The organism is Streptomyces sp. A1277 (genome assembly GCF_004795015.1).
In the GTDB taxonomy this organism is placed as follows: Bacteria; Actinomycetota; Actinomycetes; order Streptomycetales; family Streptomycetaceae; genus Streptomyces.
This window is the reverse complement of the sequence record NZ_SSBI01000017.1, coordinates 1-56,741: the sequence shown is the minus strand read 5'-3', so window position 1 is coordinate 56,741 and position 56,741 is coordinate 1. Positions and strand designations below refer to the sequence as shown.

Genomic DNA, 56,741 nt, shown 5'->3' with positions numbered 1-56,741 from the left:
GTGGGGGCGCCGGTGTTCGGGCGCGCGGACGCCGACTTCGCCACGGTGCTCGCCGCCGTGGTGGCCGCCGGGCTGGCCCAGACCGAGCGGCTGGAGGAGGTGCGCAAGCTCGCCTTCACCGATCCGCTGACCGGCCTCGCCAACCGGCGGGCCGTCGACATGCGGCTGGACGAGGCGGTGGAGCGGCACCGCGCGGACGATGCGGTGGTCAGCCTGCTGGTCTGCGACCTGAACGGGCTGAAGTGGGTCAACGACACCCACGGCCACGCGGTCGGCGACCGGCTGCTGGAACGTTTCGGCTCGGTGCTCTCCCGGTGCGGGGCGATACTGCCCGGCGCGCTGGCGGCCCGGCTCGGCGGCGACGAGTTCTGCCTGCTGGCCGTGGGCCCGGGGGCGGACGAGGTGGTCGCCGTGGCCACCGAGCTCTGCGAGCGGGCGGCCGAGCTGGAGTTCGGCAACGGCGTCGCCTGCGGGATCGCGTCCACCGGTGACCCGATCGGCCCGGTGGTCTCCGCCCGCCGGCTGTTCCGGCTCGCGGACGCGGCCCAGTACCGGGCGAAGGCGGCCCGCTCGGCGCGGCCCGTGGTGGCCGGGCGAGACGGCGAGGTCATCCGGCTGGCCGACTCCCCGCCGAAGTCCCCGCACGACCGCCGCAGGCTGCGCGGCAACCGCCCCGAACTGTGAGCGGGGCCCGGGGCGGCCGTAAGGGGCAACGGTCGTAAGGGGCAACGGCCGTAAGGGGCGACGGCCGTAAGGGGTCAACCCGCCTTCCGCTGGTGACATGAAGGGTTTCAATCCGTACGCTGCTGAATATGGATATGCATACAGTCGTGGTGGGGACGTCCGGTACCACTGCTCAGGACGTCATCGCCGTGGCCCGCGGCAACGCCCGTGTCGAGCTCTCCGCAGCCGCGGTGGGCGCTCTGGCCGCCGCCCGCGAGATCGTGGACGCGCTCGCCGCCAAGCCCGAGCCGGTCTACGGCGTCTCCACCGGCTTCGGTGCCCTGGCCAGCCGCCACATCAGCCCGGAGCTCCGCGCCCGGCTCCAGCGCAACATCGTCCGCTCGCACGCCGCCGGCATGGGCCCGCGCGTCGAGCGCGAGGTCGTCCGGGCGCTGATGTTCCTCCGGCTGAAGACGGTCGCCTCCGGCCACACCGGCGTACGCCCCGAGGTCGCGCAGACCATGGCGGACGTCCTGAACGCCGGGATCACCCCCGTCGTCCACGAGTACGGTTCGCTCGGCTGCTCCGGTGACCTGGCGCCCCTGTCGCACTGCGCGCTGACCCTGATGGGCGAGGGCGACGCGGAGGGCCCCGACGGGACCGTCCGCCCCGCCGGCGAACTCCTCGCCGCTCACGGCATCACCCCGGTCGAGCTGCGCGAGAAGGAGGGCCTCGCCCTCCTCAACGGCACCGACGGCATGCTCGGCATGCTGATCATGGCCCTGGCCGACCTGAAGACCCTCTACACCTCGGCCGACATCACCGCGGCCCTCTCCCTGGAGGCCCTGCTCGGCACCGACAAGGTCCTCGCCCCGGAGCTGCACGCCATCCGCCCGCACCCCGGGCAGGGCGCCAGCGCCGACAACATGCTGCGGGTGCTCGCCGGCTCCGGCCTCACCGGTCACCACCAGGACGACGCGCCGCGCGTCCAGGACGCCTACTCGGTGCGGTGCGCGCCGCAGGTCAACGGGGCGGGCCGGGACACCCTCGCGTACGCCGCGACCGTCGCCGACCGCGAGCTGGCCTCGGCCGTGGACAACCCGGTCGTGCTTCCCGATGGCCGGGTGGAGTCGAACGGCAACTTCCACGGGGCGCCCGTCGCCTACGTGCTGGACTTCCTCGCGATCGTCGCCGCCGACCTCGGCTCGATCGCGGAGCGCCGCACCGACCGGCTGCTGGACAAGAACCGCTCGCACGGGCTGCCGCCGTTCCTCGCCGACGACGCGGGCGTCGACTCCGGCCTGATGATCGCCCAGTACACGCAGGCCGCCCTGGTCAGCGAGATGAAGCGGCTCGCCGTCCCGGCCTCCGCCGACTCCATCCCGTCCTCCGCGATGCAGGAGGACCACGTCTCGATGGGCTGGTCGGCCGCGCGCAAGCTGCGTACCGCCGTCGGCAACCTCGCCCGGATCCTCGCCGTCGAGCTGTACGCGGCGACCCGCGCGGTCGAGCTGCGCGCCCAGCAGGGGCTCACCCCCGCCCCGGCCACGCGCGCGGTCGTCGAGGCGCTGCGGGCCGCGGGTGTCGAGGGCCCCGGCCCGGACCGCTTCCTGTCGCCGGACCTGGCCGCCGCCGACGCCTTCGTGCGGGCGGGCGGACTGGTCGCGGCCGTGGAGCCGGTCACCGGCCCGCTGGCCTGAGCGGGGCGGTTCGGGGAAGCGGCCACCGGAACCGTCCGGCGGCCGCTTCCCCGTCTCGACGCCTCAGAGCGCGGGCTGGCCGGCGCCTCAGATGGCGGGCTGCGGGCTCGTCCGGCGGGAGGAGTACGTCACGAAGCCCGCTCCGATGCCCAGGAAGGCCACCCCGCCGAGCAGGTACGGGGTGGCGTCGATGCCGGTCCCGGTGTCGGCGAGCGTCGCCGGGTCCGCCTCCGCGCCGGTCTGCGCCGCACTGCTGACGGCCCCGCCGGGCGCGGCGCCCGTGTCGTCGGTGGCGTTCGCCGAGGGGACGAACCACAGGGCGCACAGGAGCGTCCCCGCCGCGGTGGCGGTCAGGAGCGGGCGGCGGGTGAAGGTCACGGAATCGGTCCCCTTTGCGACAGCCGTGAGGAAGGCTCGGACCGATGCTAATGAACGCAGCGGGTCGCGGGAAAGGGATGGCGGCCGGGAGCTTAATCTCCGCCTCATGAGCACTTCTGAGTCCTCCGGAACACCCGCCTCCACACGTTTCGTCCGCCTGCGGGTCGACATGGTGGTGGAGATCACCGACCCCGACGCCCTCAGCGGCACCGCCCTGGAGAGCCTGGCCGCCGAGTACGGGGAGCCCGGCGGCGAGGGCGCCGCGGAACGCACGCATGCCGAGGCGGCGGTACGGGAAGACGCAGCGGAGGCCCTCGCCTCGCTGATCGACCCGTTCGACCTGGTAGGCGAGGTGCCCGGGGTCCAGCTGACCCAGGCGTCCTGGAGCAGCGAGAGCACCGACTACGACCCCGACGACCCGGACGTGTGGGAGGACGACGAGGACGGCCCCGTGGACGTCTGGGAGGACGAAGGCGGCCGGGGTACCTCCGGCGTCCCGCACAATGGGGAGGAGGCCGACGGATACGGCGGCACGGAGCGGCGGGTCTGACCAGTGGGAACACGGCCCCGGCCCGCCCGTGGCGGACCGGGGCCGGTCTGCGCCGGGGACGCGGGAACCACCGCTCCCGGCACGGCGTCGATGAGTGGTGTTCCCCACATCTTCGACGGACGTGGAACGGGAGTCCCGTACAGGGGGTTCTTGGAACATTGACGGGGTTTCGCCGGTGGGCGGCCTCGCTCGGGGTTTTCGGGGAATTCGGCAACGATGGAGAAGCGTGTGATGACGGACAGCAAGCGGCGCAAGGGTCTGATGGCCGCGTCCGCACTGCTCGGCGGCGTACTGGTGCTTTCCGCCTGCGACGACGGCGGCGACAAGGGCGGTCCGAGCCCCGAGAGCTCGAAGTCCCAGGCGGCCGACGTCGACAAGGCGGCGGCCCAGGAGACCTCCGAGGCACAGATAGCGATCACGCCCAAGAACGGCGCGACCAACGCGAGCATCAACAACGCCGCGAAGGTCACGGTCACCAAGGGCAAGCTGACCGCCGTCACCATGACGACCGCGGCCGGGGACAGCGTCAAGGGCACCCTCTCCGCCGACGGCACGAGCTGGCAGCCGGACGCCCAGCTGGAGCGCTCCACCACGTACAAGGTCAGCGCGACGGCACAGGACTCCAAGGGCCGCGTGGCCCACGAGAACTCCTCCTTCACCACCGTCTCGCCCGCCAACAGCTTCATCGGGAACTTCACCCCCGAGGACGGCTCCACCGTCGGCGTCGGCATGCCCGTCTCGATCAACTTCAACAAGCCGATCACCGACACCAAGGCCGTCCAGAACGGCATCAAGGTGACGTCCAGCAGCGGCCAGCAGGTCGTCGGCCACTGGTTCAACTCGCAGCGCCTCGACCTGCGCCCCGAGGACTACTGGCAGGCCGGCTCCACCGTCACCCTGAAGCTCTCCCTGGACGGCGTCGAGGGCGCGGACGGCGTCTACGGCGTGCAGCAGAAGACGGTCACCTTCAAGATCGGCCGCAACCAAGTCTCGACGGTGGACGCCAAGACGCACATGATGACCGTCACCCGGGACGGCAAGACGATCAAGACCATCCCGATCTCCGCCGGCTCGCCGGACAACCCGACGTACAACGGCCAGATGGTGATCTCCGAGAAGTACAAGGAGACCCGGATGGACGGCTCGACGGTCGGCTTCACCGACGACGACGGCAAGGGCGAGTACGACATCAAGGACGTGCCGCACGCCATGCGGCTGTCCACGTCGGGCACCTTCATCCACGGCAACTACTGGGGCAAGGGCATCTTCGGCAGTGCCAACACCAGCCACGGCTGCGTCGGGCTCGCCGACGTCAAGGGTGCCGGCGACGCCAGCCAGCCCGCCGCCTGGTTCTACAACAACTCCATGATCGGTGACGTCGTCATCGTGAAGAACTCCCCGGACAAGACGATCCAGCCCTCCAACGGCCTCAACGGCTGGAACCTGAGCTGGGCCGAGTGGACGGCGGGCTCCACCGCCTGACCTCCACCCCGTAGACCGAAACCCCGTACGCCGAAGGCGGCGGCACCGCTCCCTCCGCAGGGACGCCGGTGCCGCCGCCTTCGGCGTACCCGGATTCTCATCCGGCTCTCATGGTGGCCTCAACCCACCATCACAAGCCGTCCTTAGCCTCGCGCCATGTTCTTCACCTACCTCCGGCGCGAGCTGCGCCGCCGCAGAAAGGCGGCGCTCGTCGTCGCCTCCGGGCTCGCCCTCGGTATTGCGCTGGTCATCATCGTCAGCTCGGTCTCCTCAGGCATGAGCAAGGCCCAGGACAAGGTCCTGGAATCGCTGTACGGCCTCGGCACGGACATGACCGTCACCAAGGCGGCCACGGCCCCCAAGTCCGGCTCCACCGGGCGGCCCGAGTTCGAGTTCGACGCCAAGGACAGCGACGACGACGCGACCCAGAGCACGGACCGGGTCATGGTCCAGGGCTTCCAGACCCTGGCGTCAACCACCGTCACCAAGGTCGGCAAGCAGGACGGCGTCGCCGGTGCGGTCGGCGGGCTGAGCCTGTCCGTCATGAAGGTGGACGGCCAGTTCAAGCGCGGCGAGTTCAAGCAGGAGGGCGGCACCGGCCAGGACGGCGGCCGGGGCGGACCCGGCGGCAGCGGCCAGCCGCAGGGCGAGGTCAGGGGCGGCGGCGCCTCCTTCGACGTCAACTCCTACACGGTCTACGGCACCGACGTCACCCAGCAGGACATCGGCCCGCTCACCTCCTCGAAGATCACCTCGGGCCGTACGTTCAAGACGACCGAGACCGACGCGAAGGTGGCCGTGGTCGACTCCGCCTACGCCGAGGAGAAGACCCTCTCCACCGGCAAGACGGTGACCATCCACGGCACCGAGTTCACGATCATCGGCGTCTCGACCGCCGACAGCGGCGACGCGGCCGCCAACCTCTACATCCCGCTCCAGCAGGCGCAGACCCTCTCCGACTCGAAGAACAAGGTCACCACGGTCTACGTCAAGGCCGCGGACTCGCAGAAGATCGACAGCGTCAAGGCGACCATCCAGAAGAACATCACGGGCACCACGGTCACCACGTCCGCCGACCTCGCGGACACCGTCTCCGGCTCCCTGTCCACCGCATCCGACCTGGCCTCCAGCGTCGGCAAGTGGCTCTCCATCGCCGTGCTGATCGCCGCGTTCCTGGTCGCCGGGCTCCTCACCTCCTCCGCCGTCAGCCGCCGCGTACGCGAGTTCGGCACGCTCAAGGCGCTCGGCTGGAAAAGCGGCCGGGTCACCCGCCAGGTCATCGGCGAGGCCCTCGTCAACGGCCTGATGGGCGGCGTCCTCGGCATCGCAGTCGGCCTGGCCGGCGCCTACGCCGTCACCGCTGTCAGCCCCACCCTCACCGCCGAGCTCGGCTCCTCCGGCGGCGGCGGCGGGATGCGCGGCGGCGGCATGATGGGCGGCGGCGGCCCCGGCCGGCAGAGCGCGTCCAAGGCCCTGGACATCGCGCTGACCGCGCCCGTCTCCCTCGCCATCATCCTGGTCGCCGTCGCCCTGGCCGTGGCGGGCGGGCTGATCGCGGGCGCCTTCGGCGGCTGGCGCGCCTCCCGACTGCGCCCGGCCGACGCGCTGCGCCGCGTCGAGTAGCCCACCCCCGTACCCCGTCAGGAGATCACCCATGTACACGCTCCAAGGCGTCACCAAGCAGTACAAGCGCGGCAAGTCCACCGTGCACGCCCTCGCCGGCGTCGACCTCACCGTCGAGGACGGCGGCCGCCTGGTCATCCAGGGCCCCACCGGCGGCGGCAAGTCCACGCTGCTCCAGATGCTCGGCGGGCTGGACCGCCCCACCGCGGGCAGCGTCGAGCTCGACGGCATGGACCTCGCCAAGCTCAGCGAGGCCAAGCTCACCAAGGTGCGCGCCCAGAACATCGGCTTCGTCTTCCAGAGCTTCAACCTCATCCCCACGCTCACCGCCCAGGAGAACGTCGAGACCGCCCTCGTACCGCTGGGCGTCAAGGCGTCCGAGCGGCGCAGAAGAGCCGCCGATGCGCTGGACTCGGTCGGCCTCGGCGAGCGTCTTGGCCATGTGCCCAGCGAGATGTCCGGCGGCCAGCAGCAGCGCGTCGCCATCGCCCGGGCCCTGGTCAAGCAGCCCAAGGTGCTGCTCGCCGACGAGCCCACCGGCAACCTCGACGAGTCCATGCGCGACGAGATCATGGAGGTGCTGGAGACCCTGTGGAAGGAGCACGGGCTCACCTTCATCATGGTCACCCACGACAGCGCCCTCGCCCGCCGCGCCCCGCGCCTGGCCACCATCCGCAAGGGCAAGGTCACCATCACGGAGAACGCCGCGGCCTGACCCGGCCCGCGTCCGCCCCCACCGCCGCCGGCGGGCCCCACGCCCCCGGCGGCGCCGCGTACGCGCCCTCAGGCCCCCCGGGCCCCACGCCCCCGGCGGCGTCGCGTACGCGCCCTCAGGCCGCCCGGGCCCCGGCGGCGGCCCTGCGGTGCGCCAGGAGGTCGCCGCGGCGGACCTGGCGCAGCCCGAGCGGGTCCGTGTACGAGGCGCCCGCCTCGCACGTCCGCGCCGGCGAGGAGCCCGCCCCGTCCCGGCCGCCGGTGCCCGCGCGCAGCCCGTACCAGGGCAGCAGCGGCAGCCGGCTCAGCCCGTAGAGCCAGCGCCGCACCAGCAGGACGGGGCCGGGGCGGCGGGCGTCCGGCAGGCTCACCACCCGTATGCCCATGATCAGCTTGCCCGCGCCCGCGCCGAAGCACGCCGTGAGCACCACCTGGTTGACGAACGACAGCACCAGCACCGGTCCGGCGAGCAGGCCGGCGGCCTCGGGCAGGGTCGCCGTGTCCACGTACGGCCTGACCAGCAGCCCGGCCGTGAGCAGGCAGAGGTAGCAGTCGAGCGCGACGGCCAGGCAGCGGCGCGTCTCACCGGCTCGCGGCGGGGTGCGCGGCCCGGGCCGTGCGGGTCCGCCCCGCCCGCCGTACCCGGGTAAGCCGGGCAGGGCGGGCCCGGCGGGCGCGCGAGGAGCGAGGACGCGGTGCTTCCCCCGTATCGGTGTCATGGACGAATCATGTCTGATGAGTCGTCACCGCGTCCCGGGGTCGGCGCGGAGCGTTCCGCATTACCCCGCGGGTAATCGACGCGTCCCGGCGCCCCGGGCAGCATGGTGTCCACCAGCCGACGAGCACCGCAGAAGACGGAGGGCGAGACCATGACCGCCTACGCGATCGCGCACCTGTACCCCGAAGGACGCCCCAACGAGGAGGTCATCGAGTACATCGACCGCATCCAGGCGACGATGGACCCGTTCGGGGGCCGCTTCCTGGTCCACAACACCCCCGTCGAGGTGGTCGAGGGCGACTGGCCCGGCGCGGTGGTCATGCTGGGCTTCCCCGACATGGACGCGGCGCGCGCCTGGTACGCCACCCCCGCCTACCAGGAGCTGGTACCGCTGCGGGCCCGGAACATGGCGGGCGACCTGGTGTTCGTGGACGGCGTCGGACCGGACTACGACGCGTCCGCTACGGCCGCCGCGATGCGGGCGGCGGCCGGCGGCGCGAAGGCGTAGCGCGGGCACCGCCACCCGCTCGGGTGAAGCGCGGAAACCGGTGCGGGAAGCCCGGCGACCTCGCAGCCGGGTCCACGCCACTGTGAGGTTCACCACTTCGGACGGTTCCCCGGCGCGGCTCCAACCCGGCCATTCCTGCCCGGAACCGGCCTCGCGCAAGGCCGTTGGCCAGGTGCGGGGCCCGTGCGGGCGGGATCACCATGTGGATGGGGCGGGCCATTGTGCCGGGCCACTGGGAGAATCGGTACGCCACAACGGTCCTGTACGCCGCATGCGTGAGCGCGGTAATGCGTGAAGTTCCGGCGACACCCTCAATGGGGAGGGGGACCCTGGCGCCCCTCGGGACGGGGGCGCCCCCGCGTATGAGCCGACCCATGGAAGGTCTTGATCAGATGCCGGCCACCCCTGCCTCCGCCATCCCGCACGCCGCCGAGAACCGCATCATCGAGCCGTTGTACGCCGAGGTCCTCCGCCGCAACCAGGGCGAGAAGGAATTCCACCAGGCGGTACGGGAGGTCCTGGAGACCCTAGGTCCCGTGCTGGCCCAGCGGCCGGAGTTCGTGGACGCCCGGGTCATCGAGCGCATATGCGAGCCGGAGCGCCAGCTCATCTTCCGGGTGCCGTGGTCGGACGACTCGGGCGACATCCACGTCAACCGCGGCTTCCGGGTCGAGTTCTCCAGCCTGCTCGGCCCGTACAAGGGCGGGCTGCGCTTCCACCCTTCGGTCAACCTCGGCATCGTGAAGTTCCTCGGCTTCGAGCAGATCTTCAAGAACGCCCTCACCGGCATGCCCATCGGCGGCGGCAAGGGCGGCGCGGACTTCGACCCGAAGGGCCGCTCGGACGCCGAGATCATGCGGTTCTGCCAGTCGTTCATGACCGAGCTCCACCGCCACCTCGGCGAGTACACCGACGTCCCCGCCGGTGACATCGGTGTCGGCGGCCGCGAGATCGGCTATCTCTTCGGCCAGTACAAGCGGATCACCAACCGCTACGAGTCCGGCGTCCTCACCGGCAAGGGCCTCGGCTGGGGCGGCGCCCTGGTCCGCACCGAGGCGACCGGCTACGGCTGCGTCATGTTCACCGCCGAGATGCTGCGCAGCCGGGGCGAGTCCCTCGAAGGCCAGCGCATCGCCGTCTCCGGCTCCGGAAACGTCGCGATCTACGCCATCGAGAAGGCCCAGCAGCTCGGTGCCACCGTCGTGACGTGCTCGGACTCCGGCGGTTACGTCGTGGACGACAAGGGCATCGACCTCGACCTGCTCAAGGAGATCAAGGAGCAGGGCCGCGGCCGCATCTCCGAGTACGCCGAGCGGCGCGGCGCGCACGTGAAGTACGTCGAGGGCGCCGGCGTCTGGAACGTCCCCGTCGACGCGGCGCTGCCCTGCGCCACCCAGAACGAACTGCACGAGGCCGACGCGCTCACCCTCGTCCGCAACGGCGTCAAGGCGGTCGCCGAGGGCGCCAACATGCCCACCACCCCCGAGGCCGTCCGCGTCTTCCAGGACGCCGGCGTGGCCTTCGCCCCCGGCAAGGCGGCCAACGCGGGCGGTGTGGCCACCAGCGCCCTGGAGATGCAGCAGAACGCCTCGCGCGACTCCTGGACCTTCGCCCACACCGAGCAGCGCCTGGCGGAGATCATGCGCCACATCCACGACTCCTGCTACACCACCGCGGAGAAGTACGGCAGCCCCGGCAACTACGTGGTCGGCGCCAACATCGCCGGCTTCGAACTGGTCGCGGACGCGATGCTGGCGCAGGGGCTGATCTGAGCCGCTGACGCCGCCGATCGGACAGGTCCGGGACCACGCGTCCCGGGCCTCGGGCACCGCGGTGACGTCCAGCGAGGACTGTGACGCCGGTAGCGCCGACAAGCGCGAGGGGCCGGGGGACGTGTCCCCCGGCCCTTCGGCGTACGACCGTGCTCAGCTCTCCGCAGGGGCCACGCCCACCGGGCAGGAGACGCCCGTGCCGCCGATGCCGCAGTAGCCGGCCGGGTTCTTGTCCAGGTACTGCTGGTGGGCCGGCTCGGCGGGCCAGAACGTGCGGTCGTCCGCCGGGAGGATCTCCGTGGTGATCCCGCCGTGGCCGGAGGCCGTCAGGACCTTCTGGTACGCCTCGCGGGAGGCCGCGGCGGCGGCCGCCTGGGCGGGGGAGTGGGTGTAGAGCGCGGAGCGGTACTGGGTGCCCACGTCGTTGCCCTGGCGGAAGCCCTGGGTGGGATCGTGGGACTCCCAGAACAGCTTCAGCAGCTCGGGGTACGTGACGACGGCCGGGTCGTACACGACGCGGACCGCCTCCGTGTGACCGGTCAGGCCCGAGCAGACCTCCTCGTAGGCGGGGTTCTCCGTGTAGCCGCCCTGGTAGCCGACGAGCGTCGTCCAGACCCCGTCCGTCTGCCAGAACTTGCGCTCGGCGCCCCAGAAGCAGCCCAGCGCGAAGTCCGCGACCTCCATGCCCTCCGGGTACGGGCCGAGCAGGCTGTTGCCCAGGACCGTGTGGCGGGACGGGACGGTGAACTCCGGGGCGGGGCGGCCGCGCAGGGCCTCCTCCCGGGTGGGGAGCTGGGGGGTGCGGCGGTGCAGGAACATGCGGGGGCTCCTCCTGGGTCGGCGTGCTGTCCGTACAACGCGCCGGGGCCCCCGCGGATTCCTGTGGCGGCCCGCCCGGCGGCGGGGCGCGTCCGGGAGAGCCGTCAGTGCGGCAGCGTCGCCGGGCTGCCGCCGTTCGCCTCGTAGCCCGCGACCGCCAGCGCCCGGTACACCGTGTACTCGGCGGCCGGGTCCTCGCTCGCCGTCCACGGCAGCGCGCCCACGTGCCCGTCGATGTGGACCAACTGGTGCACCGCCTCCGACCAGCGCTCCATCCGGACCAGGAACAGCACGAGCAGATGGCGCACATGCGCGAGCATCGGATCGTCGGCGCGCGCCGCGTGCACCGCGAACATCGCGCCCCCGACCGCCTTCGTCACCACCTGGCCCTGGTAGAAACCCCGCACGAGATTGACCTCGGGCAGGTGCTCGTACACCGCGAACAGCGGCAGCGCGGCCAGCAGTGAGCCCTGCGGGGCGCGGGCGGCAGCAGCCGTCGCGAAGCGGTCGGCCTCCTCGCGCGAACCGTGCCACCGCTCGCTCCAGAAGTGCAGGGCCGCCATGTGCGCCCCCATGTGCGCCGGCGCGCGGTCGATGATCTTCGCCCAGACCTGGTCGAACTCCTCGCCGGAGTACCCCAGTCCACGGGCGACCGCCAGCTCCACGATGTACGGAACGGGGTCGCCCGGCGCCAGCAGGGCCGCCTCGGCGATCACCGTACGGGCCTCCTCCAGCAGGATCCGGAAGTCGTCCGTGCCCGCCGTGGACGAGCGCCACGCCTGCTGGACCAGGAACTCCGCGTGCACGGCCGCCGCCCCCGCGTCCTTCGGAGCCTCCGCCCGCCACTTGCGCAGCCACGCCCCGCCGACCCCCGGCCGCTGGAGCAGTTCGAGCGAGGCTGCCCCGGCGAACGCCTGTACCCGCTGCCACCGGACCTCGCCCTCCTTCGGCGTCCCCGACAGCAGCTGCGACGCGGCCCGCCACTCCTGCGTGTGCTGGACGACCTCCAGCACGTCCAGCAGATCCTGGTCCGGGCCCGGCGTGCGGACGTCCAGCTCCTCCTGCCGCACGAAGCCGTAGTCCTGCGGGTCCGCCGCGTCGGGGGAGCCGGGCGCCGCCAGTCGGATGCCACCGCGGCGGCGCAGCACGAACGGGCCGATGACGGCGGTCAGCATGCACAGCGCGAGCAGGAACCACAGAATCTCCATGCCCCCATTGTCACCGGACGGCCCGGTGCTCCATGAGCGCCCTCAGGACGAACTACGCTCGGGCCCCATGAGCGACCAGCACAGCTTCGAAACTCTCGCGATCCACGCGGGGAACACCGCCGACCCCCTCACCGGCGCCGTGGTTCCGCCCATTTACCAGGTGTCCACGTACAAGCAGGACGGCGTGGGCGGGCTGCGCGGCGGCTACGAGTACAGCCGCAGCGCCAACCCGACCCGCACCGCCCTGGAGGAGAACCTCGCGGCCCTGGAGGGCGGCCGCACCGGGCTCGCCTTCGCCTCCGGCCTCGCCGCCGAGGACTGCCTGCTCCGTACGCTGCTGGCCCCCGGCGACCACGTGGTCATCCCGAACGACGCCTACGGCGGCACGTTCCGGCTGTTCGCGAAGGTCGCCACGCGCTGGGGCGTGGAGTTCTCCGTCGCCGACACCTCGGACGTGGCGGCCGTGCGGGCGGCGATCACCCCGCGCACCAAGGCGGTCTGGGTGGAGACCCCGTCCAACCCGCTGCTCGGCATCACCGACATCGCGGCCGTCGCCGAGGTCGCCCGCGGCGCCGGCGCGCGCCTCGTCGTCGACAACACCTTCGCCAGCCCCTACCTCCAGCAGCCCCTCGCGCTGGGCGCCGACGTCGTGGTGCACTCCACCACCAAGTACATGGGCGGCCACTCGGACGTCGTCGGCGGTGCGCTCATCGTCAACGACCCCGATCTCGCCGAGGAGCTGACCTTCCACCAGAACGCGATGGGCGGCGTCGCCGGCCCGTTCGACGCCTGGCTGGTGCTGCGCGGCATCAAGACCCTCGCCGTCCGGATGGACCGGCACAGCGAGAACGCCACCAAGGTCGCCGACCTGCTGACCCGCCACCCCAAGGTCACCCACGTCCTCTACCCCGGGCTGCCCGACCACCGGGGCCACGAGGTCGCCGCCAAGCAGATGAAGGCGTTCGGCGGCATGGTGTCCTTCCGCGTCGCGGGCGGCGAGGAGGCGGCGGTCGAGGTCTGCAACCGCGCGAAGCTGTTCACGCTGGGCGAGTCCCTCGGCGGCGTCGAGTCGCTGCTGGAGCACCCGGGCCGGATGACGCACGCCTCGGCGGCCGGCTCCCCGCTGGAGGTCCCCGCCGACCTGGTCCGCCTCTCCGTCGGCATCGAGAACGGCGACGACCTGCTCGCCGACCTCACGCAGGCGCTCGGCTGACCGCGTACGCGTGAGGGGCGGGGCCGGCGCACCGGGACCCGCCCCCTGGGCCGTCAACCCCCGGCGGCCGGGGGCCGTCCGGGCGCCTCAGCCCGACTGGGCGGTCTGGTGCGCGGCCTGCCGTGCCGCCAGCGCGGCGTTGAACCGGGTGAGCAGCGCGCAGAACGTGTCCTGCTCCTCCTCGCTCCACCCGTGCGTCACCTGCGTCATCAACTCCCGCCGCGAGGCGCGGACCTCGTCCAGCCGGGCCTGGCCGCGCGGGGAGAGCTGGAGGACGACCGCGCGGCCGTCCTCCGGATGCGAGGTCCGCTTGACCAGGCCGGTGTCCACCAGCGGCGCGACCTGCCGGGTCACGGTGGACGAGTCGATCCCCATCCCGGCGGCCAGCGCCTTGACGCCCATCGGCCCTTCCCGGTCCAGCCGGTTCAGCAGCAGGTAGGCCGCCCGGTCCATGGAGTTGCGCACCTGGCCCACTCCGCCGAGGCGGGTCTGTTCGGCGCGGCGGGCGAAAACGGCGACCTGGTGCTGGAGGGCGTCGAGAACGTGATCGGATCCCGGGTTTTCCGGGGCTGCGCCCCCGGAAGGAGACGAGGCAGTCGTCATGTCCTGAGGGGGCATGGCCGGGGGCTCTCTTCGTGCGGTGTCGGATGGGTGGGGGACAGAGTACGCGGCCCCGGGGCAACGCGTACCAGCGCTGCACAAACCTGCGGACATCGGCGCAGGACGGCCTCGTAAGCGACGGCCGGCGCCCCGTTCAGCTGCAAGACTTACGGTATGAAATTCCCGTCGCCCGGCCGCTTTCCCCCGCTGATCCTCGACGATGTGCGCGGTGCGCAGAAGATGCTCTGCGGGGTCTCCAAGGTCACCCCGCTGGAGGGCAGCCGCCACCTCTCCGCGCTGGTGGGCGCGCCCGTCCTGTTCAAGTGCGAGAACCTGCAGCGGACCGGTTCGTTCAAACTGCGGGGCGCCTACGTACGCATCTCCGGTCTGACACCGGTCGAACGCGCCGCCGGCGTCGTGGCCGCCAGTGCCGGAAACCATGCGCAGGGTGTCGCGCTCGCGTCTGCGCTGCTCGGCGTACGCTCCACGGTCTTCATGCCGGTCGGCGCACCGCTGCCGAAGGTCGCCGCGACCCGCGAGTACGGGGCCCGGGTGCGGCTGCACGGCACGGTCGTGGACGAGACGCTGGCCGCCGCGCAGGAGTACGCGCGCGAGACCGGCGCGGTCTTCATCCACCCCTTCGACCACGCCGACATCATCGCCGGACAGGGCACGGTGGGCCTGGAGATCCTGGAGCAGTGCCCCGAGGTCCGCACGATCGTCGTCGGGGTCGGCGGCGGCGGGCTCGCGGCCGGGATCGCGGTCGCGGTCAAGGCGGTCCGGCCCGACGTGCGGATCGTCGGCGTGCAGGCGGCCGGTGCCGCCTGCTACCCGCCGTCCCTGGCCGCCGGGCACCCCGTCTCGATCGGCTCGCTCCAGACGATGGCGGACGGCATCAAGGTCGGGCGCCCCGGTGACGTGCCGTTCGGCCTGGTCCAGGACCTGGTGGACGAGGTGCGCACGGTCTCCGAGGACGAGCTGTCCAGCGCCCTGCTGCTCTGCCTGGAGCGGGCCAAGATGGTGGTCGAGCCGGCCGGGGCGAGCCCGGTGGCCGCCCTGCTCAGCGACCCGAAGTCGTTCCACGGGCCGGTGGTGGCGCTGCTCTCCGGCGGCAACGTGGACCCGCTCCTGATGCAGCGCATCCTGACCCACGGCATGGCGGCGGCCGGCCGCTACCTGAGCCTGCGGCTGCGGCTGACGGACCGCCCCGGCGCGCTGGCCACTCTGCTGGGCGTGCTCTCGGTGGCCGACGCCAACGTCCTGGACGTGAGCCACGCCCGTACCGACCCCCGGCTCGGCCTCACCGAGGCGGAGGTGGAGCTGCACCTGGAGACCAAGGGGACCGAGCACTGCGAGGACGTGAAGGCGGCGCTGCGCGAGGCGGGCTACCGGGTGATGGAGTGAGGCTCGCGGCCGTACGGGCCGAACGCTTGTGGGTCGCGATGTATCGCGTTACAGTCCGTGTGCCCGGGTCCGGCGGACGCGCGGCCGGCTTGCGGGTTCACCGGGCGCAGCACCACGGGCGAACCTAGGATCTGTGAGGTAGTCACCCGAACGCACTGGGGGAACCCCTTATGCCAGGCGCCATCTACGCCGAAGGGCTCGTGAAGACCTTCGGAGACGTGACTGCACTCGGCGGCGTCGACCTGGACGTGCCGGAGGGCACCGTCCTCGGACTCCTCGGCCCCAACGGGGCCGGCAAGACGACCGCCGTACGCGTCCTGACGACGCTGCTCAGGCCCGACAGCGGCAGCGCCTTCGTCGCGGGGATCGACGTGCTGAAGAACCCCAACGAGGTACGGCGCTCGATCGGGCTCTCCGGCCAGTTCGCGGCCGTGGACGAATACCTGACCGGCCGCGAGAACCTCCGGATGGTCGGCCAGCTCTACCAGATGAACGGGCGCGCGGCGAAGGCCCGGGCGGGGGAGCTGCTGGAGCGGTTCAACCTGGCCGACGCGGCCGACCGCCCCGCCAAGACGTACTCCGGAGGCATGCGCCGGCGCCTCGACCTCGCCGCCGCCCTCGTCGTCTCCCCGCCGGTCATGTTCATGGACGAGCCGACCACCGGCCTCGACCCGCGCAACCGGCAGCAGCTCTGGGAGGTCATCGAGGAGCTGGTCGCCGGCGGCACGACCCTGCTGCTGACCACGCAGTACCTGGAGGAGGCCGACCACCTCGCCCACGACATCTGCGTGATCGACCACGGCCTGGTCATCGCCCGGGGCACCTCCGACCAGCTCAAGGCCCGCACCGGCGGCGAACGCGTCGAGGTCGTCGTGCACCGGCCCGAACAGATCGAACCGGCCCGCGCCGTCCTCACCCGCCTCGGCAAGGGCGAGACCGCCGTCCTGCCGCACATGCGCAAACTGACCGTCCCGGTCGACGGCGGCGCCAAGCTCCTCGCCGAGGTCATCCGCGAACTCGACGGTGAGGGCGTGGAGATCGACGACATCGGGCTGCGCCGCCCCACCCTCGACGACGTGTTCATCTCCCTCACCGGCCACGCCGCAGAACAGGAGAAGAACGAAGCCGGGACCCCCGAAACGGAGACGGAGAAATGAGCGCCCTCAGCGAAACCGCCCGCACGGGCGCCCCACGGCCGGTCGGCGGCATCGGCCAGTCGGTCCGCGACTCACTGGTCATTGCCCGCAGGAACCTCATTCGCATGAGCCGGATTCCTGAGATGTTGCTCTTCGGGATCATCCAGCCGGTCATGTTCGTGGTGCTGTTCAGCTACGTCTTCGGTGGCTCCCTCGTCGTGGATGGCTCGACGAGCCCCTCCGAGTACCGCGAGTTCCTGATGGCGGGCATCTTCGCCCAGACCGTCACCTTCGCCACGGCCGGCGCGGGCGCCGGGATCGCCGACGACATGCACAAGGGGCTGATCGACCGCTTCAGGTCCCTGCCGATGGCTCGCGGCGCTGTTCTTACCGGGCGAACTGTCGCCGACCTTGTGCAGACCATCATCACGGTCATCGTGCTCGCGATCGTGGCCCTGCTGGTCGGCTGGCGCACGCACACCAACATCGGGGAGGTGCTCGGCGCTTTCTCTCTCCTGCTCCTCCTCGGTTACTCCTTCTCCTGGATCGGCGCGCTGATCGGTCTGTCTGTCCGGACTCCGGAGGCCGCTACCTCGGGCGGCCTGATCTGGCTGTTCCCAGTCACCTTCATCTCGAACGCCTTCGTGCCCACCCAGAACATGGCGAGCTGGCTCCAGCCGATCGCTGAGTGGAATCCGTTCAGTGCGACCGTCCAGGCGTGCCGCGAACTGTTCGGAAACCCTGGCGTCTCGCCCTCTGACGCCTGGCCGATGCAGCACCCGGTGTGGGCTTCCGTCAGCTGGTCGGTGGTGATCATCCTGGTTTTCCGGACCCTAGCCGTACGCAAGTACCGTAGCGCCGCGAACTGAGTCAGTCGGCGGGACACAGAGCGATGTGAATACTGGCAAGAGGTGTGGAGTGGGTCGAGAGCCCCTTTCCGGGCCTTCTGCTCCCAATCCCATCGAGCTGCCACCGATCCTGATGCCCTCGCCCGAGGCTCTTAGCCAGGCGGCTGGCAACGACGTGGTCTACGGCTACTACTCGGTGGCTCAGCAGTATGTGTCACATGCCCTGACCGCATGCCCGAGAGAGGGCGTGCATGCCTGCCCCTACGTGGGTGCTGTAGGCCGGCCCATAGGCGACGAGGATCCTCCTGACTGCCGGGAGGGCCCTCGTCGCTCTGTGCCACGGTGGTAGCGGTGTCACCAACTTGGCTTGCAAGCCGGGTTGGTTAGGCGCGAGGGCCGGCAACCGCCCGCGCGCTTTAGTGCTTGACTAAGCACCAGACCCCCTTCTGTGTAGGGGCGCCGCCCCGCTCTGTGCCGAGGCCGCGAAGCCCGCCCACGCGAGTCTGTTGAAGGTTGCGCAACAGGACTCGACCCGCCGGATGGTCGGCCAGCGCCCCCGGCGAGTCCGCAGCAGGGGGCGCCGACACGACGACGTAGCTGCCGGATCGGGCGGGCAACCATCGCGCAATCCTCGACCGTGGTCATCGAGTGGGAGTCGAAGTCCGCCTGCTGATCCGCTCGTGCGGGCTCTGCGGTCGGGTGTCGTCCGGCATCAGGTCGTGCACTCCTGATACATCGCCTGGTGGTGCGCTTGGCCGGCTCGGCTATCCGCAGCTCGAAGGCGTACGCGTGGACCTCTTCGTACAGGTCCAGCAGTCGGGCCCGGAAGACCTCGTTGTACGGGGCTTTCGAATACTGGATGCCCTGCTTGGCGAGGAAGACGCGGCACTGAAGGGGATCTCGCAGGTCGGAGCGCTACTTATTGGTTTCCGTCTTGCGGTAGTCCGTGTGCTCGTCAGCGTTCTTGCGCTTGGTTGTCTTGTTGGCCGGACGCCGGATGATGTCGTCGTCACCCTCGTCGCGGGGCACGTAAAACCAGCCTTCCTCCGTGTCCGGGTCATAGTGCACGACTGCGTTGTTGTCTTCGAGCATCTTCTTCCAGCTCGCGAGCCGTTTGGTCCTGTTCTCGTCGAGAGGTAGGCCGGCACGCCTGCGTGCCTCGACGCGAAGCATGACGATCGGGTACGGCTGACGGTGCTCCTTCTTAACGGCCCACGGGATAAGCTCGTCGTCCCGTGTGATCCGGCGATCCAGACCTTCGCGGTACCGGAAGTTGCCCCACATGGAGGGGCCGGTGTCGATGCCGTACCTACGCTTATACTCCTCGGTCATCTCCTGGTACGTCCAACCCTCCTCGAACCATCTGATGACCTCATCCTTGTCCTGGATCTTGCGGGCCCCCATGCTCTCTCCTTCCTTGAGTGCGTCACCGCGGGCATATTTCCGGTGGTCCAAACACGCACCACTTACACTCCGATTGTGTCTCGACCCTGTCAACTCTGCACACTTACGACAGTAGCGCCCGCTACAGAATCAAACCGGAGCCCCGATGAAGATCACCGCTTGCGACCTTGACGAGCAGACCCCGGCGAAGACCTACACCATCGCGATTGAGGGTGATGTGCCTGTGGACCTGGATCTCTGCGAGACGCACGCCGCGCCGATCGAGGAGCTGATCCGACAGGTGAAGGTGGCGGGGGGTGTGATCCAGGAAAAGGGCGAGCCGAGACCGGTAGCGCCGAAGCGGGGGGCTGCGCGCAGGGTGGCAGCGAAGAAGGCGGCTCCGGCAAAGCGGGCTGCCTCGAGGGCCCGCCGGGCGCCGAAGATCACGACGCTGGAAGAAATCGAAGCCCAGAAGAGGGCCAGGGGTTGAGGCGGGGCTCGTTGCCCTGCGACAATGAACGACTTACACTCATAGTTACACATGGTGCACGCAAGGAGGCCGTGATAGTGGGACTAGCTGTTCCTCCCCGGCGGAATCTGCGTCAGAGCGTTGTCCGGGTTGCGATCTACTTGCGCGTTTCCACAACTCAGCAGCTCGAAGGCTACGGCCTGAAGGTGCAGGAGGAACAGTGCCGTAGCTGGCTCGCTGCCTACCTCCGTCACGTACCCCACGTCATTGCCGACGTCTATGTGGACGGCGGCGTGTCCGGCAAGCTGGCCAGGCGCGAAGACCTCGACCGTATGACCGACGACATCATGGCCGACGGGGTCGACCTGGTGATCTTCGGTAAGCTGGACCGCATTGGCAGGACGATGAAGAGCATCCATCGCTGGGTCTATGACGTCAGCGACAGGGGCGTCCGGATCGTCACGGCGGATGGCCGCATCGATTCGAACGACGACACGTTCGGCACCCAGCTCTCTCTGCTCGCCTACATGGCCGAGGTCGAGCACGCCTTGATCCTTGAGCGGACCACGGGCGGCCGGATGCAGAAGATCGCGGCCGGTGGTTGGCCGCTGGGCGAGCCCCCCTTCGGCTTGACGCTCGACGAGGTTGGCGAGCCCGCCTTGAATCCGGTCGAGGTCAAACAGGTCGAGGCATTCGCTGACTACGTCCTTGACTCTCCTGAGTCCGTGACGCGCGAGGGGGCAGCTCGCCACCTGAACTCGAAGGGGTATTTGACGCGTCAGGGCAAGCCCTGGGATGGCGGCAACCTCGCGCGCCGGATTCGGGCCAGCCTGAAGGGCTACGTCGAGTTCAACTTCGGCGGCCGGAACGAGGACGGTGAGGAGATCTCCACCGCCTTCCGCATCGACGTGCCCAAGGCCCTGTCGGACGACCGCGCGGAAGCCGTGCTCGCCTGGCTGAAGCGCACCTCCCGTCTGCGGAGCGCGGCAGCCTCCCAGTACATGCTGACCAACCGCCTGATCTCCGTGTGCGGAGCCCACCGGACCGGCGCGTTCGTGGCAGAGGGACGCTCGAAGAACACCGCCGGCCGCTACTACCGGTGCATGGCAGGTAAGCCGGGCGTCCCGCTCGCCGAGCGGCACGCGGACTGCTGGGAGCTTCCGGCCGATGCTGTTGAAGCATGCAGATCGAGAGGAAGCGCAAGGCCCGCAAGAAGAAGATCGCCCTGCTCCTCGCCTCCGTGGAGGACGCCGACCAGGACGACGCCGTGCTCGTCGAGGAGCTGAAAGCAGAGCTGCAAGCCCAGGAGACCGAGCTGGCGGAGGAGAGGGAGGGCGTCGCCGAGTGGCTTGAGGAGGCGGAGGCCCAGGAGGAGCGAGCCCGCAGCCTGCTCACGGCCGTATGGGACATCAACACCGAGCGCGACTTCACCTTCACGCAGAAGTTAGACCTGATTGACCTGCTCGACATCCGCGTGAACATCACCGACAAGGGAGTGCCCCGGCACAAGGGTCTGGTCGACCCGATCACCGAGTGGCACCGCGAGACCGAAACCCCGGTGCCCGCGGAACTGACAGACGAGATGTGGGACAGGGTCAAGGGCATCCTGTCGGGCACGCGCCAGTGGGCGGATGTGCGCGGGGCCTTCGACGTGATGCTGGAGAAGCTCCGCACGGGGAAGCCGTGGAACGAGTACAGCGGGTCCGAGAGGATCTGCGGCCGGGGCTACACGACGCTGTACCGGCGGGTGCACCACTGGCACAGCTCGGGTGAGTACCGGGCCGCCCTGGAGGCACTGGAGGGCTTTGGGGCTGCGCCTGTGCCACCCTCCTACCAGCTCCCTTGCATGTTGGTGACCGGCGCGATGGCCCCCGAGTTCACCGCTTCCGGGGTACGGACGGAGAGGCCGATCAGTGCGTCGATCCAGGTGAACGCGTAGCCGAGCGGGAGACTGGGTCCACGGACACGGAAGAGCCCCGGCCGCACCGAGCGGCCGGAGCTCTTCGCCGTGCTGACCGGTCAGCCGGTGTACGGCTTCGCCGACAGGATCTTCACCGTGGCGGTCTTGCCGTTCGGCAGCTCGTACTCGGCGCTCTCGCCCATCCTCTTGCCGTTCACGCCGGTGCCGAGCGGCGACTGCGGCGAGTACGTCTCGATGTCGCCGCTGGCGTACTCGCGGGAGGCCAGGAGGAAGGTCACCGTGTCGTCGTCATCGCCGTCGAAGGCGATCGTCACGACCATGCCGGGCTCGACCACGCCGTCGTCGGCCGGCGCCTCGCCGACCTTGGCGTGCTCGAGGAGCTGGGTCAGCTGGCGCACCCGGAGCTCCATCTTGCCCTGCTCCTCCTTGGCCGCGTGGTACCCGCCGTTCTCGCGCAGGTCCCCCTCCTCACGGGCCGCCGCGATCTTGACGGCGATCTCCGTGCGCGCGGGACCAGACAGGTACTCCAGCTCGGCCTTGAGCTGGTTGTACGCCTCCTGCGTGAGCCAGGTGACGTTTTCGCTGGTCTGGGTCACAGGGTGCTCCTCGTCGGTACTGGGAATACAAAGCAACGCCCTACCCGGGAAGCATGCGCTCCTACGGGTGGGCGAAACCACGAGCCTAACAATTCACCGGGAAAAGGGGGAGAAGGTAACGGGGCCGACCGAGGAAAGCGCAGGTCAGATCCTGTTAAGTGAGGTTACGACGGGCGCGCTGCGGTCAACGCGGCGCCCCGCCGTCGTCCGTGCAGCCGATGAGCTCGACGGCGGTCGCCCGGGACGTCGTGCGCAGGGTCAGGATGCGGTCGATCCGGCTGCTGTCCCCGTCGAAGCGGAAGTCCTTGCGGGCGACCTCGCCGCTGTCCTCGCGCAGCGCGCGCAGCGTGCAGTAGCCCTGGGCGTCCCGGTCCTTGCGCACCTCAAGGTGCACCTCGACCCTGTCGTCCGAGACCACCTTGAACTTGATCAGCTCGGCGCTGAGGCCCTTTCCGGCCACGTAGCCGTAACCGATCCAGCCGATCACGCCCAGCAGGACGACGCCGAGCACCGCGCCGATGATCTTGAGTTTGCGGTCCGCGCGCTGGTCCGCCGAGCGGCCGTAGCGGTTCTCGGGAAGCGCCTCGCGCACCGCCGTCATGATCGTCCCTCCCGTACCGGGAATCGAGGAATTTTCCACCCCCCGGTTCGGTCACTATAGAAGTTGCACTTCGCGACCAATCACTGAGGATCGAGTCTTGACTGAGCAGCTTCGACTGATGGCCGTACACGCTCACCCCGACGACGAGTCGAGCAAGGGCGCGGCCACCATGGCCAAGTATGTGTCCGAGGGGGTGGACGTGCTGGTCGTGACCTGCACGGGAGGCGAGCGCGGCTCCATCCTCAACCCGAAACTCCAGGGCGACGCGTACATCGAGGAGAACATCCACGAGGTGCGCCGGAAGGAGATGGACGAGGCCCGGGCGATCCTGGGCGTCAAGCAGGAGTGGCTCGGCTTCGTCGACTCGGGACTGCCCGAGGGCGACCCGTTGCCGCCGCTGCCCGAGGGCTGCTTCGCGCTGGAGGACGAGACCGTCGCCGCGGGCCGCCTCGTCGCGAAGATCCGCGCGTTCCGGCCGCAGGTCATCACCACGTACGACGAGAACGGGGGCTACCCGCACCCCGACCACATCATGACCCACACCATCTCGATGATCGCCTTCGAGGGCGCCGCGGACACCGAGAAGTTCCCCGAGGCGGAGTTCGGCCCGGCCTGGACGCCGCAGAAGCTCTACTACAACCAGGGCTTCAACCGGCCGCGCACGGTCGCCCTGCACGAGGCGCTGCTCGCCCGCGGCCTGGAGTCCCCGTACGCGGACTGGCTGGAGCGCTGGAAGGAGTTCGAGCGCGCCGAACGCACGCTGACCACGCACGTTCCGTGCGCGGACTTCTTCGAGATCCGCGACAAGGCGCTGATCGCGCACGCCACGCAGATCGACCCGGAGGGCGGCTGGTTCCGCGTCCCGATGGAGATCCAGCAGGAGGTCTGGCCCACGGAGGAGTACGAGCTGGCGAAGTCCCTCGTCGATACCTCCCTCCCCGAGAGCGACCTCTTCGCGGGCATCCGCGACAATGCCTGATATGTACGCGACTCAGGCACTGACGCACCTCGTCCCGCTCGCCGAGGAACTCGACAAGAACAAGGTGACCCCCGGGGTCCTCGGCTTCATCGTCTTCGCGGCGCTCGCCGTGGGCGTGTGGCTGCTCATGAAGTCGATGAACCGGCACATGGGGCGGGTGGACTTCGAGGAGGGGCCGGGGCCGGCGGAGCCGGCGTCGGAGGAGTCGGCTGAGCCGGTGTCCGCGAAGCGGAAGTAGGCGGGGGCGGGGCGCGCGTCGGGGCGCCCCGTCCGCCGTGTCCTCAAGCGCCGGACGGGCTGGAGGGATGCCCTCAAGCGCCGGGCGGGCTGGAATTCGGCCGGTCTGGTCCTGTTCGTGCGGGTCCGGGGAGGCGCCCTTGAGCGCCGGGCGGGCTTGATCGGCCGGTCCGGGTTTGCCTGTGCGGGCTTGATCAGACCGTTACGCCCATGATCTCCCGGGTCCGGCGGGACGGGATCAGGCCCAGGGACCACGCCTGCCAGCCCGTTTCCAGGTCTGTGCCCCGGTCCAGGATGACGCGGAACGCGTCCGCGCAGTCGTCCACCTTGGGGTCCCGGGACGGGTGGGCGGCGGCGCGGAGGTCCGACAGCTCCTGCTGCGCGACCACCGTGCCCACCTCGATGCCGCCGGGTGAGGCGTACGGCAGCAGCGTGCAGCGCAGGAAGCGGGCCCAGTCGGCGCCCCGCGCGTCGCCGTACGACTCGAAGAGCGTGACCGCCTCGCCGCACAGCTCCAGGGCCTGGGGCGCACGCTGGTTGCCCGCGTCGATCAGTGCCAGCTCCAGGCAGGCCCACGCCTCCCCGTGGGCGACGCCGATGCGCCGGAAGTCGGCGCGGGCGTCGGCCAGCAGCTGTCGGGCGAAACCGGAATTGCGCAGGTTGCCCGTCTGCGCGGCCCGCTGGTCGCGGGTGACGCGCCCCGAGTGGTGCCGGGCGCAGGCAAGACCGTAGACGTCCCGCATCCGCGAGAACATCGTCCGGGCCCGCTCCAGCTGCCGTACGGCCTGCACGGTGTCGCCGGCCTCCTCCAGGGCCTGGCCCAGGTAGTACAGGGTCCACGCCTCGCCGCGCGCGTCCTCGTTGACGCGGTGGCGGCCCAGGGCCGCGTTCAGCTGCTCGGCCGCCGGGCCCGCGTCCCCGGCCAGCAGCCGGGCGCGGGCCAGCTGGGTCATCGCCCACGCCTCGCCCCGCTCGTCACGGGTCCGCCCGTACAGATCGAGGGCGGCGCGCAGCGCGGTCTCGGCCCGCTCCACATCGCCCAGGCGCAGCCGGACCTGGCCCAGCTGGAACCGCGTCCACGCCTCGCCGTGCAGCGACTCGCCCTCGCGGTGCAGGACCAGCGCGGTGTCCAGGAGGGTGACGGCCTCGGCGAGGTTGCCCCGGTCGCGTTCGACCGCGGCCAGTGCGTGCATCGACCAGGCCCGGTCCTCGTCCTGCCCGGCCGACGACTGGAGCTGGATCGCCTCGCGGAGCCGGGCCGCCGCCTCGGTCAGGTTGCCCTGGTGGTGCAGAGTGATGCCGAGCGAGCACAGCGCCAGTGCCGTGCCGGAGTCGTTCTGCGCCTCCCGGTAGAGGCCGACCACCGAGGACAGCGTCGTACGGGCCTTGTCCAGCTCGCCCAGCTGACGGGCGGCGATGCCGGTACGCCACTGCACCGACCGCTCCAGCAGCCCCTGGTCGACCGCCTGGGTCAGCTCGCTTATCTCACCCAGCCGGTACAGGTCGCCGCGCAGCAGGCAGTAGTCGCACAGCGCGCCGAGCAGCGCGAGCACCGCACCCTGGTCGACGCCCTCGGCGTGCCGCAGCGCGGAGGTGATGAAGCTCGACTCGTCGTCCAGCCAGCGCAGCGCCGCGTCCAGCGAGCTGAAGCCGTGCGGGCCGAACTGTCCGGCCCGGGTGGACATCTTGCCGTCCACCATCCGGATCACCGCACCGGCCAGCTCCGCGTAGTTCGTGATCAGCCGCTCCTGTGCGGCCGAGCGCTCGGCCGGCTCCTCCTCGTCGAGCAGCCGGGCCAGGGCGAAGCCGCGCACCAGGTCGTGCAGCCGGTAGCGGGAGCCGCGTACGTGGTCCAGCAGCCCGGCCCCGGACAGGGCCGTCAGCAGCCGGCCGGCCTCCTGCTCGTCGGCGGAGAGCAGGGCCGCGGCCGCCGCCGCGCCCAGGCTCGCCCGGCCGGCCAGGGCGAGCCGCCGCAGCAGCCGCCTGGCCTGCTCGGACTGGTCGGTGTAGCGCAGCCACAGGGCGCGTTCGACGGGCGGCACCGGCCCGTACGCGGCGAGGTCGGCCGCCAGCGTGGCGGCGGTACGCGCCCCGAGCGAGGAGCCCGCGATCCGCAGGGCCAGCGGCAGCCCGCCGCACAGGTCGGTGATCGCCTCGCTCGACGGATAGTCGTACGGGCCCGGCTCCGCCTCCTGCGACACCGCGCGCAGCAGCTCCTCCGCGCCCGCCGGGTCGAGAGCCCCGACCTCCAGCCGGTGCACCCACGCGGGCAGGGCATCGGGCAGGTCGAGCGGCTCGCGGGCGGTCACCAGGACCAGGCTGTCCGAACGCTCCGGGATCAGCGTGGCGACCTGCTCCGCGTCGCTCGCGTCGTCCAGGACGATCGTCACGGCGGTGCCGGTCAGATGCTGGTGGTACAGCTCGCTGAGCCGGCGCACCTGCTGCCCGGCGGAGGAGCTGTCGCGGAACAGCAGCTGCTCGCGGGGCGCGCCCAGCCGGTTCAGCAGATGGAGCAGCGCGTCCCGGGTCGGCAGCGGCGCCTCGCCGTCCGCACCGCCGCGCAGGTCCACCACGCACGCGCCCCGGAACTGGTCCTTCAGATCGTGCGCCGCCCGCACCGCCAGCGTGGTGCGCCCGGCGCCCGGCGGGCCGTGCAGCACGACGACGGTCGGCTTCGTCTCCGTCGAGGCACGGGCCGCGTGCACCCACTGCCCGATGCGGGCCAGTTCGGCCCGCCGCCCCGCGAACCGGGCGCCCGCCTCGGGCAGATGACCGAACGACTGCTCCAGGAGCGAGCGCATCCGGGCGGCCGCGCTGCGGTCCCCGCCGCGCAGGTGGGGCGTACGCGCCTTGGCCGCGGACTTCTTCGCCGGGGTGCGGGTGGCGCCGGCGAGCATGCGCTGCTGGTCGAGGTACGGGCGTATGCCCCGTACCTCCAGCGCCGACAGCCACTGCAGCCGCAGCTGCTCGGGCCCGCCCGGCCGGCCCGCCGCCCCGGCCCGGCGGTGCGCGGCCGGCCATTGCGAGGCGGTGGCCCTGGCGACGGTGGCGGTGGCCCCCGCGACCGCGACGACCGCCCCGGCGCCGAGCGCGAGGCCCGACGCCGTACCGAGCGCCACATCGGCCCCGGCGGCGGCGACGGCGGCGACCCCGGTGACCAGTAACGGCGTCGACAGGGTCGCCCGGTCGAAGCGCTGCCCCGCCCGCTGCCCGTCCGCCGCGTCGAGCGCCTGGACGTACGCCGCGTACTCCTCGGCCGCACCGGCCGCCATGCCGTCGAGAGCGGCCCGCGCACGCGTCAGCAGGACGGCGGAGTCCGTCCGTCCGCCGGTGCGCCGCGCCTCTTCCTCCACGGCCCGTACCAACAGCCGTTCGGCGTCCGCCCGGTGGCTGTCCCGCATCCGCATGTGTCCCCCTCGGTTCTCGTCCGCAGGCCGGCCCGGCGCCCGGCCGCTCCCAGGGCCAGTCTCCTGCCTGCGGCCGGAGGACGACAGGGAGTCTGCGAGACTGCGCCGACACCCGTACGGAGGAATCGGAGCGCAACTCCGCCCCGGCCTACGCGGACGCCGTCACCACCCTCACCGGCGGCGCCGACGGCACGCTGGGCGGAGGGCGTCGGCCTCGAACGCATCGCCGCCGCGGCCCGCGCCCCAGTGCCGCAGGCCGACGAACCGGCAGGCACCAACGGACTACAGACGATGAGGTGACCGGACGTGACAGTTCCCGAGCAGACCGCTGACGTGCGCGGTGAGAGCCGGCGCGAAGGAGCGGGGAAGGGCAGACGGCGCATCCCCCTGCTGCTCGCCCTGGCCGCGGCTGCCTACGCCGTCGACCTGGGCAGCAAACTGCTCGTGGTCGCGCGTCTGGAGCACCACGCCCCGGTCGAGGTGATCGGCACCTGGCTGGAACTGCGGGTGATGCGCAACCCGGGTGCGGCGTTCGGCATGGGCGGAGCGATGACCATCGTCTTCACGCTCATCGCCGCCGCCGTCGCCGTCGTGATCGCTCGCGTGGCAGGCAGGCTGTACAGCGCCCCCTGGGCGGTCGCCCTCGGGCTGCTGCTGGGAGGGGCGCTCGGCAACCTGACCGACCGCCTCTTCCGCTCTCCGGGCGGGCTGCGGGGCGCGGTGGTCGACTTCATCTCGGTGCACGGCTTCAGCGTGATGAACCTGGCGGACTGGGCGATCTCCGCCGGAGCCGCGCTGATCGTCCTGTTCACCTTCTGCGGCTGGGAGCTGGACGGCACCAGGCGAAGGTCCGAAGAAGGCCCGATCCAGCCGTGACCGGTCCTGCGGTTGCGGCGAGCACCGAACCGCGTCCTCCCACGGTGGGCGCGTGAGGTTTCCCGCCAGGGCGCGGGCGCTGTGCGGCACCCCCGCTTGAACCTCTCGGGTCCTTACATGACACCAAGATCGACCGCGATGGAGAAAGGCGCAGTGGCCTTCACCGTGCCGGTGAACATCTCGCCGTCCCTGTAAGCCTTGGTGGCAGGGTCGAGAACATACGTGTAGATGATGGGGACACCCGTGGCGGCCTGTTCGATACGCCAGTAGAACGGGATGCCCGCCTTGGCGTACTGGTCGACCTTCACGACCCTGTCCGTGGTTTCCGAGCCGGGTGACACGACCTCGACAACCAGGAGGACGTGCTCGGGGCGGGTGGGCGTGAGGTCGATGGTGTCAGCCCGGTACACCGTGACGTCCGGGCGGCGGTTGGTGAGGGGGACGTCCTGCAGGCGGACGTCGAAGTCCGTGTCGGCGTTCCAGTCCGGGCCCGCGGCGGCGTCCAGGGCGTTGGCCAGGATGCGGGCCAAGCGATTGTGCCGCTTGGAGGCGGTCGGGCTCACGACGACCATCCCGTCCACGATCTCGATGCCGGCGCACTGTTCCTCGGACCAGGAGTCGTACTGCTCCGCGCTGATCTGCGCGTGCATCCACTCGGGCGCCACCATCTCGGCGGTCATGGTGTACCTCCTTCGAGGAGCCTGAGCAGTTCCGGAACCGTCGAGGCTCAGCCTACTGTCCACCGGTCCGGAGACGCCCGCGTCCGTGAGGTCCCCATGCCGGCGCGGGGCATTGTGAGAGGCTGGCCCGTATGAACCGGTTGGCTGGTGTGACCTCGCCGTATCTGCTTCAGCATGCTGACAATCCGGTCGACTGGTGGCCCTGGTCGCCCGAGGCGTTCGAGGAGGCGCGGCGGCGCGACGTGCCCGTTCTCCTGTCGGTCGGCTACTCGTCCTGCCACTGGTGCCACGTCATGGCGCACGAGTCGTTCGAGGACCAGGACACCGCCGCGTACATGAACGAGCACTTCGTGTCCGTGAAGGTGGACCGCGAGGAGCGGCCCGATGTGGATGCCGTGTACATGGAGGCGGTGCAGGCGGCTACCGGGCAGGGGGGCTGGCCCATGACCGTGTTCCTCACCGCCGATGCCGAACCCTTCTACTTCGGGACGTACTTCCCGCCCGAGTCCCGGCACGGCATGCCGTCGTTCCGGCAGGTGCTCGAAGGGGTGACGGCGGCCTGGAGCGACCGGCGGGACGAGGTCGGGGAGGTGGCCGGGCGGATCGTGCGCGATCTGTCCGAGCGCAGCCTCGCGCACGGCGGTGACGGGCCGCCCGGGGAGGCGGAGCTCGCGCAGGCGCTGCTGGGGCTGACCCGGGAGTACGACGAGAAGCGGGGCGGGTTCGGCGGGGCGCCGAAGTTCCCGCCGTCCATGGCGCTGGAGTTCCTGCTGCGCCACCACGCCCGCACCGGGGCGGACGGGGCGCTGCAGATGGCGGCCGACACCTGCGAGGCGATGGCCAGGGGCGGGATCTACGACCAGCTCGGCGGCGGCTTCGCGCGGTACTCGGTGGACCGCGACTGGGTCGTGCCGCACTTCGAGAAGATGCTTTACGACAACGCGCTGCTGTGCCGCGTCTACGCCCATCTGTGGCGCTCCACCGGGTCGGAGCTCGCCCGGCGGGTGGCGCTGGAGACGGCCGACTTCATGGTCCGCGAACTGCGTACGCCGGAGGGCGGCTTCGCCTCCGCGCTGGACGCCGACAGCGAGGACGCGGCCGGCCGGCACGTCGAGGGCGCGTACTACGTGTGGACGCCGGCGCAGCTGCGCGAGGTGCTGGGCGAGGACGACGCCGCGTTCGCGGCGGAGTACTTCGGGGTGACCGACGAGGGCACCTTCGAGGAGGGTTCCTCGGTGCTCCAGCTGCCCGGCGACCACGACGACCCCCGCGCCGCCGGCGTACGCGAGCGGCTGCTCGCCGCCCGTGGGACGCGCCCGCGCCCCGGACGGGACGACAAGGTGGTCGCCGCCTGGAACGGTCTGGCGATCGCCGCGCTCGCCGAGACGGGCGCCTACTTCGACCGGCCCGACCTCGTCGAGCGCGCCACCGAGGCGGCCGACCTGCTGGTACGGGTCCACATGGGACCCGTCGCCCGGCTGGACCGTACGTCGAAGGACGGGCGCGCCGGGGAGCACGCCGGGGTGCTGGAGGACTACGGCGATGTCGCGGAGGGCTTCCTCGCGCTGGCGGCCGTCACCGGGGAGGGCGCCTGGCTGGAGTTCGCCGGGTTCCTGCTCGACATCGTGCTCCAGCACTTCACGGGCGAGGGCGGCCAGTTGTACGACACGGCGGACGACGCCGAGCAGCTGATCCGCCGCCCCCAGGACCCCACTGACAGCGCCACCCCGGCGGGCTGGACCGCGGCGGCCGGCGCGCTCCTCTCGTATGCCGCGCACACCGGCTCGGAGCCCCACCGCACCGCCGCCGAAGGGGCGCTGGGCGTGGTGAAGGCGCTGGGGCCGCGTGCGCCGCGCTTCATCGGCTGGGGGCTCGCGGTGGCCGAGGCGCTGCTCGACGGGCCGCGCGAGGTGGCGGTCGCCGGGCCGGTCGGCGGCGCGCTGCACCGTACCGCCCTGCTGGGGCGGGCGCCCGGCGCGGTGGTCGCGGCGGGGGAGGCGGGCGGCGCGGAGTTCCCGCTGCTGGCGGACCGGCCGATGACGGACGGCGCGCCGACCGCGTACGTGTGCAGGCACTTCGTCTGCGACGCGCCGACGACCGACCCGCAGACGCTGGCCCGCGTTCTCGGCGGCAGCTGATCGGAGGGCCCGGCCCGGGCGGTGTCTGACCGGCGGGAGCGGGGGCGGTCAGAGGCGCAGGCCGCCCTCCAGCGTGTCCATCGCCTCGTTGATCATGGCCAGGAGGTCGCCCTCCTGGTCGTGCTCGCCCCAGTACAGCGTCACCTCGCGCAGCGCGCCCAGCACCGCGGCGATGAACACCCGGATGCCCAGGTCGTCCGCGCTGCGGCCGGTGCGGTCGGCGAGGACCCGGGCGAGCACCTTCGCCGTGTCCGACATGGTCTCCGTCATCCGGGCGCGGATCGCGGGGATCTCGACCATCAGCCGGGTGCGCTGGCGCAGCTCCTCGTCCTCGGCGCTGAGGAACGAGGACAGCGCCTCCTGCATCATCAGCCGCACGGACTGCAGCGGGGGTTCGCCGGCCGGGCGGCTGCGGAGCGCGGCCTCCATGACCGGGTCGTACTCGTCGGTGAGGACGATGTCCTCCTTGGTCGCGAAGTACCGGAACACCGTGCTCGGCGACACCTCGGCCGCCTCCGCGATCTGCTCGATCGTCGTCGCGTCGTACCCCTGCTCCCCGATGAGGCGGTACGTGGCCTGCCGGATCGCGACCCGGGTCTTGAGCTTCTTGCGCTCGCGCAGCCCCATCGGGGGCTGTGCGTCGGGTGCGGCGAAGGAGGGGATGCGGGAGGTGGCGGCCATGGCCCCCATTGTCAGGCATCGGCCGGGGCAGCGGCCACGTCCGGGGACGGGGTCCGCTCCCGGGGCGCGGCCGTCAGGAACGCCCCGACGAACAGGGCGCTGACCAGGGACGTCGCGGCGATGACCAGGAGCACCAGGCCCATGCCGTGGACGTACGCCGCGTCGGCGGAGTCCGCGAGGTGCCGGGCGCCGAGCCGGGCGGCGACGGCGTGGGCGGCGACGACGGAGTCCCCGGCGGTGTCGGCGGCGGCGGGCGGGAGGCCCGTGGTGTCGAGCCGGCCGGAGTAGGCGCCGGCCAGCAGGCTCCCCAGCAGGGCGATCCCGAGGGCGCTGCCCGTCTGGCGTACGGTCATCAGCAGCCCGGACCCGCTGCCGGCCCGGTCGGCGGGCAGGGCGCCGAGCGCCGCGTCCATGGCGGGCACGACCGCGAAGCCGAAGCCGAGTCCGGCGATGGACAGCCACAGCGCGGTGAATCCGTAGCCGCTGTCGACGGTCGTACGGCTGCCGAGCAGCGCGGCGAATGCGAGCACGACGAGCCCCGCCGACATGGTGGCGCGGGCGCCGAAGCGCTCGGTGACCGGGCTGCCGGCCTTCGCGGCGACGATCAGGCCGCCCATCATCGGCAGCATGCGCAGCCCGGTGCCGAAGGCGTCGTGGCCCAGCACGGCCTGGAGGTAGCCGGGCAGGATGAACATCAGCCCGGCCAGCACGAACATCACCAGCGTCGCGGCGAGCGTGCTCAGCAGGAACGGCCGCTGCCGCAGCAGGGCCAGGTCGAGCATCGGGCGGACGGCCTTGCGTTCCCGTACGACGAGGGCGGCGAGCAGTACCGCGCCGCCGGTCAGTACCGCGAGCACCAGCGGGTCGCCCCAGCCGCGGCCCGGCGCCTCGATGATCGCGTAGATCAGGGCGCCGAGGCCGGCCGCGGTGAGCACGGTGGAGACGGTGTCGACCCTGGGCGCGGCCGGGTCGCGGGTCTCGGGGAGCAGGAACACGCAGGCGGCGATTCCGATACCGACCATCGGTATGTTGACCAGGAAGATCGAGCCCCACCAGAAGTGGTCGAGCAGCCAGCCGCCGAGGATCGGGCCGAGCGGCATGCCGAGCGCGGAGGCGGCCGAGACGATGCCGACGGCCTTGATCCGGTCCTTCGGTTCGCCGAAGAGCGAGGGCAGCACGGCGAGCGCGAGTGGCATGACGAGCGCGCCGCCGACGCCCATCACACCGCGGGCTGCCACGACGGCGGGCACGTCGGTGGCGAGCGCGCCGACGAGCGAGCCGGCCAGGAAGACGCCGAGCCCGGTGATGAGCATCCGGCGGCGGCCGAACCGGTCACCGAGCAGGCCGGCCGGGAGCATCAGGGCGGCGAACACGACGACGTACACATCGGCCATCCACTGCTGTTCGCCCGTGGTGGCGCCGAGATCGCCGGCCATCGTCGGCAGCGCCACGTTGAGGATCGTCATGTCGAAACCGAGCACGAGCATGCTCGCCACGAGCGCACCCAGGGCCCACCAGCGTCGGTTCACGGCCACTCCTTTGATAGTCACCATCAAGTGAGTCACTCACTCAAGTGATAGTAACTCTCAAAAGATTATCGATGTCAACGCGGGGTCCGTCTCCGCGGCGCAGGGGTCGGACCGATATTGGCCCCGAATTGAACGCTAAGGCTGTCCTGGCTCCTCGATCTGCGGTGATGTACCTGGCGTCGCATCTCGGTTCGATCACTGGCGGGATGCGCGGGGCCTCAGGCGCCTGGCGTTCCGGATCATGAGTGTTGAGTACCTGTCAGATGTTCAAGTCGCTCGGTGCGGGCGGTTCGCGCAGGAGCCCTCGCCGCAGGAGCTGGAGGCGTTCTTCCGGCTGGACGAGGCGGCGCTGGAGACATCTGGGACCAAGCGCCGTCCCCGCAACCGCCTCGGCTGGGCTGTGCAGTGGGGCACCGTGCGGATGCTGGGCACGTTCCTGTCTCAGCCGGCGAAGGTACCGCCGGGGGTGGCGGAGTTCGTCGCGGACCAGTTGGGGATCGCCGACCCGTCGTGTCTGTCGGATTATCCGGAGCGGTTGCCGACCCAGCACGAGCACGCTCGGGAGAGCCGATCCCTGCTCAAGGTGAGGGACTTCGAGGAAGGCGAGCTGAGCTGCGGTAGCACATCGCGGGGCGGGTCCGGGTATCCAACGAGGGGCCGCGGGCGCTGTTCGACCGCGGTGTGACCTGGCTGCGGCGGAACCGGTGTCTGCCGCCCGGCGTCACCCAGCTGGCTTCCCTGGTCGCGGAGGTCCGCACCGCGGAACAGGCCCTGATCTATTCGGTGGTCGATTCGCCGGTCAGCGCGGATCTACGGCGTGACCTGATGGGACTGCTGGTGGTGCCCGAGGGGGATGCGGTCTCGGTGCTGGAGCGGTGGCGCACGGTGCCGCGCGAGGTCAGCGGACGGGGGCAGAAGGGCGCGTTGGAGCGGGCGCGGGATGTGCGCGGGCTAGGGGTCGGCGAGCTGGACCTGTGGCGGGTGCCGCCGGTGAAGTTGGCGGAGCTGGCCCGCTTCGGAGTGGGCACCCATGCCCCTCGGCTGCGGAGGCTGGTGGAGCCGCGCCGCACCGCGACGGTGCTGGCCACGGTGCGGCATCTGGAGAACGCCTCGGTGGACGACGCGCTTACCTTGTTCGAGGTGCTGATGTCCACCAAGCTGCTGGCCCGCGCGGCACGCGCGGACGACAAGGCGAAGCTCAAGACGATGCCGAGGCTGCGCAAGGCGGCGGTGACGGTGGCGTGCGCGGTAAGCGTGCTGATGGACACCCCGGTGGAGGAACTGGACCCGGCGGTGCCGGTGAGCGTGGCTCAGGCGTGGGAGCGGATCGAGAAGGTCGTCACCCGCGAGGACCTGGCCAAGGCCCTGGCCGACCTGGCGGAGGTCCTGCCCGAGGGCACCGATGAGGACGCGGAGACCGCTTGCGGGCGCAGTTGCTGGACCGGTACGCCACCGTGCGGCGCTTCACCTCGCTGCTGGCCGACGTCGTGCCCTGGGGCGCGACCAGGGCCGGGGTCGCAGTGCTGGAGGCGCTGCGGGAGCTGCCGAAGGTGCAGGCCCGGCGCAAGCCGGGACCCGAGCACATCGACGCCGGGCTGCTGAGCGACGGGACGTGGCGGCGCCTGGTGCTGGGCGATCCGCCGCTGGCGGTGAGCGGCCTGATCGACAAGCACGCCTGGACGTTCTGCGTCCTGGACGCGCTGTTGACCGCGCTCAAGCGCCGGGACGTCTTCGCGGTGGGGGCGGACGTGTGGGGCGACCCCCGGGCGCGGCTGCTGTCCGGTCCGGCCTGGGCTGTCACCCGGCCCAAGGTACTGACCGCGCTGGAACTGCCCGGCACCGCCGAGGAGCATCCGGGCGAGCTGGAGGTACTGCTGGACGAGATGTACCGGCACGTCGCGGAGAACCTGCCCGGCAACGCGGCCGTCGACATCGTGGACGGCAGGATCAGCCTGGACCGGTTGGAGGCGGACCCGCTGCCGGCCGGCTACCAGGTCGTCCACGACGCGGTGCAGGCGATGATGCCCCGCATCGACTATCCCGAGCTGTTGCTGGAGGTCCACGCCCGCACCGGGATGTACGACGCGATCGAGCACGTCAGCGGCCAGGTCGCCCGCCCCCAGGACCTGGACCTGACACTGACCGCCCTCCTGGTCCACAAGTCGACGAACATCGGCATGGAGCCGGTCATCAAGCCGGGCGAGCGGGCGCTGACCCGCGGCCGGCTGACAGCTGCGGACCACGGCTACTTCCACCTGCCCGGACTGCGCTCGGCCTCGGGTCTGCTGGTCGGCGCGCAGTCCGGGATCGGCATCACGGGGGACTGGGGCGGCGGGCACGTCGCGTCGGCCGACGGGATGCGCTTCACCGTGCCGGTGCGCTCGATTCACACCAGGCCCAACCCGAAATATTTCTCGACCGGGCGCGGAATGATCTGGTCGAACGTGGTCTCAGACCGCTTCATGGGCCTGGGCGGGATCGTGATGCCGGGCACCCTGCGTGACTCGCTGGGCATCCTGGACGCGGTCTTCAACCTGGACGGTCCGGTCCGCCCGGAGATGATCATCACCGATACCGGGTCGGTCAGCGACCTAGTGTTCGGGCTGTTCGCGATCTGCGGCTACCAGTTCTCCCCGCGCATCGCGGACATCTCCGACGCCAGGTTGTGGCGCTTCGACATGGCGGCGGACTACGGACCGCTGGAGCCGGTCTCCCGCCAGCGGGTTCAGGCGGCCCGGATACGCGACCACTGGGAGGACATGCTCCGCGTCGCCGGTTCCCTGACCACCGGTACGGTCCGCGCCTTCGAAATGATCGGCGTGCAGCTGAACATCGGCGAGGGCCGCCACGCGCTGGGCCGCGCGATGTTCTTCGGGCGCCTGGGCGAGGTCCGCCACGCCTACCGGGAGGGGATGGAGAACCAGCTCGGTGCGCTGGGCATGGCGATCAATGCCGTTGTTTTCTGGAACAGCCTCTACATGGACGCAGCCGTCAGAGAGCTGGAGGTCGGCGGGCTGACCGTCTCCCCGGAGATCCGCTCCCGGCTCTCCCCGCTGATCCATGATCATATTAATTTCCACGGTCGGTATCCGATCGTCCGCTCCCACGGCGGCGACGCGCTGCGGCCCCTGCGCGACCCCGGCGCCGCCGAGGACTGAGCTCCTGGGACGGGGGACCAGGGGCCGGCGCCCGCGCCCCCGGCCAGGCGGTAAGGAGCAGTGGCTACACCGCCCTCGTGGCGCCGAGGGCGGTTATACAGCGTGGGGCAGGTCGGCGAGCAGGCTTCGGACGCCGGTGTGGGTGCCGTGCCGCTGGCGGAGGGTGGTGGTCACGCGGTCCAGGTGGTGGTGGACGCGGTGGGAGCCGACCTGTCCGGCGAGGGTCAGGGCCTTGCGCGCTGCGTTGACAGCTCCGGTGACGTCGCCGGTCTGGGCGCGGGCGTCCGCCAGTTCGCTGGCGAAGAGCATCCTGTCGCGAGGATAGCCTTCGGCGTCGTTGACCGTGCGGCCTCCGAGGTAGGGCTCGGCAAGATCGGGGTGGTGGGCGGCGAGCAGGGCCCGGCCGGTCTGCGCGTCGATGGCCGAGGGGCTGAGCCACAGGGTCCACCAGGGTTCTTCGCTGTCGCGGGCCAAGGCCAGGTGGGTACGGGTCTGACCGTCGGCGCGATGCACCGCTTCGGCGTCGCCCATCTGACCGGCCAGGGCGATGCGGCGCATTTCCAGCACTGCCCGCAGGCGCGGGGTCAGGGCTTGCGGCCTGCGGTTCTCCGCGACATCCAGGAGGGTTGAAGCTTCGTGGTACTGGCCGAGCCAGGACTCCTGATAGGCGGCCGAGGCAAGGAGGTTGACGGTGGCGTGGTGAACGCCAGGGGCGTCCGCTGCCTCGCGTGCGAGACGTAAACCGGTCTGGTAGACGCGTTGGGCCTGCGGGTGATGGCCCGCGTCGAAGAGCATCCAGCCGTAGGTCTCCGACATCTCGATGTACGCGGTGTGCAGGCGCACGCCTTCGGTGACCCCGTAGCGGCACTCTGTGATCAGCTTGCCGAGGTTCTGCCAGATCCCGCCTGCCCACAGCAGAGTGGATGCGCTGCCCTCGCTGTCGTCGAGCTCCCGGGCCTGCTGTACGGCGCGCTCGATGGTGGTCGTCAGCTGCGGGGAGACCCGGTCGCCGTCCTGGGCCGCGCGTAGTTGCGGTGCTCCGCTCATCAGCAGGTCCAGGGCCGGCGCGGTGGCGACAGCCCCGGACAACAGGATGAATGAGCGTCGCTGCATGGGGACCTCTCCCTGGGTGTCGCGGAGCAGTTCAGTGGCGGTGGCCTCGTAAGGGTGGTCCAGTGCGCGGTGGCGGCGCGGCCGGGGGCGGTCCCAGCCCAGTAGGGCGGCGGTCAGAGGGCGTCCGGTGTAGTGCGAGAGCACGGCCAGGACGTCGGCTGCGACTTCGGCCGAGGGCCGTCCTCCACGCATCCACGGGTAGCCCGTTTTGAGATGGAGCGGCAACGAGCCGCGCTGCGCGCGGTGCTGGTTGACCCGGGCGAGCAGCTGTTCGGGATTCCACCCGAGTCCTGCCAGTAGTTCGCGGAGCGGGTTGGGTTCTGGCTTGCGGTCCACCGGCTTCCCCCTGCTGCGGGACGGCTCCTGAGGGGACGTTAGCACCGGGATGCGGCCCACCGGCAGGGGGCGATCATGGGCACCAGGTGTAGTTACACCAGGCGGTGTGGGCGCGCGGTGTTCGTGGACTGCACCAGGTCCACCACGCCCACCGCCCCCTCCTCTGTCCAGGCGTCGGCCCGGGGCGCTGTCCTGGGGAGCGTACCGGCCGCTCTTGCTCTGCCCCTGGTGCCCGGCACCCGTCTTTGCGAGTGGTCCGTTGCGTCGCTCCCTGCCATGACGCATGCCTGGCCGTGCCCGCACGGCCTTGACGAGAAGGGTCGAATTGCCATGAACACCATGGGCCGCCTTGCAGAACTGTCCGGTGCCACCGTCACCGTGACCGGAGGGTTCGGGCTGGTCGGAAGCCGCATCGTGCACCGACTCCGCGCGGTGGGAGCCAAGCCGCTGGCGGTGGGCAGACTGGACGCCTACGGATCGAAGGTCTACTCGACCGTGTTCGGGATCTCCCCCGCCGACGCGGACGTGATCGCGGGCGACATCACCGACTCCACGTTGATGGACGACCTCATCTCGCGCAGCGACTACGTCGTCCACGCCGCGGCACTGGCCGACGTTGCCGAGTGCACCCGCAACCCGATGGCCGCGGTGCACGCGAACATCGCCGGCACCCAGACCGTACTGGGCGCCGCGGCGCGACACAGCGGCACCCTCAAGCGGCTGGTCTTCGTCTCCTCGGCCAGCGTCTACGGCTTGGGATCCGGAGCATCGGGCCAGGCGGCACGGTTCAGCGAGGACGACGCACTGAGGCCGGTGTCCGTCTACGCCAACACCAAGGTCTGGGGCGAGCACCAGACCGCCCTGGCCCTGTCCGGCCGGGACGACTCGTATGCGATCGTGCGGTACTTCTCCGTCTACGGCGAACCGCAGGTGGTCAAGGAGAACAGTCACTCGTGGGTGGTCGCCTGGTACGGCATGCGGGCGGCGCTCGGTCTGCCCCTCCAGCTCAACGGAGGTGGCCGCCAGGTCCGTGACTTCGTGCACGTGGACGACATCGCCGATGCCACGCTGCTGGCCGCCGTCGCCCCGCGCGCCCACCAGGCGACGTTCAATGTCGGCACAGGGCGGGCCACCTCCATCCGGGAAGTCGCCGATCTCGTGCGCCGGCACCGCCCCGCAAGCCCGCTCGTCCGCACTCCGATGCCGCAGGGCGACCCGCTCGGCGCGTGCGCCGCGACCACCCGTATGAAGGACGTCCTGGGCTGGGAGCCCGCCGTCGGCATCGAGGACGGCATCCAGCGGTACATGGAGTGGGTGGAGCGCACGCCCGAGGCGATCCCCGACTGGCTGCGCAACCAGCAGGGTGCCTGAGCGATGTCACATCACAGGGGGCCGTCCGAGGCGGGTCATCGTCCACACCGTGGACCACCGCAGGGGGCGGCGCGTTCCGCAGGGAGTGCGCCAGCCTTCCGCGAAGCCGCCGAACCAGGCCCGCAGCCCGGCCGCATCCCGGGTGCGGGCCACCGTCAGCACCGTCCACACCCCCAGGTAGAGCGGTACGAGCACGGCCGGAAGGTGACGCCGGGCCAGGTAGACCCGGTTGCGGGCGTTGGTCCGGTAGAAGACGGCATGCCGGGCGGGCGAGGTACGGGGGTGCTGGAGCAGAAGCCCCGGCTCGTAGACGATCTTCCATCCGGCGTCCAGTGCCCGCCAGGCCATGTCCGTCTCCTCGTGCGAGAAGAAGAACGCGTCAGGCCAGTGGCCGACCTGCTCCAGCATCTTCCCCGACAGCACGTGCGCCCCGCCCAGGAACGTCGTCACCCGCCCACCGCGCATCGGGTCACCGGACCGCAGCCTCGGGACATGACGACGCTGGGTGAACCCGGTCTCGTCCGCGATCCGGAATCCGACGATCCCCAGCTTGAGGTCCGCCTCGTACAGCTGCACGATCCGCTCGAAGTCGGTGTCGGCGACCAGCAGCCCGTCGTCGTCCAGGTCCAGGACCAGATCCATGTCCCGCAAGTGCTCCAGAGCAACGTTCCGCCCGCCGGTCACACCCAGATTCTCGGCGAGTTCCACCGCCTCCACCCAGGACGGCAGCCCCAGGTCCGCAAGGGAGCACCCGTTGCCGACGACCACGGTGCGCGTCGCCGGAGCCGTCTGCGCCCGGACCGAGGACAAGAGCGCGGCCAGCTCCTTGGGCCGCGTCCCCATCGTGAGGATCGCGACACCCAGCGTCATGCCCACCCGAACCGACCTTCCAGGGAAAACAAGAGATGAACTGCGGACCACCGAAGCGTAACGCCACCGCCCTGCACGAACGCGCCGCGAACGGGAGCCTCCCCGCCCACCAGACCATGGACCTGGACACCCTCGACTGGATCGCCGAGAACCGGCCGCCATTCACCAGCGCCCCGCCCCGACTGTCACCCCGGGCCGTGATGCTGACCCCCGACGCCAGCTGGTTCACCGACCCCCAGCAAGCCGGCTCCCTCCACGGCATCGGCCACAACGCCCGGGTCAGCCTCCTCGCCTCGGTGCTCGCCAACGAACACGGCCTCGACCGGGACCACGCCCTGGCCCTGTGCGCCGCCGCGGCCGTCCACGACTGCCGCCGGCGGGGCGACCGGAACGACCCCGGCCACGGGCAACGCGCCGCACAATGGTTCACCGCTCACACCGGCACCGTCACCGCCGCTCTGGACCACCTCGTGCCCCCGGCGGCGCTCGCACGGGCGGCACTGGCCATCAGCCTGCACGACGTGCCCTACGAAGCCTTCACCCCGGAGCAGAACGACGCCTACCGGCAGGCCCCGCACCTCGTCGACCTGCTCAAGGCCGCCGACGCGATGGATCGCTACCGCCTGCCCCTCACCCGATGGTGGCCCGACCCCACCCGGTTACGCATCGCGGTGCCCCCCTGGCTCCATCCACTCGCCTTCGACCTTCTCGTGCGCAGCGAGAGGGCCCGGCTTGAGGGAGCCACACCTCACCAGGCACTCGACCACGCCCGCCAGACCCTCACCCGCGGACAGTAGGGAGCCCCCGCCGTGCACTCCGACTGGGACGACACCCACACCGACCACACCAGACCCCTCACCCGCCAGGCCCCCGCCGCGCTCGCCGAGCGCGAAGGCGACTGGCGCCGACGCCTCCACCAGGAGACCCCCGGCGGCCGACTGCTGGCGCAGAACACCATGACCCAGACCCTGACCAGCGGCGGCCCCATCCACCTCATGCACACCACGACCGCACTCGACGCCATCCGCGCCAGCGGCCAGCTGTACGCGAGCTCCGGCTGTCTGGTCGCCGCGCTCTACTGCGCACCGCTCACCAAGGAACCGGCCGGCCTGCGTCCGCACAACCTGGGCGCGTACCTGCTGGAGACCAAACCGCATACCCGAACCCTGGTCTTCGAGATCACCCCGCACGCCCCGGTACCGGCCAAAGGCGTCGACTACCTCCGGCTGGGCCGCATCCACCTGCGCACCTACCAGCAGCACCGGAGCTTTCTCACCGGAACCGAGGACGAACAGCTCCGTCGGACTGCCCTGGCCAAGATCCGGGCCGCCGCCCCGTTCATGGACCTCCTCCTGGCCAACGCCACCGGGAAGCGAACACCATGCACCACGTTCACCGATCAACTCTCCGCCGCAGTCCAGGACTTCCCCTACCTCGGATACCTCTACTTCGAGGTGCTGTCCGAGTACCTGCTTCTCCACTCCGCCACCGCAGAGACAAAGGTGTACGCGGAGGCCGGGGAGCTGAACAACCGGCTGTACAAGCGTCTGGCGCACTCCGCAGTGAAGGGGATGGACCAGCTGTTCGACCTGTCCCGCTTCCACCCCGGACACGACCGCCTGATGGAGCTGGTCGGCGCGATTGAGCCGGAACTGGCCGCCGGAGCGGCCGAGTACACCAGGGACCGACTGTCCCACCTGTTCGCCGCGATCTCGCTCGACCCATCCCAGGACGCAGAGGCTTTCACCTTTCAAGGCGCGGACTTCGAGGCGCTCGCTGCCGCCGCGCCGCCCCTGCTGGGCCAAGCCATCTTCCGCGAGATGCGGATCTTCGAGCGATACCCCCAGCTCTACCTCGCCTTCGAGCAGGCCAAAGCCCTCGAAGCATGGGACTACTGGAACAGCGAAGGGATCGCGACGCCGTTCAACGGCTTCCTACCCAAGGGAGAGATCGGCATCAACCCGGCCTACCCCAACTCCACGTGCAGGACGTGGGTGGCGGAGACCTGCGAGCGAGGCTTGCTCCACCCGGTCGATGAACTCGACCTGACGCCCGTTCCCCGCCTTGCCGAGCTGGGCATGACCGCCATGCGCAGAGACGCGACGGGCAGAGCCGCCGGGCACTCCCGTCCGGCGATACTCGACTTCTCCGCGCCGTGACATGGCGCACCTGACGTACGGAAACGAACGTTCGCGATACACAAAGATCAACGGGACGTTCCCCCAGGTCGCGACTGTAACGCCTCCCGCGTACGCGCCTATGTCACGCGCTACCCCCTTTGCATTACAGTTCGGGCATGAGAATCGGCGTCGCCCGGGTCGGCGCCCGTGATCAACATCCCGAAGCCCAGCAGGACGCACTCCGCGCGGCTGGCTGCGAGAAGGTCTTCACCGACAAGGCGTCCGGCAAGCTCGCCCGACGCCCCGAACTCGACAAGGCCCTCCTCGTCGTCCGCGAGGGTGACCAGCTCGTGGTGACCAAGCTCGACCGGCTCGGCCGCTCTCTGGAGAACCTGATCGAGCTGTCCAAACGACTGGAGGCCGAGGGTGTCGACCTGGTCGTGCTCGACCAGGGCATCGACACCTCCACCGCGGTCGGACGGATGTTTTTCCAGATTCTGGGCGCGGTCGCCGAGTTCGAGCACGCCCTGATGTCCGAGCGCACCGTGGACGGTCTGGAGGCCGCCCGCGCCCGCGGCCGCACCGGCGGCCAGAAGCCCAAACTCGACCCCCGCCAGGTGAAGCTGGCGCGCGAGATGTACGACTCCGGCGACTGCACCGTCCAGCAGATCGCCGACGAGTTCGGCGTCACCCGCCCCACCATCTACCGCCACCTCGACAGGACCGCCACACCGTGATCAATCCTTAGCGTTCAATCCGGAGCGGATATCGGCCTGACCCCGCGCACGCGAAAGGGCCGCGGCTCGGAAGCCGCGGCCCTTTTCGGGGGAGTCCGGAGGTCAGCTGTGGTTGTACGCCACCAGGGAGATGCCGACGTAGTGCACGATGAAGGCGGCCAGGGTCAGCGAGTGGAAGACCTCGTGGAAGCCGAACCAGCGCGGTGACGGGTTCGGCCGCTTGATGCCGTAGATGACGCCGCCAGCGCTGTAGAGGACCCCGCCGACGACGACCAGCACCAGCACCGCGACCCCGCCGGTCCGCATGAAGTCCGGCAGGAAGAAGACCGCCGCCCAGCCCATCGCGATGTAGCAGGGCGTGTAGAGCCAGCGCGGGGCGCCGACCCAGAAGACCCGGAACGCTATGCCGGCGACCGCCGCAGCCCAGACCGCCCACAGGAGCGGGGTGCCGGTGGACTCGGGCAGCAGGAGCAGGGTGAGCGGGGTGTAGGTGCCCGCGATGATCAGGAAGATGTTCGCGTGGTCGAGCCGGCGCAGTACGGCTTCGCCGCGCGGCCCCCACGTACCGCGGTGGTAGACCGCGCTCACGCCGAAGAGCAGGCACGCCGTCACGATGTAGACCGCGCAGGCGACCCGGCCCCGGGTGCTTTCCGAGAGCGCGATGAGGACGATGCCCGCGATCACGACGGCCGGGAACATCCCGGCGTGCAGCCAGCCGCGCATCCGCGGTTTGAGCGGGGCGTCGGCGGGAGTGGCCGGGCGCGGGTCGGCGGAATCGTGTGCGGCGGCGGCAGCAGTCATTCCCGCATCGTACCTACGCCACCGTAGGTACCGGATATGGGTCGGAATCACGTGTCGATGCTCACGTGGGCGGCCCCCTGGACATATGGGCGGAACGGCCGGATGATCAAATGAGTGCGGTCGGCACCGGATGAGCGCCAGGGGAATTCGAAGGGGTTTACGCATCCGGGTCGCAGCCCCCACGGGGCACAAGGGCACCAAACAGAACACACCCTCACCAAGGAGCGATCGTGGCGCGCGACATCGCGGCTCCCCTCACTGTTCCCACCAACCACCAGGAGCTCATCTCCTGGGTGGACGAGATCGCAGCACTCACCGAACCGGACCGGGTGGTCTGGTGCGACGGTTCCGAGGCCGAGTACGAGCGCCTGTGCGGGGAGCTCGTCGCCAAGGGCACGTTCACCGAACTCGACGAGATCAAGCGCCCGAACTCCTACTACGCGGCCTCCGACCCCAGCGACGTCGCCCGCGTCGAGACCCGTACGTTCATCTGCTCAAAGAAGGAGGAGGACGCCGGCCCGACCAACCACTGGAAGGACCCCGCCGAGATGCGGGAGATCTTCGTGGGGGAACAGGGCGTCTTCCGCGGCTCGATGCGCGGCCGGACCATGTACGTCGTGCCCTTCTGCATGGGCCCGCTCGGCTCCCCGCTCTCCGCGATCGGCGTCGAGATCACCGACTCCGCGTACGTCGCCGTCTCCATGCGCACCATGACGCGCATGGGGCAGCCCGTCCTGGACGAGCTCGGCGCGGACGGCTTCTTCGTGAAGGCCGTCCACACGCTCGGCGCGCCGCTGGAGGAGGGCCAGGAGGACGTTCCGTGGCCCTGCAACTCCACCAAGTACATCTCGCACTTCCCCGAGGACCGCGAGATCTGGTCGTACGGCTCCGGCTACGGCGGCAACGCCCTGCTCGGCAAGAAGTGCTACGCCCTGCGCATCGCCTCCGTCATGGCGCGCGACGAGGGCTGGCTCGCCGAGCACATGCTGATCCTCAAGCTGACCCCGCCGCGCGGTGAGTCGAAGTACGTGGCGGCCGCTTTCCCGAGCGCCTGCGGCAAGACGAACCTCGCCATGCTGGAGCCGACGATCTCCGGCTGGACCGTGGAGACCATCGGCGACGACATCGCGTGGATGCGGTTCGGCGAGGACGGCCGGCTGCACGCGATCAACCCCGAGGCCGGCTTCTTCGGCGTCGCGCCCGGCACCGGCGAGCACACCAACGCCAACGCCATGAAGACGATGTGGGGCAACTCCGTCTTCACCAACGTCGCGCTCACCGACGACGGCGACGTCTGGTGGGAGGGCATGACCGAGGAGCCGCCCGCGCACCTCACGGACTGGAAGGGCAACGACTGGACCCCCGCGTCCGACACGCCCGCCGCCCACCCCAACGCCCGCTTCACCGTCCCGGCCGGGCAGTGCCCGATCATCGCGCCCGAGTGGGAGGACCCGAAGGGCGTGCCGATCTCGGCCATCCTCTTCGGCGGCCGCCGCGCCTCCGCCGTCCCGCTGGTCACCGAGTCCTTCAACTGGCAGCACGGTGTCTTCCTCGGCGCCAACGTCGCCTCCGAGAAGACCGCCGCCGCCGAGGGCAGGGTCGGCGAGCTGCGCCGCGACCCGTTCGCCATGCTGCCGTTCTGCGGCTACAACATGGGCGACTACATGAACCACTGGCTGAAGGTCGGCGCGGACAAGCCGGACCAGTCGAAGCTGCCGAAGATCTACTACGTGAACTGGTTCCGCAAGAACGAGGCGGGCAAGTTCGTCTGGCCCGGCTTCGGCGAGAACAGCCGCGTCCTGAAGTGGATCGTCGAGCGCCTGGAGGGCAAGGCGGAGGGCGTCGAGACGCCGATCGGCATCCTTCCCGCCAAGGGCTCGATCGACACCGAGGGCCTGGACCTGTCCGAGGCCGACCTCGACTTCCTGCTCAAGGTCGACAAGGAGGTCTGGCGCGAGGAGGCGGCCCTGGTCCCCGAGCACCTCAACACCTTCGGGGACCACACGCCGAAGGAGCTGTGGGACGAGTACCGCGCGCTGGTCCAGCGCCTGGGCTGAGCCCTCACCGCCCGCCCCGTGACGGCACGACGGCACCCGCCCCCGGAACGCAACGTTCCGGGGGCGGGGGCCGTCGTCGGTGCCTCGACGGCCGACGCTGACGCGCGGAGGCGGAACGTACCAAGGTGGCGCCCGGTCCGCGCGCCTCGACGGCGCGTGGACCGGGGCCGTCAGTGGGCGCCGACCAGCCGCGTGCGGGCGGTGGCGGGCTGCTCGGTGCCGGTGGCGGGCGGGAGCGCCTCGGTGTGGGCGTCCATCCGCTCCGCCGAGAGGATCGCGGCCGCCGTGTCGGCGCGGGAGGCCGCCACCACCAGGGCCCGGCCCGCGAGGGCGTGGGCGCGGCGGTGGAGGGCGGCGGCGGGCGCGTCGCCCAGGCCGGCGTGCCGGGCGGGCGGGGCGCCGCGCAACCGGGCGACCTGTTCGGCGATGCGGTCGCCCGCCTCGCCGAGGCCGAGCTCGTCGGTGACCGCGAGCAGGGCGGCCAGGTGTCCGGCGAGCTGGATGTCCAGCTCCTCCTCGCGGGTGCGGTGCGGGAAGTCGCCGGCGTGGTCGGCCGGTGTGTGGACCGATTTGGTGCGGATCGGTTCGTACATGGATGGCCTCCTGGTGGTGCTGTGAAGACCATCCTAGCTTGGATTGAGTCTAAAGTTGTCCATCATCGAGAAGGGGCCCGCGAGCGGCCGCTCCCGGCCGGTCACACCTGGCTGTAACCGTCCAGGAAGCGCGCGATCCGGCCGATCGCGTCCGTCAGGTCCTCGACCGAGGGCAGCGTCACCACGCGGAAGTGGTCCGGGTCCGGCCAGTTGAACCCCGTCCCCTGCACCACCATGATCTTCTCGGCCCGCAGCAGGTCCAGGACCATCTGCCGGTCGTCCTTGATCTTGTAGACCTTGGGATCGAGCCGGGGGAAGAGGTACAGCGCCCCCTTCGGCTTCACGCAGGTCACGCCCGGGATCTGCGTCAGCAGGTCGTACGCCACATCGCGCTGCTCCAGGATGCGGCCGCCCGGCAGCACCAGGTCGTTGATCGACTGCCGGCCGCCGAGCGCGGTGGCGACGGCGTGCTGCGAGGGCATGTTGGCACACAGCCGCATGTTGGCCAGGATCGTCAGCCCCTCGATGTACGAGGAGGCGTGCGCCTTCGGGCCGCAGACCGCCATCCAGCCCGAGCGGTAACCGGCCACCCGGTAGTTCTTCGACAGCCCGTTGAAGGTGAGCACCATCAGGTCGGGGGCGATCGTCGCGGTGGGGGTGTGGGTGGCACCGTCGTAGAGGATGCGGTCGTAGATCTCGTCGGAGCAGACGACCAGGTTGTGGCGGCGGGCGATCTCCGTCAGGCCGCGCAGCATCTCGTCGTCGTACACCGCACCCGTCGGATTGTTCGGGTTGATGATCACCATCGCCTTGGTGCGGTCGGTGATCTTCCGCTCGATGTCGGCGAGGTCGGGCATCCAGTCCGACTGCTCGTCGCAGCGGTAGTGCACGGCCGTACCGCCCGCCAGCGAGACCGAGGCCGTCCACAGCGGGTAGTCCGGGGCCGGGACCAGCACCTCGTCGCCGTCGTCGAGCAGCGCCTGCATCGACATCTGGATCAGCTCGGAGACGCCGTTGCCCAGGTAGACGTCCTCGACGTCCAGGTCGATGCCCTTGGTCTGGTAGTGCTGCATCACCGCCCGGCGCGCGGACAACAGCCCCTTCGCGTCGCCGTAGCCGTGTGCCCCGGAGAGGTTGCGCAGGATGTCCTCAAGGATCTCCGGCGGGCACTCGAAACCGAACGCGGCGGGGTTGCCGGTGTTGAGCTTGAGGATGCGGTGCCCGGCTGCCTCCAGCCGCATCGCCTCCTCCAGCACGGGGCCGCGGATTTCGTAACAGACGTTGGCGAGCTTCGTGGACTGGATGACCTGCATGTCAGCGAGCTTACGACTGTGTTTCACGGCCCGCCCGGGCTTTCGCCGCCGGTTGACCCGCCCGGGTAGCCGCGCAGGTCGTCCCCGGCTTTCATCGCCATGCGCCCGCCTTCCCACGCCGTCGGAACGCCGGTCGCGGGAGGGGCGGGGCTTGGAATGGGGTGGCCCGGGGCTGTGATGCGGCGCGGCGGGTGAGATGCGCCACGGCGGGGTGGCGGAGGGGCCTGCTCCGGAAGGCGGGCGCCCTCCGGGAGCCGGATCGTGAAGAGGTCCGCCAGCACGCGCGTCACCTCGTCGGCGTCCGCCGGCTCCCGTTCCTCCCGGGCGCCGCCCCCGTGCGGCGTCACCACCACCAGCGTGCCGCCGGACAGGGCCAGGTGGGCGTCCCCGGTGGTGCGCTGCGCTGCGGACGGCCCAGCCGGGGCCGAGCCTGCGGCGGGCCGTGCGGCTGTCACGGGAGGCGGCGGCCCTGGCGGAGGCGGAGGCCGGGTAGCGGTACGGGGCGGGGACCTGCCCCGTACCGGCCACCGGTGGCCCGCGCGTTGTCCCCCGTGCGAGCTACACGCAGGTGTCCACCCAGCGGTGACGCTTTCGGCGCTCCCCGTCCGTAGCGTTCGAGCGGAGCCGCGGCAGGTCGCCGCGGACGCGTCGAAGGGGTTCTCATGAGAGTGGTCTGGCAGCTTCTCGCCGTCGTGGCGGTCTGGGCGATCAGCGGCCAGTGCGTCAGCGCGGTGGACGGGAATCCGTGGCTCACGCTGGTCCTCGGCCTCGTGACCGCGGTGCTCGCCGTCCTGGTCTACGGGTGGGTGGTGGGACGCACCGAGCGGCGTCCGGTCACCGAGCTGGGCCGGGAGGGCGCGGCGGGGGCCGTGGGGCGTGGGGTGCTGATGGGGCTGGGGCTGTTCTGCGCGGTCATCGCGAACATCGCGTTCCTCGGGGACTACGAGGTGGACGGGCTGGGCTCGGTGACGGGCGCGGTGGGGCTCGTCGGCTTCATGGCCGCTGCCGCCGCCACCGAGGAAGTGGTGTTCCGGGGCGTGCTGTTCCGGATCATCGAGGAGCGCGCCGGGACCCTGATCTCGCTGACGCTGACCGGGGTGCTGTTCGGCCTGATGCACCTGGCCAACCCGGAAGCGAGCTTGTGGGGCGCGATCGCCATCGCCATCGAGGCGGGCGGCATGCTCGCCGCCGCGTACGCCGCCACCCGCAATCTGTGGGTGCCCATCGGTGTGCACTTCGGCTGGAACTTCGCCGCCGCCGGCATCTTCAGCACCGAGGTCTCGGGCAACGACACCCCGAAGGGCCTCCTGGACTCGACGGCCTCCGGCTCCCAGCTGGTCACCGGCGGCGACTTCGGGCCCGAAGCGAGCGTGTACGCCGTGCTGTTCGGGGCCCTGCTGACGCTCGCCTTCCTGTGGCTGGCCCACCGGCGCGGCAACCTGGTGCCCCGGCGCGGCCGGCGTACCGCCCAGGCCGAGGCCGCCACTACAGTTCCCCGGTGATCAGTCTTCGGAGCGTGCCGGCCCGGTGGCGGCGGTTGGACACCGCCGTCCGCCGGCCGGCGCTGTGGCAGCGGCTCGACGTCACCGCCCGCGATCTGTCGTTCGGGCTGCTGCTGTTCGCCGTGTCGCTCATCCCCGCCTTTCACCGGCACGGGACGCAGCTCGGCACCGTACCGGGCCGTCCGTTCGACGCGGCGGCCGCGCTGGCCGCCGCCCTGGAGTGCCTTCCGCTCGCCCTGCGGCGCAGGTGGCCCGCGCTCTGCCTGGTGCTGGTGTCGCTGGGTTTCGCCGTCGACCAGTTCCGCGGCTACCACCTGGTCGGTGGCGCCGCGCTGCCCATCGCCGTGATGAGTGCGGGGGCCCATCTGGCCCGCCGCCGGCGCGTCACCGTGTTCGCCCTCACGGCCGCCTACGTGGTGCTGGCGTTCGTCCTGCACCTGCACGGCACCGGCGAACCGGCGGACGAGTTCGTGACGTTCTACCTGGCCCTGGCCCTCGTCTGGGGCGCCGGGGCGTGGCTGCGCGCCACCCGTGCCGCCGAGACCGAACGCCGCCGCCGCCTCGCCGACGACACCCGCACCGCCGAACGCGCCCGCATCGCCCGCGAGTTGCACGACATCGTCACCCACCACGTGACAGCGATGGTCGTCCAGGCCGAGGCGGCCCGCTATCTGACCGCCGCGCCCGACCGGCTCGACCACACCCTGAGCACCGTCACCGACACCGGGCGGCGGGCCATCAACGACCTGCGCCACCTGCTCGACCTGCTCGACCCGGGCCACGGCGCCGAGGCCAGAGCGCCGGCCGTCGGCCGCATCCGCACCCTGGTCGAGCAGACCCGGCGGGCCGGGCAGAGCGTGGACTTCACCGAGCAGGGCACCCCCGCCGAGTCCACCGGAAGCGCCGAACTGGTGGCCTACCGTGTGGTGCAGGAGGCGCTGACCAATGCGCTCAAGTACGCCCACGGCAGCCGGACTTCGGTGCTCGTGCGGCACGGCGGAAGAGAGATCGCGGTGGAGGTCGGCACGGACGGCTCCGGCAGGCGGGCCGAGGTACCGAAGGGCAGCGGGCGGGGGCTGGCCGGGCTGCGCGAGCGGGTCGGCGTCCTCGGCGGCGAGTTCAGCGCGGAGCCCGGGGCGGACGGCGGCTTCGTCGTGCGGGCCCGCATACCCTCGGGGAGCGCGTCGTGACCGCACCGGTCCGGGTCCTCGTCTGCGACGACCAGATCCTCGTCCGCACCGGCCTCGCCACGATCATCGACGCCCAGCCCGACCTGGAGGTGGCGGGCGAGTGCGGGGACGGGCGGACCGCCGTCGAGATGGCGGGCCGGCTGCGCCCGGACGTCGTGGTGATGGACATCCGCATGCCGGTGCTGGACGGCATCGAGGCGACCCGCCTGCTGGCCGGGGCGAGCGTCGAGCGGCCCGCCAAGGTGCTCGTGGTGACCACCTTCAACCTGGACGAGTACGTGTACGAGGCGCTGCGCGCCGGGGCCAGCGGGTTCCTGCTCAAGGACGCCCCGCCCGCCCAGCTGCTGCACGGCATCCGGACCGTGCAGTCGGGCCAGGCGCTGATCGACCCCGAGGTGACGCGCAAACTGGTCGGCCGGTACGCCGCCCGCATCCGCCCCACCGGGTCCACCCCGTCCGACCTCCCGCTGACCCCGCGCGAACTGGAGGTCCTGCGCCTCATCGCGGACGGCTTCTCCAACAGCGAGATCGCGGCGGCGCTCCTGATCAGCCAGGAGACCGTCAAGACGTTCGTCTCCCGCATCCTGGCCAAACTCGGGCTGCGCGACCGCGTCCAGGCCGTCGTCTACGCCTACCGCCAGGGCTTGGTGACCTGAACGCGCGGCCGGAAACCGCCCCTTGTGCGCCCCCTCTCCGTACGCCAACATGCGCATGTCAAAACCGAAGGAATTTCGGTCGCAGAGGCCAGTCGCGCTCTGTTCAGGTCACAAGAGGGGACCCCCACATGAAAAAGCCTCTCGTCGGTGCGCTCTTCGCGGTGCTGCTCCTCGGAGCCGGCATCGCCCCCGCAACCGCGGCCACCGGCCACGCGGCGGCACCGGCAGGCACGGTCGAGGCAACCGCCTCGTCCGGTCACACCGCGCTCCGGACCGAGGCGAAGGCCCGGCCCAAGGCCATCGGCTTCGCCGGGACCGTGGCGCTCAGCAACTGCTCGGGCTCGGTCGTCCGTACGCCCGACTCGCAGCCGGGCGACCCGGCCCTCGTGCTCTCCAACGGGCACTGCCTGGAGACCGGCTTCCCGGCCCCCGGCCAGGTCCTGCTGAACCGGTCCTCCAGCCGCAGCTTCACCCTGCTCAACGCCTCGGGCAGCGGCATCGGCACGGTCCGGGCGAGCAAGATCGCGTACGGGACGATGACGGACACCGACATATCGGTGTACCAGCTCACCTCCACCTACGCCCAGATCGAGAGCACCTACGGCATCAAGGCGCTGGAGCTCAACACCGCGCACCCGGTCAAGGGCACCGCGATCACCGTCGTGTCCGGGTACTGGAAGCGCACCTACAGCTGCAACGTCGACGGGTTCGTCTACCGGCTCAAGGAAGGGGGGTGGACCTGGAAGGACTCGGTCCGCTACACCTCCGCCTGCCAGACCATCGGCGGCACCTCCGGCTCGCCGGTCGTCGACAACGCCACCGGCAAGGTCGTCGCCGTCAACAACACCGGCAACGAGGACGGCCAGCGGTGCACGGACAACAACCCGTGCGAGGTCGACGAGAACGGGAAGGTGACGGTCCGCCAGGGCATCAACTACGCCCAGGAGACCTACGGCATCGCCGCGTGCATCGGCGCCGGCAACGTCTTCGACCTGAACCGCGCGGGGTGCACGCTGCCCAAGCCGTGACCGGCGGTACGTGAGAAGGGGCGGGGCCGCCAGGCCCCGCCCCTTGCCGCGCCGCAGGGTCAGATCCTGCGCCACCGCGCGTTGGCCCAGGAGAACAGGCCGAACGCCGCCAGGCCCACCGCTATGAACGCCAGCAGCCACGGGCCGACCGGCGTGGCGGTGAAGGCCCGCAGCGTGTCGTCCATGCCCTTGGCCTCGCCGGAACGTGCCTTCACCGCCGCCGACACGGCGAAACCTCCCGCGACCGCGAAGACGATCCCCCGGCTGACCCCGCCGAAGACCCCGACGATGTCCACGCCCCGCCGCTCGGTGCGCGTCATCTCGCCCATGCGCAGGTGCTTGTGGAACTTGCGCAGTGCCGCACGGCCCGCGATCCACAGACCCGCGCAGGCCACGCCCACCCCGGCCGCGCCCACCAGCCAGCGGCCGCCCGGCAGGTCCAGGGCCCGGGCCGTGACGTCCTGCGAGCGGGCGTCGCCGCCACCACTGCCGCTGCCCTTGTTGCCGGCGGCGAACATCAGGACCGAGTAGGCCACGAAGGCGTAGAAGACGGCCCGGCCCGCCGAGGCCAGCCGCTTGGTCGCCTTGTCCCCGTCCGGGCCCGCCGCCCCGAACGCGGCCTCGGACAGCCGCCACAGGGCCATGCCCACCACGGCGATGCCCAGGACCCAGAGCATGACCTGGCCGAAGGGCTTCTGCGCGATCTCCGCGAGCGCGCCGCCCCGGTCCGCCTGCTTCTCGTTGCTGCCGCCGAACGCGATGCGCAGGGCGAGGAAGCCGACCAGGAAGTAGATCACCCCACGTGCCACGAACCCCGCACGTCCGCCTGCCTCGACGGCTGTGCTGTTTCCGGCCTGCCGCGCCTTCCCGTGACTCTTCGAGGCTGTCGCAGAGATATTCATGACACCCGGTTGCCCCGGCGGCGGTACGGGAAACTATCGTGCCCCAGCCGCCGCCGCCCCGGCGGACCGCACCGACCGGCCCGCCAGCACCTGCGTGCGCCTGCCGTCCTCGATCACGGAGCGGCCGTCGATCAGCACGTGCGGGATGCCGGACGGCAGGGCGCGCGGCTCCTCGAACGTCGAGCCCGCCGCCACCGTCTCCGGGTCGAAGAGGACCAGGTCGGCGCGGTAGCCCTCGCGGACGTGCCCCCGGTCGGCAAGGCGCAGCCGGGCCGCCGGGCGCGAGGTGAGGTGGGCGACGCACTCCTCCAGCGAGAGGATGCCCAACTCCCTTGCGTAGTGCCCCAGGTAGTGGGGAAAGGTGCCGTACGCGCGGGGGTGCGGTTTGTCGCCCTGGAGGATGCCGTCGCTGCCGCCGGTGTGGACGCGGTGGCGCATGATCTGCCGGACGTTCTCCTCGTGGCCCACGTGCTGGAGGATCGTCGTCCCGAGCCGGTCCTCCACCAGCAGCCGCCGCGCGGTCACCCAGGGCTCCTCGCCGCGCAGACGCGCCGACTCGGCCACCGTACGGCCGACGTACGCGGCGAGCGCGGGCGCGCCGGTGCCGGAGATCTCGATGGTGTCCCACTCGATCGGCACCCCGTGGCAGCCGTCCGAGCCGGTGACCTCCAGGTCGTGGCGGATACGGGCGGCCGTGGCGTCGTCGGCCAGCCGGGCCAGGACCGATTCCGGGCCGCCCTCGCTCGCCCAGCTGGGCAGCATCGCGACCAGGGTCGTGCAGCCGGGGGTGTACGGATAGGTGTCGAGCGAGATGTCGGCGCCCGCGTCGAGCGCGTCGTCCAGGAGGGCGAGCAGATCCGGGGCCCGGCCCTCGTTGACCCCGAAGTTCATGGTGGCGTGGGCCAGGTGCAGGGCGCAGCCGGCGCTGCGGGTGAGCCGCACCATCTCCTCGTACGCCTCCAGCGCGCCGGCGCCGTAGGAGCGGTGGTGCGGGCAGTAGTAGCCGCCGTGTGCGGCCACCACGCGGCACAGGGCGGTGAGTTCGGCGTCGTCCGCGTACATGCCGGGGGTGTAGGTGAGCCCCGAGGACATGCCGACGGCGCCCTCGCGCATGCCCTGGTCCACGAGTTGGCGCATCCGGTCCAGTTCGGCACCGGTGGCGGGCCGGTCCTCCCAGCCGACCGCGTACATCCGGACCGTGCCCTGCGGGATCAGGTAGGCGGCGTTGACGGCGATGCCCTGGCGGTCCAGGCGGTCCAGGTAGCCGCCGACGGTGCGCCAGTCGAAGTCGATGTCCTCGCCGTCGCCGTTCCACCCGGAGATGGAGCGGCGGACCTGGGCGAGCGTGCGGTCGTCCACGGGCGCGTACGACAGGCCGTCCTGGCCGAGGACCTCCAGCGTGACGCCCTGGGCGGCCTTCGCGCTGTGGTCGGGATCCCGCAGGAGGGCCAGGTCGCTGTGGGCGTGCATGTCGATGAAGCCGGGGGACAGGGCGAGGCCGCCGGCGTCCAGGATGCGGGCGGCGGTGGGGCGGGGGCCGGGGGAGTCCTCGCGGTGGATCTCCGCGATGCGGCCGTCGATGACGGCCACGTCGGCACGGTAGGAGGGGGTGGCGGTGCCGTCGATGACGGCCGCGTCGCGGATGACGAGGTCCATGGGGCGTGGGTGCCTTTCGCGGAGCGGAGCCCGGCTCAGAAGAAGGTGCGGATGAAGTCGGTGACCGTGCCGTCCGCCTCAACGAGCGGGATCAGCTGCCACTTGTCGAAGCTCGTGCACGGGTGGGACAGGCCCATCCCCACCCAGTCCCCGACCTCCAGCCGGGCGCCCGGCTCGGTCCGCACCCAGGCGTGCTGGTCCGACAGGCCGCTGACCGAGATCCCCTCGGCCGCCCGCACCGAGCCGTCCCCAGCCGAGCGCACGACCTGCGCCTCGGGCAGGTCCAGGTCGTACGCCGCGTCCCGCTTGCCCGCGTTGAGGAACGCCTGCTCGGCGGTCGGGCGCGACACGACCTGCGCCCACAGCCGGAACGCCGGCTGCAACGCGCCCTCCCCGGGGACCCGGTTGAAGGGGGTGAGATGGCGGTAGTGCCCGTCGTCGTGCGAGACGTACGCCCCCGAGCGCAGCAGCTTGAGTACGGGGGCGGAGAGCCCGGGGATCTCGGCGAACACGTCCGCCACCGCGTCGAACCACGCGCTGCCGCCCGCGCTGATCACGATCGGCTCCCCGGTCCCGAGCCCGGCGAAGCGGCCCGCCGCGTCGAAGTCGGCGGCCAGCGCGACGAGCCGGCGCAGCCAGTCCCGGACCCGCTCACCGGAGGGCTGCGGCACCTCGCCCTCGTACCCCGCCACGCCCACCAGGCGCAGGGTCGAGGTGCCGGCGACCGCGTCGGCCACGGCGGCGCAGTCCGCCTCCGTCCTGGCGCCGGTGCGGGCGCCCTCCCCTGCGCCCAGCTCCACGACGACGTCGACCGGGCGGGAGGCGCCCGCCGCGCGCAGGGCCTCGTCCATCAGCTCCACCCCGCGCACGGAGTCCACGTAGCAGACGAACGCGAAGTCCGGATCGGCGTCCAGCTCGCCCGCGAGCCAGCGCAGCGCGGCGGCGTCCACCAGCTCGTTGGCGAGGAAGATCCGGCCGATCCCGAACGCCCGGTAGACGCGCGCCTGGTGGGGGACGGCCGCCGTGATGCCCCAGGCGCCGTGCTCCAGCTGGCGGGCGAACAGCTGCGGGGACATCGATGTCTTGCCGTGCGGGGCGAACGCGAGGCCGTGGCGCTCGGCGTACGTCTCCAGGAGCGCGAGGTTGTGCTCCACGGACTCGGCGGACAGGGCGAGGACGGGGGTGGTGAACCCGCCGCTGAAGAGGTTGCGGCGCTCGGCGGCCAGGGCGCCGACGGTCAGGCCCCCGGCGTCGGGCGGGAGGCCCTTGAACCGGTGGTCGACCGGTTCGTCGGCGAGAGCGGTCACGTGGGGCGCGGCGGCCATGGGGGTCTCCTCGGTCCGGGTCCGGTCAGCGATGTGATTGCAACATATGCAACACCCATTGCGTATATCGCTCAGGGCTGTCTAACATCCGAGCCGACGCCCGGTCAATGGTGAGTGCCGGTGCCGCCGCCCGAGCCTTGAGGAGCCCCGCGTGTCCGGAACCACGCCCAGGACCGGTACCGACGCCACGACCGCCGACGTCGTGTGCCTCGGCGAGTCCATGGTGACGTTCCTGCCCTCGCGGCCCGGGCGCCTCGCCGACGTGCCGTCCTTCGCCCGGGGGATCGGCGGCGCCGAGTCCAACGTGGCCTGCGCGCTCGCCGCGGCCGGGCACCGGGCCGCCTGGGTGAGCCGGGTCGGGGCGGACGGCTTCGGCGACCACCTGGTCGAGGCGATCGGCGCGTACGGCGTGGACACCTCCTTCGTACGGCGCGATCCGTCGCGGCCGACCGGGATCTACTTCCGCACGGCCACGGACCGGGCCACGGATGTCCACGAGGTGGCGTACTACCGGGCCGGGTCCGCCGCGTCCGCGATGTCGCCGTCGACCGTGCCGTACGAGGGGCTGCCGGCCGGGCGGATCCTGCACGTGTCCGGCATCACGGCCGCGCTCTCCGCGGACTGCCTGGCCCTGCTCCACGAGCTGACCGCCCCGCGGGAGGGGCGGCCCCTGATCTCGTTCGATGTGAACTTCCGGCCGGGGCTGTGGCGGGGGGAGTCCCCCGCGGTGCTGCTCGACCTGGCGCGGCGGGCGGATGTGGTGTTCGTGGGGGAGGACGAGGCGGAGTCGGCGTGGGGTGTGACGGGCTCCGCCGCGATCCGGGAGGCGCTGCCGGAGCCGGGAGTGGTGGTGGTGAAGCGGGGCGCCGACGGCGTGACGGTGTTCTCCCGCCTTACCCCGCCCCTTCCCGAACCGGGGTTCCGCCCCGGACCCCGCGCCTCAAACGCCGGCGAGGCTGACTACCAGCCCGTCCGGCGTTTGAGGACCGGGGGCGCGGGGGCGAAGCCCCCGGTTCGGGAAGGGGCGGGGCGGGGAGACAGCGTCACCCACGTCCCCGCCCTCCGCGTCGACGTCGTCGCCCCCGTCGGCGCCGGCGACGCCTTCGCCGCCGGTTTCCTGTCCGCCACCCTGCGCGGACTCCCCGTCCGCACCCGCGCCCGCCACGGCCACCTGATGGCC

51 protein-coding genes and 1 pseudogene (1 of these 52 running past the window's edge) are annotated in these 56,741 nt (G+C 71.3%); 31 read left to right on the top strand and 21 right to left on the bottom strand.

Going from position 1 to position 56,741, the window contains the following annotated elements; genetic code table 11:
• Both E6R18_RS14015 and hutH read left to right on the top strand, forming a co-directional pair.
• Positions 1-684: the 3' portion of a GGDEF domain-containing protein gene (locus E6R18_RS14015; RefSeq protein ID WP_136317208.1), read on the top strand. It extends 501 nt beyond the left edge of the window; the window shows 684 of its 1,185 coding nt (coding positions 502-1,185); its start codon lies beyond the left edge, outside the window; the stop codon is at positions 682-684.
• 134 nt (positions 685-818) lie between these two features.
• A complete protein-coding gene (hutH, locus tag E6R18_RS14010; protein WP_136317267.1) occupies positions 819-2,363 on the top strand; it encodes a histidine ammonia-lyase in 1,545 nt (514 codons plus the stop codon).
• Between the two features lie 87 nt (positions 2,364-2,450).
• On the opposite strand, the gene E6R18_RS14005 is transcribed toward hutH, so the two are convergent.
• Complete coding sequence (locus E6R18_RS14005) at positions 2,451-2,741, bottom strand: LPXTG cell wall anchor domain-containing protein (RefSeq protein ID WP_136317207.1); 291 nt, start codon at positions 2,739-2,741, stop codon at positions 2,451-2,453.
• 169 nt (positions 2,742-2,910) lie between these two features.
• On the opposite strand from E6R18_RS14005, the gene E6R18_RS14000 reads away from it, so the two are divergent.
• From E6R18_RS14000 to E6R18_RS13985, 4 genes are all read left to right on the top strand, one after another.
• Positions 2,911-3,291 (top strand): hypothetical protein, encoded by a 381-nt coding sequence (locus tag E6R18_RS14000; RefSeq protein ID WP_136317266.1) that lies wholly within the window; start codon positions 2,911-2,913, stop codon positions 3,289-3,291.
• 216 nt (positions 3,292-3,507) lie between these two features.
• Positions 3,508-4,773, top strand: coding sequence for an Ig-like domain-containing protein (locus E6R18_RS13995; RefSeq protein WP_136317206.1), 1,266 nt, complete (start codon positions 3,508-3,510; stop codon positions 4,771-4,773).
• A gap of 156 nt (positions 4,774-4,929) precedes the next feature.
• On the top strand, positions 4,930-6,396 hold the full coding sequence (locus tag E6R18_RS13990) for an ABC transporter permease (protein ID WP_136317205.1): 1,467 nt from the start codon (positions 4,930-4,932) through the stop codon (positions 6,394-6,396).
• Positions 6,397-6,427: 31 nt separating this feature from the next.
• Positions 6,428-7,111, top strand: coding sequence for an ABC transporter ATP-binding protein (locus tag E6R18_RS13985; RefSeq protein WP_136317204.1), 684 nt, complete (start codon positions 6,428-6,430; stop codon positions 7,109-7,111).
• Between the two features lie 115 nt (positions 7,112-7,226).
• Here E6R18_RS13985 and E6R18_RS13980 read toward each other — a convergent pair whose 3' ends face one another.
• Positions 7,227-7,769: an RDD family protein gene (locus E6R18_RS13980; protein ID WP_276607262.1), complete on the bottom strand. Its 543-nt coding sequence runs from the start codon at positions 7,767-7,769 to the stop codon at positions 7,227-7,229.
• Positions 7,770-7,979: 210 nt separating this feature from the next.
• Between E6R18_RS13980 and E6R18_RS13975 the strand changes: the two genes are divergently transcribed.
• Both E6R18_RS13975 and gdhA read left to right on the top strand, forming a co-directional pair.
• The gene (locus tag E6R18_RS13975; protein ID WP_136317202.1) at positions 7,980-8,336 is read left to right on the top strand and encodes a DUF1330 domain-containing protein; all 357 of its coding nucleotides are present in this window, start codon (positions 7,980-7,982) and stop codon (positions 8,334-8,336) included.
• A 392-nt stretch (positions 8,337-8,728) separates the two neighbouring features.
• Positions 8,729-10,108, top strand: a complete 1,380-nt coding sequence (gene gdhA, locus E6R18_RS13970) for an NADP-specific glutamate dehydrogenase (protein WP_136317201.1) — start codon at positions 8,729-8,731, stop codon at positions 10,106-10,108.
• A 153-nt stretch (positions 10,109-10,261) separates the two neighbouring features.
• Here gdhA and msrA read toward each other — a convergent pair whose 3' ends face one another.
• Together msrA and E6R18_RS13960 are read right to left on the bottom strand one after the other, a co-directional pair.
• Positions 10,262-10,927 (bottom strand): peptide-methionine (S)-S-oxide reductase MsrA, encoded by a 666-nt coding sequence (gene msrA, locus E6R18_RS13965; RefSeq protein WP_136317200.1) that lies wholly within the window; start codon positions 10,925-10,927, stop codon positions 10,262-10,264.
• Between the two features lie 104 nt (positions 10,928-11,031).
• Positions 11,032-12,135: a hypothetical protein gene (locus E6R18_RS13960; RefSeq protein WP_136317199.1), complete on the bottom strand. Its 1,104-nt coding sequence runs from the start codon at positions 12,133-12,135 to the stop codon at positions 11,032-11,034.
• Between the two features lie 67 nt (positions 12,136-12,202).
• On the opposite strand from E6R18_RS13960, the gene E6R18_RS13955 reads away from it, so the two are divergent.
• Positions 12,203-13,348, top strand: a complete 1,146-nt coding sequence (locus E6R18_RS13955; protein ID WP_136317198.1) for a cystathionine gamma-synthase — start codon at positions 12,203-12,205, stop codon at positions 13,346-13,348.
• A gap of 87 nt (positions 13,349-13,435) precedes the next feature.
• Here E6R18_RS13955 and E6R18_RS13950 read toward each other — a convergent pair whose 3' ends face one another.
• A complete protein-coding gene (locus tag E6R18_RS13950) occupies positions 13,436-13,966 on the bottom strand; it encodes a MarR family transcriptional regulator (RefSeq protein ID WP_136317197.1) in 531 nt (176 codons plus the stop codon).
• A gap of 156 nt (positions 13,967-14,122) precedes the next feature.
• Here E6R18_RS13950 and ilvA point away from each other — a divergent pair, with 156 nt between their 5' ends.
• The 3 genes from ilvA (at position 14,123) to E6R18_RS13935 (ending at position 17,357) form a co-directional block, all read left to right on the top strand.
• Positions 14,123-15,352, top strand: coding sequence for a threonine ammonia-lyase (gene ilvA, locus E6R18_RS13945; RefSeq protein WP_136317196.1), 1,230 nt, complete (start codon positions 14,123-14,125; stop codon positions 15,350-15,352).
• A gap of 170 nt (positions 15,353-15,522) precedes the next feature.
• The gene (locus E6R18_RS13940) at positions 15,523-16,509 is read left to right on the top strand and encodes an ATP-binding cassette domain-containing protein (protein WP_136317195.1); all 987 of its coding nucleotides are present in this window, start codon (positions 15,523-15,525) and stop codon (positions 16,507-16,509) included.
• Positions 16,506-17,357, top strand: a complete 852-nt coding sequence (locus E6R18_RS13935; protein ID WP_136317194.1) for an ABC transporter permease — start codon at positions 16,506-16,508, stop codon at positions 17,355-17,357. Before E6R18_RS13940 ends, E6R18_RS13935 begins: the two co-directional genes overlap by 4 nt.
• An 894-nt stretch (positions 17,358-18,251) precedes the next feature.
• Here E6R18_RS13935 and E6R18_RS13930 read toward each other — a convergent pair.
• Positions 18,252-18,740: a hypothetical protein gene (locus E6R18_RS13930; RefSeq protein WP_136317193.1), complete on the bottom strand. Its 489-nt coding sequence runs from the start codon at positions 18,738-18,740 to the stop codon at positions 18,252-18,254.
• Between the two features lie 145 nt (positions 18,741-18,885).
• Between E6R18_RS13930 and E6R18_RS13925 the strand changes: the two genes are divergently transcribed.
• Positions 18,886-19,209, top strand: a complete 324-nt coding sequence (locus E6R18_RS13925; RefSeq protein WP_136317192.1) for a hypothetical protein — start codon at positions 18,886-18,888, stop codon at positions 19,207-19,209.
• Between the two features lie 77 nt (positions 19,210-19,286).
• A complete protein-coding gene (locus E6R18_RS13920; RefSeq protein ID WP_168712347.1) occupies positions 19,287-20,474 on the top strand; it encodes a recombinase family protein in 1,188 nt (395 codons plus the stop codon).
• A 577-nt stretch (positions 20,475-21,051) separates the two neighbouring features.
• Here E6R18_RS13920 and E6R18_RS34850 read toward each other — a convergent pair.
• The 3 genes and pseudogenes from E6R18_RS34850 to E6R18_RS13905 form a co-directional block, all read right to left on the bottom strand.
• Positions 21,052-21,138, bottom strand: a pseudogene (locus E6R18_RS34850) (ABC transporter permease); the annotation flags it as partial.
• Between the two features lie 69 nt (positions 21,139-21,207).
• Complete coding sequence (gene greA, locus E6R18_RS13910; RefSeq protein ID WP_136317190.1) at positions 21,208-21,705, bottom strand: transcription elongation factor GreA; 498 nt, start codon at positions 21,703-21,705, stop codon at positions 21,208-21,210.
• Between the two features lie 184 nt (positions 21,706-21,889).
• Positions 21,890-22,306, bottom strand: coding sequence for a DUF4307 domain-containing protein (locus tag E6R18_RS13905; RefSeq protein WP_136317189.1), 417 nt, complete (start codon positions 22,304-22,306; stop codon positions 21,890-21,892).
• A 97-nt stretch (positions 22,307-22,403) separates the two neighbouring features.
• Between E6R18_RS13905 and mca the strand changes: the two genes are divergently transcribed.
• Entirely contained in the window at positions 22,404-23,285 is an 882-nt protein-coding gene (mca, locus tag E6R18_RS13900) for a mycothiol conjugate amidase Mca (protein WP_136317188.1), read from the top strand.
• Between the two features lies 1 nt (position 23,286).
• On the top strand, positions 23,287-23,523 hold the full coding sequence (locus E6R18_RS13895; RefSeq protein WP_136317187.1) for a hypothetical protein: 237 nt from the start codon (positions 23,287-23,289) through the stop codon (positions 23,521-23,523).
• Between the two features lie 193 nt (positions 23,524-23,716).
• On the opposite strand, the gene E6R18_RS13890 is transcribed toward E6R18_RS13895, so the two are convergent.
• Positions 23,717-26,929 (bottom strand): tetratricopeptide repeat protein, encoded by a 3,213-nt coding sequence (locus E6R18_RS13890; protein ID WP_136317186.1) that lies wholly within the window; start codon positions 26,927-26,929, stop codon positions 23,717-23,719.
• A 306-nt stretch (positions 26,930-27,235) separates the two neighbouring features.
• On the opposite strand from E6R18_RS13890, the gene lspA reads away from it, so the two are divergent.
• Complete coding sequence (lspA, locus tag E6R18_RS13885; RefSeq protein ID WP_168712346.1) at positions 27,236-27,805, top strand: signal peptidase II; 570 nt, start codon at positions 27,236-27,238, stop codon at positions 27,803-27,805.
• 113 nt (positions 27,806-27,918) lie between these two features.
• Here the strand turns inward: lspA and E6R18_RS13880 are convergent, their stop codons facing one another.
• A complete protein-coding gene (locus E6R18_RS13880; protein ID WP_136317185.1) occupies positions 27,919-28,485 on the bottom strand; it encodes a Uma2 family endonuclease in 567 nt (188 codons plus the stop codon).
• Positions 28,486-28,616: 131 nt separating this feature from the next.
• Here E6R18_RS13880 and E6R18_RS13875 point away from each other — a divergent pair, with 131 nt between their 5' ends.
• Entirely contained in the window at positions 28,617-30,623 is a 2,007-nt protein-coding gene (locus E6R18_RS13875; RefSeq protein WP_136317184.1) for a thioredoxin domain-containing protein, read from the top strand.
• A gap of 48 nt (positions 30,624-30,671) precedes the next feature.
• Here the strand turns inward: E6R18_RS13875 and E6R18_RS13870 are convergent, their stop codons facing one another.
• On the bottom strand, positions 30,672-31,304 hold the full coding sequence (locus E6R18_RS13870; RefSeq protein WP_136317183.1) for a TetR family transcriptional regulator: 633 nt from the start codon (positions 31,302-31,304) through the stop codon (positions 30,672-30,674).
• 11 nt (positions 31,305-31,315) lie between these two features.
• Positions 31,316-32,857, bottom strand: a complete 1,542-nt coding sequence (locus E6R18_RS13865; RefSeq protein WP_136317182.1) for a DHA2 family efflux MFS transporter permease subunit — start codon at positions 32,855-32,857, stop codon at positions 31,316-31,318.
• A 217-nt stretch (positions 32,858-33,074) separates the two neighbouring features.
• Between E6R18_RS13865 and E6R18_RS13860 the strand changes: the two genes are divergently transcribed.
• From E6R18_RS13860 to E6R18_RS34840, 3 genes are all read left to right on the top strand, one after another.
• Positions 33,075-33,518 (top strand): DUF4158 domain-containing protein, encoded by a 444-nt coding sequence (locus tag E6R18_RS13860; protein ID WP_136317181.1) that lies wholly within the window; start codon positions 33,075-33,077, stop codon positions 33,516-33,518.
• Positions 33,515-34,435 (top strand): hypothetical protein, encoded by a 921-nt coding sequence (locus E6R18_RS34845; RefSeq protein ID WP_136317180.1) that lies wholly within the window; start codon positions 33,515-33,517, stop codon positions 34,433-34,435. The genes E6R18_RS13860 and E6R18_RS34845 overlap by 4 nt, the downstream gene beginning before the upstream one ends.
• Positions 34,436-34,716: 281 nt before the next feature.
• Complete coding sequence (locus E6R18_RS34840; protein WP_346764986.1) at positions 34,717-35,991, top strand: Tn3 family transposase; 1,275 nt, start codon at positions 34,717-34,719, stop codon at positions 35,989-35,991.
• Between the two features lie 93 nt (positions 35,992-36,084).
• Here E6R18_RS34840 and E6R18_RS13845 read toward each other — a convergent pair whose 3' ends face one another.
• Entirely contained in the window at positions 36,085-37,440 is a 1,356-nt protein-coding gene (locus E6R18_RS13845) for an XRE family transcriptional regulator (RefSeq protein WP_240799720.1), read from the bottom strand.
• Between the two features lie 339 nt (positions 37,441-37,779).
• Here E6R18_RS13845 and E6R18_RS13840 point away from each other — a divergent pair, with 339 nt between their 5' ends.
• The gene (locus E6R18_RS13840; protein WP_346764984.1) at positions 37,780-38,811 is read left to right on the top strand and encodes an NAD-dependent epimerase/dehydratase family protein; all 1,032 of its coding nucleotides are present in this window, start codon (positions 37,780-37,782) and stop codon (positions 38,809-38,811) included.
• 6 nt (positions 38,812-38,817) lie between these two features.
• Here the strand turns inward: E6R18_RS13840 and E6R18_RS13835 are convergent, their stop codons facing one another.
• Positions 38,818-39,681, bottom strand: a complete 864-nt coding sequence (locus E6R18_RS13835) for a glycosyltransferase (RefSeq protein ID WP_136317177.1) — start codon at positions 39,679-39,681, stop codon at positions 38,818-38,820.
• Between the two features lie 35 nt (positions 39,682-39,716).
• Between E6R18_RS13835 and E6R18_RS13830 the strand changes: the two genes are divergently transcribed.
• From E6R18_RS13830 to E6R18_RS13820, 3 genes are all read left to right on the top strand, one after another.
• Positions 39,717-40,478 (top strand): hypothetical protein, encoded by a 762-nt coding sequence (locus E6R18_RS13830; RefSeq protein ID WP_136317176.1) that lies wholly within the window; start codon positions 39,717-39,719, stop codon positions 40,476-40,478.
• Positions 40,479-40,490: 12 nt separating this feature from the next.
• Positions 40,491-41,840, top strand: coding sequence for a hypothetical protein (locus E6R18_RS13825; protein WP_136317175.1), 1,350 nt, complete (start codon positions 40,491-40,493; stop codon positions 41,838-41,840).
• Positions 41,841-41,977: 137 nt separating this feature from the next.
• Complete coding sequence (locus E6R18_RS13820) at positions 41,978-42,538, top strand: recombinase family protein (RefSeq protein ID WP_136317174.1); 561 nt, start codon at positions 41,978-41,980, stop codon at positions 42,536-42,538.
• 102 nt (positions 42,539-42,640) lie between these two features.
• On the opposite strand, the gene E6R18_RS13815 is transcribed toward E6R18_RS13820, so the two are convergent.
• On the bottom strand, positions 42,641-43,339 hold the full coding sequence (locus E6R18_RS13815) for a hemolysin III family protein (protein ID WP_136317173.1): 699 nt from the start codon (positions 43,337-43,339) through the stop codon (positions 42,641-42,643).
• A gap of 230 nt (positions 43,340-43,569) precedes the next feature.
• On the opposite strand from E6R18_RS13815, the gene E6R18_RS13810 reads away from it, so the two are divergent.
• Positions 43,570-45,396 carry a phosphoenolpyruvate carboxykinase (GTP) gene (locus E6R18_RS13810; RefSeq protein ID WP_136317172.1) on the top strand — a complete coding sequence of 609 codons (1,827 nt, stop codon included), beginning with the start codon at positions 43,570-43,572 and terminating at the stop codon, positions 45,394-45,396.
• Positions 45,397-45,566: 170 nt separating this feature from the next.
• Here E6R18_RS13810 and E6R18_RS13805 read toward each other — a convergent pair whose 3' ends face one another.
• Together E6R18_RS13805 and E6R18_RS13800 are read right to left on the bottom strand one after the other, a co-directional pair.
• A complete protein-coding gene (locus E6R18_RS13805) occupies positions 45,567-45,989 on the bottom strand; it encodes a hypothetical protein (protein ID WP_136317171.1) in 423 nt (140 codons plus the stop codon).
• A gap of 101 nt (positions 45,990-46,090) precedes the next feature.
• On the bottom strand, positions 46,091-47,302 hold the full coding sequence (locus E6R18_RS13800; RefSeq protein WP_136317170.1) for a pyridoxal phosphate-dependent aminotransferase: 1,212 nt from the start codon (positions 47,300-47,302) through the stop codon (positions 46,091-46,093).
• 662 nt (positions 47,303-47,964) lie between these two features.
• Here E6R18_RS13800 and E6R18_RS13790 point away from each other — a divergent pair.
• From E6R18_RS13790 to E6R18_RS13775, 4 genes are all read left to right on the top strand, one after another.
• The gene (locus E6R18_RS13790) at positions 47,965-48,804 is read left to right on the top strand and encodes a type II CAAX endopeptidase family protein (protein ID WP_136317169.1); all 840 of its coding nucleotides are present in this window, start codon (positions 47,965-47,967) and stop codon (positions 48,802-48,804) included.
• Positions 48,805-48,839: 35 nt separating this feature from the next.
• Complete coding sequence (locus tag E6R18_RS13785) at positions 48,840-49,994, top strand: histidine kinase (protein WP_136317263.1); 1,155 nt, start codon at positions 48,840-48,842, stop codon at positions 49,992-49,994.
• Positions 49,991-50,650 carry a response regulator transcription factor gene (locus E6R18_RS13780; RefSeq protein WP_136317168.1) on the top strand — a complete coding sequence of 220 codons (660 nt, stop codon included), beginning with the start codon at positions 49,991-49,993 and terminating at the stop codon, positions 50,648-50,650. The genes E6R18_RS13785 and E6R18_RS13780 overlap by 4 nt, the downstream gene beginning before the upstream one ends.
• Positions 50,651-50,778: 128 nt before the next feature.
• On the top strand, positions 50,779-51,678 hold the full coding sequence (locus E6R18_RS13775) for a serine protease (RefSeq protein ID WP_136317167.1): 900 nt from the start codon (positions 50,779-50,781) through the stop codon (positions 51,676-51,678).
• A gap of 59 nt (positions 51,679-51,737) precedes the next feature.
• On the opposite strand, the gene E6R18_RS13770 is transcribed toward E6R18_RS13775, so the two are convergent.
• The 3 genes from E6R18_RS13770 to E6R18_RS13760 are packed head-to-tail and all read right to left on the bottom strand — an operon-like array spanning position 51,738 to position 55,561.
• Entirely contained in the window at positions 51,738-52,580 is an 843-nt protein-coding gene (locus E6R18_RS13770; protein WP_136317166.1) for a DUF1206 domain-containing protein, read from the bottom strand.
• A gap of 33 nt (positions 52,581-52,613) precedes the next feature.
• On the bottom strand, positions 52,614-54,236 hold the full coding sequence (locus E6R18_RS13765) for a D-aminoacylase (protein ID WP_136317165.1): 1,623 nt from the start codon (positions 54,234-54,236) through the stop codon (positions 52,614-52,616).
• A gap of 35 nt (positions 54,237-54,271) precedes the next feature.
• Positions 54,272-55,561: an amino acid deaminase gene (locus E6R18_RS13760; protein ID WP_136317164.1), complete on the bottom strand. Its 1,290-nt coding sequence runs from the start codon at positions 55,559-55,561 to the stop codon at positions 54,272-54,274.
• A 151-nt stretch (positions 55,562-55,712) separates the two neighbouring features.
• On the opposite strand from E6R18_RS13760, the gene E6R18_RS13755 reads away from it, so the two are divergent.
• On the top strand, positions 55,713-56,741 hold a 1,029-nt coding region (locus tag E6R18_RS13755), incomplete at its 3' end, for a sugar kinase (protein WP_136317163.1).

Coding starts and splice junctions, on each gene's coding strand:
- hutH (WP_136317267.1), top strand. CDS start 819: ATGCATACAGTCGTGGTGGGGACGTCCGGTACCACTGCTCAGGACGTC.
- E6R18_RS14000 (WP_136317266.1), top strand. CDS start 2,911: ATGGTGGTGGAGATCACCGACCCCGACGCCCTCAGCGGCACCGCCCTG.
- E6R18_RS13995 (WP_136317206.1), top strand. CDS start 3,508: ATGGAGAAGCGTGTGATGACGGACAGCAAGCGGCGCAAGGGTCTGATG.
- E6R18_RS13990 (WP_136317205.1), top strand. CDS start 4,930: ATGTTCTTCACCTACCTCCGGCGCGAGCTGCGCCGCCGCAGAAAGGCG.
- E6R18_RS13985 (WP_136317204.1), top strand. CDS start 6,428: ATGTACACGCTCCAAGGCGTCACCAAGCAGTACAAGCGCGGCAAGTCC.
- E6R18_RS13975 (WP_136317202.1), top strand. CDS start 7,980: ATGACCGCCTACGCGATCGCGCACCTGTACCCCGAAGGACGCCCCAAC.
- gdhA (WP_136317201.1), top strand. CDS start 8,729: ATGCCGGCCACCCCTGCCTCCGCCATCCCGCACGCCGCCGAGAACCGC.
- msrA (WP_136317200.1), bottom strand. CDS start 10,927: ATGTTCCTGCACCGCCGCACCCCCCAGCTCCCCACCCGGGAGGAGGCC.
- E6R18_RS13960 (WP_136317199.1), bottom strand. CDS start 12,135: ATGGAGATTCTGTGGTTCCTGCTCGCGCTGTGCATGCTGACCGCCGTC.
- E6R18_RS13955 (WP_136317198.1), top strand. CDS start 12,203: ATGAGCGACCAGCACAGCTTCGAAACTCTCGCGATCCACGCGGGGAAC.
- E6R18_RS13950 (WP_136317197.1), bottom strand. CDS start 13,966: ATGCCCCCTCAGGACATGACGACTGCCTCGTCTCCTTCCGGGGGCGCA.
- ilvA (WP_136317196.1), top strand. CDS start 14,123: ATGAAATTCCCGTCGCCCGGCCGCTTTCCCCCGCTGATCCTCGACGAT.
- E6R18_RS13940 (WP_136317195.1), top strand. CDS start 15,523: ATGCCAGGCGCCATCTACGCCGAAGGGCTCGTGAAGACCTTCGGAGAC.
- E6R18_RS13935 (WP_136317194.1), top strand. CDS start 16,506: ATGAGCGCCCTCAGCGAAACCGCCCGCACGGGCGCCCCACGGCCGGTC.
- E6R18_RS13930 (WP_136317193.1), bottom strand. CDS start 18,740: ATGGGGGCCCGCAAGATCCAGGACAAGGATGAGGTCATCAGATGGTTC.
- E6R18_RS13925 (WP_136317192.1), top strand. CDS start 18,886: ATGAAGATCACCGCTTGCGACCTTGACGAGCAGACCCCGGCGAAGACC.
- E6R18_RS13905 (WP_136317189.1), bottom strand. CDS start 22,306: ATGACGGCGGTGCGCGAGGCGCTTCCCGAGAACCGCTACGGCCGCTCG.
- E6R18_RS13895 (WP_136317187.1), top strand. CDS start 23,287: ATGTACGCGACTCAGGCACTGACGCACCTCGTCCCGCTCGCCGAGGAA.
- E6R18_RS13890 (WP_136317186.1), bottom strand. CDS start 26,929: ATGCGGATGCGGGACAGCCACCGGGCGGACGCCGAACGGCTGTTGGTA.
- E6R18_RS13880 (WP_136317185.1), bottom strand. CDS start 28,485: ATGACCGCCGAGATGGTGGCGCCCGAGTGGATGCACGCGCAGATCAGC.
- E6R18_RS13875 (WP_136317184.1), top strand. CDS start 28,617: ATGAACCGGTTGGCTGGTGTGACCTCGCCGTATCTGCTTCAGCATGCT.
- E6R18_RS13870 (WP_136317183.1), bottom strand. CDS start 31,304: ATGGCCGCCACCTCCCGCATCCCCTCCTTCGCCGCACCCGACGCACAG.
- E6R18_RS13865 (WP_136317182.1), bottom strand. CDS start 32,857: ATGGTGACTATCAAAGGAGTGGCCGTGAACCGACGCTGGTGGGCCCTG.
- E6R18_RS13860 (WP_136317181.1), top strand. CDS start 33,075: ATGAGTGTTGAGTACCTGTCAGATGTTCAAGTCGCTCGGTGCGGGCGG.
- E6R18_RS34840 (WP_346764986.1), top strand. CDS start 34,717: ATGTACCGGCACGTCGCGGAGAACCTGCCCGGCAACGCGGCCGTCGAC.
- E6R18_RS13840 (WP_346764984.1), top strand. CDS start 37,780: ATGGGCCGCCTTGCAGAACTGTCCGGTGCCACCGTCACCGTGACCGGA.
- E6R18_RS13835 (WP_136317177.1), bottom strand. CDS start 39,681: ATGACGCTGGGTGTCGCGATCCTCACGATGGGGACGCGGCCCAAGGAG.
- E6R18_RS13830 (WP_136317176.1), top strand. CDS start 39,717: ATGAACTGCGGACCACCGAAGCGTAACGCCACCGCCCTGCACGAACGC.
- E6R18_RS13820 (WP_136317174.1), top strand. CDS start 41,978: ATGAGAATCGGCGTCGCCCGGGTCGGCGCCCGTGATCAACATCCCGAA.
- E6R18_RS13815 (WP_136317173.1), bottom strand. CDS start 43,339: ATGACTGCTGCCGCCGCCGCACACGATTCCGCCGACCCGCGCCCGGCC.
- E6R18_RS13805 (WP_136317171.1), bottom strand. CDS start 45,989: ATGTACGAACCGATCCGCACCAAATCGGTCCACACACCGGCCGACCAC.
- E6R18_RS13800 (WP_136317170.1), bottom strand. CDS start 47,302: ATGCAGGTCATCCAGTCCACGAAGCTCGCCAACGTCTGTTACGAAATC.
- E6R18_RS13790 (WP_136317169.1), top strand. CDS start 47,965: ATGAGAGTGGTCTGGCAGCTTCTCGCCGTCGTGGCGGTCTGGGCGATC.
- E6R18_RS13775 (WP_136317167.1), top strand. CDS start 50,779: ATGAAAAAGCCTCTCGTCGGTGCGCTCTTCGCGGTGCTGCTCCTCGGA.
- E6R18_RS13770 (WP_136317166.1), bottom strand. CDS start 52,580: ATGAATATCTCTGCGACAGCCTCGAAGAGTCACGGGAAGGCGCGGCAG.
- E6R18_RS13765 (WP_136317165.1), bottom strand. CDS start 54,236: ATGGACCTCGTCATCCGCGACGCGGCCGTCATCGACGGCACCGCCACC.
- E6R18_RS13760 (WP_136317164.1), bottom strand. CDS start 55,561: ATGGCCGCCGCGCCCCACGTGACCGCTCTCGCCGACGAACCGGTCGAC.